Here is a 54,637-nt window from a genome sequence, read left to right as displayed (position 1 = left end):
ACCCGGGATTTGATGGCAACCCTGCGGCGCCCGTCGCCGTGGGAAAAGCGGGCGGCGAACCGCCCGCTGAAGAGTGTTAGCGAACCACGTAGGGCAGCAGGCCGAGGAAGCGGGCGCGCTTGATCGCCTTGGCGAGTTCGCGCTGCTTCTTCTGGCTGACGGCGGTGATGCGCGACGGCACGATCTTGCCGCGCTCGGAAATGTAGCGCTGCAGAAGACGTACGTCCTTGTAGTCGATCTTGGGCGCGTTTGCACCGGAGAACGGGCAGGTCTTGCGGCGGCGGTGGAACGGGCGCCGGGTCGGGATCTGATTGATGTCGACCATTATTCTGCACTCCCTTCAACGCCTTCGCGCGGACGGCGCGGACCACGGTCTGCACCAGCGTCGCCACCGAAGCTGCGCGGCGGACGATCGCCACGGTCGCCGCGATCGCGGTCGCCGAACGAGCGCGGGCCGCGGTCACGATCACCGAAGCCGCCGCGTTCCGAGCGCTCTTCGCGCTTCTGCATCATCGCCGACGGGCCTTCCTCATGCGCATCGACCTTGATGGTGAGGAAGCGCAGCACATCCTCGGACAGGCCCATCTGGCGCTCCATCTCGTTGAGCGCAGCCGGCGGGCAGGTAATGTCCATCAGCGTGTAGTATGCCTTCCGGTTCTTGTTGACCCGGTAGGTGAGGGACTTCAGTCCCCAGTTTTCGACCCGGCCGACGGACCCGCCATTCGCTGAGATGACACCCTTGTACTGTTCGACAAGCGCATCGACCTGCTGCTGCGAGAGGTCCTGCCGGGCAAGAAACACATGTTCATAAAGAGCCATATTGTTCTCAAGCCTTTCTTCGTTTCTCTCCCGGTTCCCGGCGGCAAAAGCCTCTGCAACTTCTCTGACCCGCTGATCCCTAGGGGGCGGGGAAGAAAGGAGCATGACGAGACGGTCGAGAGCGGAGACACGGGAGGCGGAAGCGCTTCTGGCCCCACACGAAGGTTTCGAAAACCTCCGGCCCTCCGTTCAGCCCCCAGCAAGGACCGGCAGATTGCGGGCGTCTATACAGGAATTCGACCACAAGGCAAGGGCGAGTCCGAAAACCCACCGCTGCAGGACGACATGTCGCGACAGCTTCAGCTTGTATGCGGGAGCTTATTCACCGTTTCCGGGAAGAAGTCGGGCGCCGCTCGGCGCTTGCCGAACATCATATCATATTGCAGCAGACGGAAATCGCGAATGGCCGGGTCGATTTCCTTCTTGCGCGCCCAATCCGGCGTGGCCTCGCCGGCCGGCGTCAATAGCAGATTGCGGTCGACGACACGGTAATGCTCGCGCATCTGGCCGAGAAAGCCGGTGTAATAGGGATGGCTGATCCCGGCCGTGGTCAGGATATGGTAGGGCAGGAAGGCAGGGCTTACCGCGCCCATCTCCTCGGCTGGCCCAGTGCGGTTCGACCATACGATCAGCGGCGTCTGGTGGTGCAGCAGCATTTGGTCAGGCGGCTCTTTGCGCGGCGCAACATTGTCCTTGAGGAAGCCGGTCTCGACATAAACAGGACCGAGCGGCGGCAGATGGTCGCCGAAGAAGGCGATGACCGTCGGGCGCCGGCGGTTCTTCGCCCATTCGACAAGGCGCCCGAGGCCCTTGTCGGCGTCGGCTGTACCCTCCGTAAAGCTCAGCAGCGAATCCTTCGCCCACTGGCTGGTCGGCGCCTGCACCTTGTGGGTCGGATTGTAGTAGCGATTCGGCTCGTAGGGGCCGTGGTTCTGCAGGCTGACGGCGAAGAGGAAGACCGGATCGTCGGTGGCGTCAGCCTCGCGGATAATCTCGTCGGTCATCGCTGCGTCCGAGGCCAGCGGCCCGCGCTTTTCGAGGTACGGCAGGTTTTCTTCCGACTTGAAGTCGTCGAAGCCGAAATCCGCATAGACGGGTGTGCGATTCCAGAACCAGCTCGTGCCCGGATGGATGGCGCGCGTTTCATAGCCCTGGCTCTTCAGGAACGTCGCCATCGACGGCACGGGCGCGCGGACATATTGCTGGTAGGGGATGCTTCCGGCCGGCAGGAAGGCGTTGGAAAAGCCGGTCAGTGCCTCGAACTCGACATTGGCGGTCATGCCGCCGAATTCGGGCGAGAACATCGAGCCCGAGCGCAGCGCCCGCACATTGGGAATCGGATCGGGCGTGATGGCGACGCCGGGCAACTCGGTCGGATCCCAGAAGGATTCGCTCATGACGATGATGATGTCGGGCTTCTCGGCCGGTACCGATGCCGTCACGTCGGGCCTGTCGATCGCTGCGATCGACTTGTCGGAATAGCCCGCAGGCGCCGAGACATGGGCCATCGGCACGTTGAGCGCGAAGGCGAGCGCGAAGCCGTTGGAGGCGTAGTTTTCCTTCTGATCCCACATGATCGGGATGATCTGCAACCGGTCACGCGTCCACGAGAAGGTCGCGTAATCCATGATCGAGACGAAGAAGGCGAGCAGCGGCACCGTCAACGTCAGTCGGGCAAGGCGGCCCTTACGGCTGAGCGCCGGTACCCGGCGGCGCCATAGCCGCCAGCCATAGACGAGCAGCGACAGGCCGCCAATGATACCAACCGCCAAGGCGAGGGCGGTTCCCGGGCGATCGCGCACCAGGAGTGGCATCAGCGCGACGATCTGTCGGGCATAGAGGAAATCGGTCGGATAGAGCGGATCGCCCAGATAAAGCGACTTCTGGTGGCCGACAAAGGCAAGCACCAATGTCAGCGGCGCGACGATCATCAGACTCTGGTGACTGCGGCCGAGCACGGCGTCGAGACCGATCAGGATCAACGCGAAAATGATGATGGTGGTCCAGCCCGGCTTGAAAGGCTGCAGGAAGAAGGCGACGGTGCCGGCAAAATCGCCGCGCACGATCAGCTCGATCGCAAACACCAGGACAGCGGCCGCGAGCAGACTGACGAGCCCATAGCGGATAACAGGCCATTTCCGGCCTGGCAGATAGCCGGTGGCCGGATCGCCTTCCAGAAACTGTGGCGCGGCTCTGCCGGCGCCTTTCCTAGTCCTTGCCAACTTACAATTCCCCCGACCATACACAAAAGCGTCACTGAGCTGTCATCGATATGTCACGAAAAGCTAGCGCCTGTGGCTAAAATAAGAAGAGCCAGCAAACGAATCGTGAGCGATTTTCATCATGAGTGATCGACAAAAAGCCTTTTGGAACAGGCACTCGGCCAGTGATGCCGAGCCGGAGCCGGCCGGGTTGGGTCGCTGGCGGACTTGACTTGCCCGCCCGCCTTGCGTCACAGGCAGGAAAAATCAGCGCTTGGGAGCCACAGATGGCCATCGCATTCACCTTTCCGGGACAGGGCAGCCAGGCGGTCGGCATGGGCAAGGATCTCGCCGACGCCTTTCCGGAATCGCGGAAGATCTTCGAAGAGGTTGACGACGCGCTTGGCGAAAACCTGTCGAAACTGATCTGGGAAGGGCCGGAAGAGACCCTGACACTGACTGCCAATGCCCAGCCGGCGCTGATGGCTGTATCACTTGCCGCAATCCGGGCGCTGGAATCGCGCGGCTTCTCGCTGAAGGACAAGGTCGCCTATGTCGCCGGCCATTCGCTCGGCGAGTATTCGGCACTTGCCGCCGCCGGTTTCGTTTCGGTCGCCGATGCCGCCCGGCTCTTGCGTATCCGCGGCAATGCCATGCAGGCGGCTGTGCCGGCCGGTGAAGGCGCCATGGCGGCGATCATCGGGCTGGAACAGGCCGATGTCGAAGACGCCTGCGCTGAAGCGGCCAAAGGTTCAGTTTGCCAGATCGCCAACGACAATGGCGGCGGCCAGCTGGTGATTTCCGGCGCCAGGGCGGCGGTCGAACTGGCGGCGAAGCTGTGCACGGAAAAGGGCGCCAAGCGGGCGCTGATGCTGCAGGTCTCCGCGCCTTTCCATTCGGCGCTGATGGCACCGGCGGCCGAGATCATGCGCGCGGCGCTGGCCGGGGTGACGAAGAACGCGCCGTTGGTGCCCTTGGTCTCCAATGTGTCGGTCGCCCCGTCCAGCGATCCGGACGCAATCGCCCGCCGCCTGGTCGAACAGGTGACCGGCCGCGTGCGCTGGCGTGAAACGGTGGAGTGGTTCGGCGCGAATGGCGTTGCGACGCTTTACGAGGTGGGCGCCGGCAAGGTGCTGTCGGGACTGGCGAGGCGCATCAATCGCGATATAGCCACTGCCGCCGTTGGCACGCCGGCCGATGTCGAGGTCGCGCTGGCGGCGCTTAGCTGACCTGGGCTTGAATTTCCACCTCTGCGGCGATATATGAATACATGTATTCATTGGAGATCGCCATGCCGACCTCGATTCGCCTTGCGCCCGAAATCGAAGAGCGCCTGGATTTTCTCGCCGCTAGGACCGGCCGCAGCAAGGCCTATTATCTGCGCGAACTTATCGAACGCGGTCTGGAGGACGTGGAGGACTATTATCTTGCGGCCGAGGTCCTAGAGCGGATCAGGAGCGGCGAGGAGGAGGTCGTGAAGAGCGAGGACTTCTGGCGTGGCTTGGACGCTTGAATATGCCCGCTCGGCGCGTAAATTTGTTGAAAAACTTGATCCGCAGACACGTCACCGCATCCGGGACTTCATTGAAAACCGCATTGCGGGTCTCGACAATCCGCGTGAGGCCGGCAAGCCGCTGAAGGGGCCTTTGGCGACCTTCTGGAGGTATCGGGTTGGGGATTACCGCATTATCTGCGATGTGCAGGACAGCCGGCTCGTCATTCTGGTGGTAACGATCGGGCACCGCGGCGACGTCTACAGATAATCGAAGTCGCCGGCTTCCGAATTCGAGAAGAGGATAGGATATGTTCGAATTGACTGGCCGCAAGGCGCTCGTCACAGGCGCGTCGGGAGGCATCGGTGAGGCGATCGCCCGGGTGTTGCATGCGCAGGGTGCCATCGTCGGGCTGCATGGCACCCGCGTCGAAAAGCTGGAGATGCTGGCCGCCGAGCTCGGCGACCGAGTCAAGCTGTTCCCAGCGAACCTTTCGAACCGCGACGAGGTCAAGGCGCTCGGCCAGAAGGCCGAGGCCGATCTCGAAGGCGTCGACATTCTCGTCAACAACGCCGGCATTACCAAGGACGGGCTGTTCGTGCGCATGGCGGACGCCGACTGGGATAGCGTGTTTGAAGTTAACTTGACCGCCGTGTTCCGGCTGACCCGCGAACTCACCCATCCGATGATGCGGCGCCGGCACGGCCGCATCATCAACATTACCTCGGTCGTCGGCGTCACCGGCAATCCCGGCCAGACCAATTATTGCGCTTCCAAGGCCGGCATGATCGGCTTTTCCAAGTCGCTGGCGCAGGAGATCGCCACCCGTAACATCACCGTCAACTGCGTCGCCCCTGGCTTCATCGAATCGGCGATGACCGACAAGCTCAACGATAAGCAGAAAGAGGCGATCATGGCGGCGATCCCGACCCGGCGCATGGGCACCGGCGCCGAAGTCGCTTCCGCCGTCGCCTACCTCGCGTCCAACGAAGCTGCCTATGTCACCGGCCAGACTATTCACGTGAATGGCGGCATGGCGATGATTTGACGGTTGCGGGAAAACACCCCTTTTCGCCTTGGACCCAGGCCGATTTTCGTGTAATGCGGCCCGCAACCCGGCGGTTCGGGCAAAAACCGGTCCGGTGCCATTGCGTTTCCGGCAGGACCATCTTTCAGCTTGATTAGCGGCATTCTGCCCGCTAACGAAGACAGACAAACAAAAGACGAGGATGCCCAAATGAGTGACACCGCAGAGCGCGTCAAGAAGATCGTTATCGAGCACCTTGGCGTCGATGCCGACAAGGTGACGGAGCAGGCGAGCTTCATCGATGATCTGGGCGCGGATAGCCTCGACACGGTCGAGCTCGTCATGGCGTTCGAAGAAGAGTTCGGCGTCGAGATTCCGGACGATGCGGCCGAAACCATCCTGACTGTTGGCGATGCAGTGAAGTACATCGACAAGGCTTCGGCCTGACGCTATTTGCAGTCATCACCGAGGAGGACCTGCGATGAGGCGTGTCGTCGTCACGGGCCTTGGGCTGCTTTCGCCGTTCGGCATGGGCTTCGAGCATAGCTGGAAGGAGCTTCTGACCGGCCGCAGCGCAGCCAAGCGTATCACCGAGTTCGAGGTGGAGGATCTTGCCTGCAAGGTTGCCCACGTCATTCCGCGCGGCAATGGCGAGAACGCCACCTTCAATCCCGAGGCCGTTCTCGAGCCGAAGGAATTGCGCAAGATCGGCGACTTCATCCTTTACGGGATCGCAGCCGCCGACGAGGCGCTGAAGGATTCGGGGTGGACGCCGAAAACGCACGAGGAGCAGTGCGCCACTGGCGTGCTGATCGGCTCCGGCATCGGTGGCATCGAAGGCATCGCCGAGAACGCGATGATCCTCAAGGAGCGCGGACCGCGCCGCATCAGTCCGTTCTTCATCCCCGGCCAGATCATCAATCTCGTCTCCGGCCAGGTTTCGATCCGGCATGGGCTGAAAGGCCCCAACCACGCCGTCGTCACCGCTTGCTCCACCGGCGCGCACGCCATCGGCGATGCCGCCCGGCTGATCATGTGGGGCGATGCCGACGTGATGGTCGCAGGCGGCGCCGAAGCGCCGGTGACGCGGCTGTCGATCGCCGGTTTCGCTGCTTGCCGTGCACTGTCCACCGACCGCAACGACGCTCCGGAGACGGCGTCGCGTCCCTATGATCGCGACCGTGACGGCTTCGTCATGGGCGAAGGCGCCGGCGTCGTCATTCTGGAAGAGCTGGAGCACGCCAAGGCGCGCGGCGCCAAGATCTATGCCGAGGTAACCGGTTACGGTCTGACCGGCGATGCCTATCACATCACTGCGCCGGCCGAAAATGGCGACGGCGCTTTTCGCTGCATGGTCGCGGCGCTGAACCGGGCCAAGCTGACGCCCGCAGACGTCGACTACATCAATGCGCACGGCACTTCGACCATGGCCGACACGATCGAGCTCGGCGCCGTCGAGCGGCTGGTCGGCAACGCCGCGTCGAAAATATCGATGTCGTCGACCAAGTCGTCGATAGGCCATCTTCTGGGTGCGGCGGGCGCCGCCGAGGCGATCTTTTCGATCCTCGCTATCCGGGACAACATCGCGCCGGCCACCATCAACCTCGACAACCCGGAGCGTGAAACGGCGATCGACCTGGTGCCGCATAAACCGCGTGCCCGCCAGGTTGACGTGGCGCTGTCCAACTCCTTTGGCTTCGGCGGCACCAACGCCTCGCTGGTCTTCCAGCGCTACAATGGCTGACTTGTGCGCCGACCGGCACGGCACGCACATGTCGTCAATTTTGCCATATTCGCCCCTACTCTGCCCAAGGGGATTCGCTGCAAGATCAAACGGTAGGGCGCCATGAGCACAAATTCGGCGGACAACGGGGAATTAGGGCAGCGGCCCGTACCGTCGGGTCCGATCGTGCCGAAAACGGCCAGCGAGGCGTTGCGGCCTGAAGCCGGCACGCCGCCGCCCAAGCGCTCGCGCGCCTCGCGCAGCCAGTTCGTCGTGTTCATGAACTTCGTCATCTCCCTGGTGATGTTGATGGTTCTGGCGGCCGGCTTTGCATTGTATTTCGGCAAGCAGGAATTCAACGAGCCCGGCCCGTCGGCCAATGCCGACACCTTCCTGGTCAAGCCGAACACCGGCGTCCAAGAAATTGCCGACCAGCTCGAGCGGCGCGGACTGATCAGCGACGCGCGCATCTTCCGCCTTGGCGTGCGTGCCTTTGGCAATGACGCCGCGCTGAAGGCCGGCGAATACGAGATCAAGCCGCAGGCCTCCATGCGCGACATTATGGAGCTGCTGAAGAGCGGCAAGTCGGTGATGTATTCGCTGACCGTCCCCGAGGGACTGACCGTCGAGCAGGCGCTGCAGCGCATCGCCGAGCAGGCAGCGCTTGACGGCGATATGCCGGCGACCATTCCACCCGAGGGCAGCCTTGCTACCGACACGTTGCGCTTCACGCGCGGCGCGACACGCCAGCAGATGGTCGACAAGCTTTTGGCGGATCAGAAGAAGCTGGTCGAGGACGTCTGGCAGCGGCGCGCTCCCGATCTGCCTCTGGCCAGTGTCGATGAGTTCGTCATCCTGGCTTCCATTGTCGAGAAGGAGACGGGAAAGGGCGACGAACGCTCACGGGTCGCCGCCGTCTTCCTCAACCGGCTGGCCAAGGGCATGCGGCTGCAGTCGGATCCAACCATCATCTACGGCCTCTTCGGCGGTAAGGGCAAACCGGCCGACCGCCCGATCTATCAGTCGGACATCAAGAAGCCGACGCCCTACAACACATATCTGATCAACGGCCTGCCGCCGACGCCGATCGCCAATCCCGGCCGTGCGGCGCTGGAAGCGGTGGCCAACCCGTCGAAGACAGACGATCTTTATTTCGTCGCTGACGGCACCGGCGGTCACGTCTTTGCGCCGACGCTCGCCGAGCACAACGAGAACGTCGCTCGCTACCGGGCGCTGCAGAAGAAGCTGGCCGATGAAGCCGCCAAGGCCGGCGCTGCCAAAGCCGACGCTGCCAAGGTGGAAGGTCAGACCGATGCGCCGGTGGACGGCGATACAGGAACGGCGCAATAGCGCCGAACGGTTCTTGGATCGTCCCTCCGATCCGTTTGACGGCAGGGACGTGTCGTTTTTTTGATCCGGAGCGCCTTGCGTCCGATTCGGCGCGAAGAGGCGCTCCAGCATTTTGAAACCGCGTATGATCTGGCCGGAACCGCTTCCGGGGTTATGCGCCAAGGGGTTGCAAGGGCATCATGAATTTGCAGAGCATGACCGGTTTTGCACGGGCCGTCGCCGAACACGACGGCACGTCGATCGCCTGGGAGGTCAAGTCGGTCAACGGCAAGAGCGTCGAGGTGAGGCTGCGGCTGCCGCAGGGCCTCGAGCGACTGGAGCCGGCCGTTAGACAGACGGTGCAAAAGCGCTTCTCGCGCGGCAATTTCCAAGCAACGCTGACCGTCGGCCGCGCCGCCGGCCAGCAGGCGCAGCCCGTGGTCAACGAGGCCTTCCTGAGGGATCTGGCGGAGCTGGCCAAGCGGCTGCAGGAGCAGTTCGGCGCAGCGCCTGCGACAGCTGACGGGCTGCTTTCACTACGCGGCGTGCTCGACATCCCCGAAACCAACGAAACTGAAGAGGCGCGGGCGGCGCTCGACGGCGCGATCCTATCGGCGCTCGAAGTGGCGCTGGGCGGGCTAGAGCAGGCACGCCAGGGCGAGGGCGCCGCGCTGCGCTCGCTGCTGTCCGGCCATATCGACGCCATCGAGGCGCTGACGCTGCGCGCCGAGGCCGATCCGTCGCGGGAACCGGCGGTGATACGCGAACGAATTGCCGAGCAGGTTCGGCTGCTGATGGACGCGTCCGCTAATCTCGACGCCGGTCGGTTGCATATGGAAGCGGCGTTCTTGGCCACCAAGGCCGACATCCGTGAGGAGATCGATCGGTTGAAGACGCATGTGGCGTCCGGCCGGGTGCTGCTGGCTGGCGGCGGCGCTATCGGCCGCAAGCTCGATTTTCTGGCGCAGGAATTCAACCGCGAATCGAATACGCTGTGTTCAAAGTCGAACGCCGCTACGGTCACTGCCATCGGGCTTGAGCTGAAGGCGGTCGTCGATCAGTTTCGCGAACAGGTCCAGAATCTGGAGTAACCCTGATGGTCGCCAAGGAGCCGATGGTTGCTAAGGATTTGGGCTCCCGCATTCGCCGCCGGGGTCTGATGCTCGTGCTGTCGTCGCCGTCCGGTGCCGGCAAGTCGACGATCGCGCGCAATCTTCTGGAAAGCGATTCCAGCCTCGAACTATCGGTCTCCGTCACCACGCGGCCGCGCCGCGGCAGCGAGATCGAGGGCGTCCATTATCACTTCCGCACCATGCGCGAATTCGAGCGACTGCGCGATTCCGACGAACTGCTCGAATGGGCCGAAGTGCATGGCAATTGCTATGCAACGCCACGTGAACCGGCCGAACTGGCGCTGGCACAGGGCCGCGACATGCTGTTCGACATCGACTGGCAAGGCGCCCAGCAGCTCAAGGAGAAGATGCGCGCCGACATCGTTTCCATCTTCATCCTGCCGCCCTCGATGAAGGAATTGAAGGCCCGGCTGAAGCGCCGCGCCGAGGACCAGGAATCGGTGATCGAGACGCGTCTGAAGAACGCCCGCAACGAGATCGAGCACTGGAAGGAATATGATTTCGTCATAATCAACGACGATCTCGACCGCGCTTTCGCCGAGGTGCGCGGCATCGTGATCGCCGAGCGGCTCAGGCGCGACCGCCGGCCCGGCCTGTTCGACTTCGTTTCGGGATTGCTCGACGAGAAACGGGTTGATGCCTCTTCCTTTCCGTAAACGGGGAGAAGAAAGCTAAATCGTATTCGTCAGCCGCACGAACTCCTCGACGCTGAGTGTTTCGGCGCGCCTCGTCGGATCGATGCCGGCGCGGGTGAGCAGGGCTTCACCGCCGAGGCTCTTGACGCTCTGCCGCAGCATCTTGCGGCGCTGGCCGAAGGCCGCTTCGGTGACGCGGCTGAGTTTCTTGACCTCGACGAGCAGGGGATTTGCCCGCGGCACCAGATGTACCACCGACGACGTCACCTTGGGCGGTGGCGTAAACGCCTGTGGCGGCACGTCGAAGGCGATCTTTGCCTCGGTCCGCCAGCCTGCAAGCACGCCCAGCCGGCCATAGGCATCGCTGCCGGGACGGGCGACGATGCGCTCGGCCACCTCGCGCTGGAACATCAGCGTCATCGATGCGTAGAAGGGCGGCCACTCGGCGACGGTCAGCCAGCGTATCAAAAGTTCGGTACCGATGTTGTAGGGCAGGTTCGCGACGATCCTCACAGATCCATCGCCCCTATGCGCCCCTTCGACAAGTGCTGCAAAATCCGTTTTCAGCGCATCGCCGGCAATGATCTGCAGACGGCCCGGATAGTGATCTGATATTTCCGCGAGCGCTGCCAGGCAGCGCTCGTCGCGCTCGATGGCTATGACCCGACCAGCGCCGTGGGAAAGCAGCGCCCGGGTCAGTCCGCCGGGACCCGGACCGACCTCGATCACCGTGGCGTCCGTCAGGTCGCCGGCTGCGCGTGCTACCTTGCCGGTCAGGTTGAGATCGAGCAGGAAATTCTGGCCGAGCGCCTTTTTCGCCTGCAGTCCATGGCGTTCGATCACCGCGCGCAACGGCGGCAGGCCGTCGATGCTCATGCGACCGCTCTCATGCAAGGCGCTCATGCGCCGGCAGCCTTCGTCCCGGTATCGGCAAGCCTGCGGGCGAGCCTCAGCGCCGCGATCAGGCTGTCGGCCCGTGCAATGCCCCTGCCTGCTATGTCGAAGGCGGTGCCGTGATCCGGTGAGGTGCGGATGAAGGGCAGGCCGAGCGTGACGTTGACCGCCTCGTCAAAGGCCAGCGCCTTGGCTGGGATCAACGCCTGGTCATGATACATGCAGAGCGCCACATCGTAGCCGGCCCGGGCGCGGGCATGGAACAGCGTGTCGGCCGGCAACGGCCCGAAGGCGTCGATGCCCTCCGCCTTCAGCCTGTCGATCGCCGGGCGGATGATGTGCTCGTCCTCGCCGCCCATCGCGCCGCCTTCGCCGGCATGGGGATTGAGGCCGGCAATGGCAAGCCGTGGCTTGGCGATGCCGAAGCGGTGTTCGAGATCGGCGGCGGTGATGCGGCCGGTTGCGACGATCAAGTCTGTCGTCAGCGCTTTCGGCACCTCGCACAGCGCAATGTGGATGGTGACCGGAACCGTGCGCAACTCGGGACCGGCAAGCATCATCACCGGCATTGCTTCTGCGCCGGTGTGGAGCGTCGCCAGATGCGCCAGATACTCGGTATGGCCGGGGAAACGAAAGCCGGCATCGTAGAGTGGCTTCTTGGCGATCGGGCATGTGACAACAGCCGCTGCGCGGCCGCCAAGGCAGTCGTCAACAGCGCGGTCGATCGCCTCGATTATCCCTGCGGCGTTGGCCGGATCCGGCCGGCCGGGGTTGTCGACGAAGCCGGCGGCAAGCGGCACGACGGGCAGGGCGCGTGCAAAGACGCGCTCCGCTTCGGCTGGCACCGTCCCCGTGATTGGCACATCGACGCCGAGCAGGCGCGCCCGTGCGGCAATCAGCACCGGATCGGCGAGAAGATAGAAGGGCGGCACACCGGCGCTGTCACGCGCCTGCCAGGCCGCAATGGCGATCTCCGGCCCGACGCCGGACGGATCGCCGACGCTCAACGCCAGCGGAAGCTGTATCTCTGGCACGCCCAGGATGTCTTAGCGCTCGACGATGCGGGCTTTCTTCCGCAACTCCGCGACATATTTCTCGGAGAGCTGGTCGGCATCCTTTCCGGTCGCGCCCTCGCTCTGGAATACCATCTGGGCAGCCTTGTCGTCGGACACTTCACGTGATGAGCAGATGCCGATGAACTCGACGCCGCGGTCCGTCTCGCGTGTTGTGGTGGCGCCACCGACCTTGGTGGCCTTGATCTGGTCGGCCCATTCCGGCGGCAATTGCGGCGCCAGCACCCGGCCGAGATCGCGAACGGTGACGTCGATCAGGCCCTTGGCAAATTCGCGCGAGGTATTGCAGCCGTTGAAGCGGGCGCGCATGGCGTCGGCCTCGCGCTTGCGCTTGGATAGCGTGGCGCTACGCTCGCTCGCCGGCACGACGAAGATGACCTGCTGCAGCATGTACTCCATGGCGGTAGGCTTGGCGCCGCCTTTGTCGAGCATGCGCCTGACCGCGTCCTGCTCGCTCATGGCGCCGCCGCCGCTCTCGGAGCGATGGCGCGCCGTCAGCGCCTGGTTCCAGGCCATCTGGGAGCGGATGAACTCCTTGAAATGCTCCTTGCCGACGCCGGACTGCGCCATGACGCCATCGAGCTGCTTGAGCTGCATCTTGTTGGTCGTGGCAAAACGCTGATAGGCGGCATCGACCTGGGCCTCGCTGATGCGGATGCCAAGACGCTTGGCTTCAGCGACGCGCAGCGTCTGCTCGATCATTTCGTTGGCGGCGTCGCCTTTCTTGCGCTGCAGCCGCAGGAAGGCAGCACGATGCTGGATGTCGCCGGTGGTGATCGGTACGTTGTTGACGACGTATTTGATCTGGCTGGCGAAAGCCGGCGGCGTCATCACAGTGATCGAGGCCGAGGTCGCCGCCACCAGCAGCGCGAACCCTGCCGAAAAGAGGTATTTCCTCATCGAAAGCATCCCAATTCTATCTCGGTTCCGGCCCAATTCCATCTCATTATTGAGGGAGCTGAAAGCCGTGCCTGCCCTATGCGGCGAAACGATGTCGTTAGAGCGGCGCGCATCCACTTGGATGCATAAGCACGTTCCAACACTTTGAATCTACGCATCGCGCCTTCCGAAAATCAATTCCGATTTTCGGGCCGATGCGTTGGCCGGCCGCCCGTCATCTGCTACTGGTCAGCGTTTGCTACTGGGTAGTGTCGATAGCGCTGGACGACGAGCCGAAATCGCCGAGCGTGCGGAACGACAGGTTGAAACCGACATTCTGCGACACTTCCTTGGTGACCAGGTCACGGGATTCCGAGAACGTCATCAAATAGGTGAAGCATGAATCACTATAGGCAAAGCCGAACCCGTCCTTGACCAGGACACTTTGCTCCAGATCGTAGGTGCCGGTACCGAAGACGCGCCAATTCTCTGCAAGTTGCGTCGAGGCGCCAAGCGTGACCTCGTGGCGATCGGTCGTGAAGCCATAGAGCGGCTGCGCCTCGATGAAGGCATATTTGGCGCTGAACGAAATCGGCAGGCCGGAATAGGCCGCCTTCACCTCGGCGCGGCGAATGTCGAAGCTCTGTTCGTCGAAACGGCCGCTGACCGAGCCGGAGAACCCGGTGGGGCTGTTGAAGCCGACCAGGCCGACATAATCCGAGGTCGCTGTCTCAAGGCCGGACTCGGCGCCGACATTGACCAGGTCCGGCGAATCGAAGGAGTTGCGGCCGTCCAGCTGATAGGATTGGCCGAACAGCGCGTTGGTGCTCCAGCCATTGTCGTAGGCCCCGGAATAGCGCAGCCCAACATTGGCGCGCGTGCCGCCTTCCAAGCGGTCGTAACCGGAGAACTTGTCACGCTCGAACAATGTCGTGGCGTCGAAGACGAAGCTCTGGGCGTCCTCGTTGGGGACAGCAAGACCACCGACATATTGCTCGTTTGGACGCACGAAGACTTGCGCCATCGGCTCGAAGACGTGGCTGGAGTGGGTCGACGAGAACAGTACCGGCCAACGCATTTCCAGCCCGGCGGTCGCCATGTAGCGGGTGAGCGATGATCGCATGTCGTCATCAACTCCGAAATTCGACGCCATCTGGTTGACGGCGGCGAGCGAGGCCGAGGAGGCATTGACATAGCCGGCGTCGCCGCGCAGCGCCAGCAGCGGCGTCAGCAGCAGCCCGCCATCGGTGGTGAAGGTGCGCTTCCATTCCGCTTCGGCGGTGAGACGGCCCGACTGGCCCTCAATGCCGCGGACATTGTTGACGGACGCAGCGTCGCTAGGATCGGCAAGGATACGATCAAGCCTTTCACGGCTGATTGCCTGCGCGTTGACATTGAACGACAATTGCCCGCCGCCCACCGCCATGTCGGGAATGTAGGCGTAGTCGAGTGAAGGCAGCACCCAGGGCTGCTTGCCGGCGCGCGCGGTCGGATCGTCGGGAAGCGTCTTTTCCTGGACCTCGAAGCGCATGGCGCGCACGTCGAAATAATTGCGGCCGTTGAGGCCGGTCAGGTAGATCGACGAGCGATGCACGCTGTCGTTGAAGTCTTCGATGGCGTAGGTGCGCGAGAAGTTCTTGTCGGTCTGCAACAGGACATCCCAGCCGAAGTCCCAGCGCGGATTGATGGCGAACTGGCCCTTGGTGCCCATCATGCCACGGAACTTGTTCGGATCGCCGTCCGCACCCGAATCGACATTGTGCCCGTAGCTGTCGATGAATTCGTCGGGGTCCTCTTGCCGGATGCCGGCGATCTTCAGGCTGTACTGGCCGTTGTTGAAGCGCTGGCGCCACTCGGCTTCGCCAAGGAAGCCCTGCTTGGTGTAGCCGCTGCCGGTGACGGTGAGGTCGTAGGTCGGTGAGAGCGCGAAATAATAGGGGACTTTGACGCCGACGCCGAGCTCGCTCTTGTAGGCGATACCGGGGATCAGGAAGCCGCTCTTGCGCTTGACGGTCGGATCGGCAATCTCGAAAGCCGGCAGATAGGCAAGCGGAAAGCCGAAGAACTCGAAATTCGAATTCTCGAAGCGAACCGTCTTCTTCTCGCCGTTCCAGATGATCTTTCTGGCCTTGATGCGCCAAGTCGGCGCTTTGTCCGGTTTGTCCTCGCACGGCTCGCAGGCCGTGTAGACGCCGTTATGGAACGTCGTCAGCACGCCGCCCATGCGTTCCGCGCTTTCGGCGGCGAAATATGCCTTGTCGACGGTTTCGACACGCAGCGCGTTGACGAAGCCGTCGGCGAAGTCGTCGGTGATGTCGACATGCTCCGAATAGATCTTGGTGCCATCGCTGTTGACGACCTCGACATTGCCGCTGGCGACGAGGCGTTTGGTGTTGCGATTGTACTCGACCCGCTGGGCGACGAGGCGGTTGCCGCCATAGTCGATCTGGACGCCGCCGACGGCCGTCACCGTCTGGTTATCGTTGTCATAGACCAGCGTATCCGCCGCCAGCAGCATTTGCGAGCCGGCGGGAACGTCGGCTGCCATGTCGCTGATATCCTGGGCAGAAGCCGGAATAGTCGGGATAACGCAAGCGAATAGGCATGCCAAGGCGCTCGCCCCATAAAGGCGCGCCAAACTGGCCTGCCTATGGATGCGCAAAACCGCCCCCCTCACTAGCCGTCTTCCTTGTACAGCAAGAAAGTCACCCCGAAGAACATAGCCACGACAACCGGAACCCATGCAGCCACGACTGTGGGTACGAATCCCGCCACGCCGAATGCCTTGACCAGCACCGTCACGACATAAAGCAGAAACCCAGCTAGGACGCCACCCAGAATCATCGTCGCGGATTGTCCCATCCTCGCAAATCGCATCGACACCGTTGCGGCGATCAGCGTCATGGCGACGAGAAGGAACGGCAGCGCCACCAGCGAATCAAACTGCATGGCAAAGGCATTTGCCTTGAGGCCGAAGGACCGGGCAACCTCGATCTTGCTGGGCAGATCGTAGAAAGGAATGGTCTCCGGGCGCGCCAGCCGCTCTTGCACGAATTCCGGCTTGAGATTGGTCGGCACCCGGTCGCTTGCCACCGATTGGATGTTGCCGTCCCGGAAAATTTTGACGTCCTGCAGTTCCCAATAGCCATCCCGCAAAAAGGCGTGCGCGGCGTCCTTGCGTTCGACGATGTCGCCTTGGGGGCTGAGGACGAAGAAGACGGCGTTGGCCATCTCCAGGCCCTGATTGAGAATGGCGCGCGCGCCTATAATAGTGTCGCCGGAGCTGGTTTTCTGCCGGATCCAAGGCGCGGCGTCGGCCGAGACGGCGTTCGACTTGCCGGAACGGAGCTGCGTCTCGATCTTTTCGGACCAGGAAAACGCATGCGCGGCGATCGGATTGATGATGCCGACCGACAACACGCCGAACAGCAGCGCCCCGATGCAGCACGGCAGCAGGAATTGCCACGCGGACACGCCGGCGGAACGTGCGATGACCAGCTCATATCTGCGATTAAGCGAGACCAGCGTCGTCATTGCCGAGAACAGCCCGACGAACGGCACCGTCTGCAGCATGATCATCGGCATTCTCAGCCCTGAAATGGCTAACGCCACGCCGTAGGTGAAACCCGTCGCCCCGCTCGTGCGGCCGGAAAGCTCCGTGAAGTCGATCAGGAATACGAGCGCCAAGAGGCCGACGAAGAACCAGATCGTAATCGTCACGTAGCGGAAGAAGAAGTATCTACCCAGCGTCCAGCCCATTAGCCGGCCCCTTGGCCAGAAGCGCCACGCCTGGCGAAGCGGAGCTTGATGGCGTTCCAGCCGTCGCTGAAGCGGCCTGCGAAATTCGTCATCCAATCGGCCCAGGCAACCGGCAGTTCCATGGTCCGGTTGGAGACGATGAACCAAATCGCGATCGCGGACGCGATGATAGGAACGCCGTAGACCATATAGGCGTATTGTGGAACGTTATCGGCCTTCCCCGCGGCAAAGAAACCAAGCCAGCGTACGAAAAGCGCAATCGCGATCGCCGTGATCAACGGATGAATGCGCGCTTCGCGATGGGAGCGCGCGTCTCCCGCGACCGCAAGCGCGATCAGCGCAAAGACGAGTGAATAGGACCATTCGGAAAAACGCTGGTTGACTTCGGCCATGTACCTGTACGGCCTTTTCTGGAACGCCTTGTCGTTCGGACTCGGATTGAGCAGGTATTGGGTCGTCTGGTCCTTCGGTAAAAGCAATATGTCCGACGAGGCCGACATGAAGGCGGACAGGTCGAAGGCGTAGGAGGTGAATCGGATGACCGAAAGATCGCCTGTCAGCGTTTCGCGATGGATGACGCCGTCGTTCATCATCAGCACCTTCTCGTCGCCGCTTTCGATGATGGCGCCGCTCTTGGCGTAGTAGATGAGGTTGACGCCCTCTTCGCGCGAATCGGCGACGAAGATACCGCCGAGGCGGTTGTCCGGAAGCCGTTCGCCAATCTGCAGGAACAGCCCGTCGTCGATCTTGCGGAAGGTGCCTTCCTGGATGATCAGCGACAACAGATCGGCACGCGACGACGCCACCAGTTCGCGGTTTCTCTGTCGTGCATAAGGGTCGACGCCGTTGTCGACGGCGAACGAAAAGATGCTGGCCGCCAGCGCCAGGAGCATGATCGGCCTGACGATGGTCCAGCGCGAGGCGCCGGCGGCGTTCAAGGCGGCAAGTTCAGAATCGGAATTCATCGCGCTCAGCGTCTGGGCGACCGCGACCACCAGAGCGAAAGGGACGACGACTGGGACGATCGACGGAATGATCAGCGCGGCGACCTCAAAGAAGGTCAGCGCCGACTGTCCGCTGTCGGTGACAAGGTCAATGCGGGCGAGCACCTGCGTCGTCCACACGATTGCCAGCGTCCAGACGAGCGCTGCCAGGAACACCGCCAACGCACGACGCATGATGTAGCGTTCAACGACCTTCATAAAGGCTTTTCTCGATTTTGCCGAACGGCATCATGCCTCCGGACAAGGTAGTGGTCCGGCGACGCCCGCACAACCGGTCCCGTTTGGCGTTCGATCTGGTTTCCCGTCCCACATCGCTGTTCCCGGTGGGCCGGAGTGTCGGCGGCAATGGATAAGAAAGGGCGAACATCAATGGTTAACAACAGGTTGCGGCAGGAAAGCGGGGCCGTGCCGCGACGAATCGCCATCGATTCCATCCGCCATATGGGATCTGATTCCGGCAAAGTCTTGCCAAATGCTGGAAAACGACCAAATGTCGCGCCGATCACTGACATGGCCGCCGTGGCTGCGACAGGTACAGGCATGGAAGCAGACGTAACAGAATTGCGCGGTCAAACCGGCCAGGAATCGATTTTTCGCGGCGCGATCGTAATCGGCGCCGGCGCAGCGGGGCTGGCCGTCGCCCATGCGCTGATAAAGGCCGGCGTGCCGGCGTTTGTCCTGGAAAAGGAAAGCCGGCTTGCCGAGCCCTGGTACCGGCGGCACGAACGGTTGCATCTCAATTCGCACCGCGATCTCTCGACACTGCCTGGCGTCGATTATCCCGCAGGCACCCCCGCCTTTCCCCACAAAACCGCAGTCATCCGCCACCTGAACGATTTCAGACAGGCGCATAATCTGCCGGTCCGGCTTGGCGTCGCCGTCGAGGAGATCAGGTTCAACGGCGATCACTGGACCGTTGAGACCAGTGCCGGGCCCCTGCTGGCGCGTCATGTTGTCATTGCCACCGGGCGCGACCGGCAGCCGTTCATCCCGCAGTGGAAGGGCGCCAAAAACTTTGCCGGCCGCATCGTGCATTCGGCGGATTTTGGCAAGGCCGAGGATTATGCGGGAAAAAAAGTGCTGGTCGTCGGGGCCGGCAATTCGGGCTTCGACGTGCTCAATCATCTGACTGGGGCGAACGCCGCCTCTGTCTGGCTGTCGGCCCGCAATGGGCCCTCGCTGCTGCCCAAACGCATCGGCAAGATCGCCGTTCACAGGGTTTCGCCGTTCTTGGCGCGATTGCCGTTTTGGCTCGCCGATGCGGTGATGGCGGCAACCCAATTCCTGGTTTTCGGCGACCTGACGAAGTTTGGCCTGCCGCCGGCACCCTCGGGAGGCGCGAGCCGCCTGACTGCCGATTACACCGCGATCGCCACCGACGACGGCGCCGTCCGCGCCATCAAGGCCAGTAAGGTCGTGGTACTGCCGCAGGTAAGGGAATTTACCCGCGACGGCGTTTTCCTCGACAATGGCAACCTGATCGCTCCCGATATCGTCATCGCGGCGACCGGCTACCGTACCGGGCTCGAACGCATGGTCGGCAAGCTCGGCGTCCTCGATGGCAAGGGCGTTCCGCTTTTCAACGGCGGCGAGTCCGATCCGAAATTGCCCGGCCTGTGGTTTACCGGAATGCGGCCAAGCATTCGCGGTTGCTTCGCCAACGCCCGCATCCAGGCCAAGGCCATCGCGCAGCAGATCGTCAGGCAGGGGCGCTGATTTGAAAATTGGGGTGGTGCTTCCGTCCGGAAACGGCCAAGTATCGCGTTCCACCAAGGCATTCTCCCGAAAAACCAACGCCGTTCCCGAAAGCAGGACATGATGACTTCGAGACCTTCGATCGCCTTCGCCAAATTCGCCACGCCCAAAAAGGGCAGTGTCTTCGTGCTGGCGGCCGACGATGGCGCCCTGGGTGACGCGGCAAAGGCTTGCGATCCGGCCAATACCCTGGAGCGAGCGTTTCCGGTGGCCGACTTTTCCGGGAAGTTTGCCGGGTTGGTCGAAGTGCTGGCGCCGGAGGGCACATCGCTCGACCGGCTGGTGGCGGTCGGCGTCAGCAAGGTCTCGGGACTCAACGACCATGCCTGGCTGAAGCTCGGTGGCACCATCGCTGGATCCTTGCGCAAGGCGACAGATGTGGCCGTCGTGCTCGATCTGCCTGGTGTTGACGTCGGCGGTGGGCATGCAGCGCAGCTTGCCGCGGGCATCCTTCTGCGCAGCTATGCCTTCGACAAGTACAAGACGAAAAAGGACAATGGCGACGGCCAGCGCGATGGCAAGAAGGTCGAGCCTAAAAAGCCGGTCAAGGTGACCATCCATACCACCGATCCGGCGGCGGCGAAAAAGGCTTTCGCCGACGAGGCGGCGGTGATCGACGGCGTGCTCCTGGCGCGCGATCTGGTCAACGAACCGGCTAATATACTCGGGCCGGTGGAATTCGCCGCCCGCGCCAGCGAACTGGAAGCGCTCGGCGTCACGGTCGAGATCCTGGTCGAGAAAGATATGAAAAAGCTCGGCATGGGCTCGCTGCTCGGCGTCGCGCAAGGCTCGCCGCGTGGCGCCCGCCTGGCCGTTATGCGATGGAACGGCGGTAAGGCCAAGGACAGCCCCGTTGCCTTCGTCGGCAAGGGCGTCACTTTCGACACTGGCGGCAATTCGATAAAGACGGCCTCCGGCATGGAGGACATGAAGGGCGACATGGGCGGCGCCGCCGCCGTGACCGGGCTGATGCACGCGCTGGCCGCACGCAAGGCCAAGGCCAACGTCGTCGGCGTCATCGGGCTGGTGGAAAATGCCGTCGACGGCCACGCGCAGCGCCCCGGCGACATCGTCACCTCGATGTCGGGCCAGACCATCGAGGTGCTCAACACCGACGCCGAAGGCCGCCTCGTTCTGGCCGATGCGCTGTGGTACTGCAACGATCGCTTCCAGCCGAAATTCATGGTCAATTTGGCGACGCTGACCGGCGCCATCATGGTCGCGCTCGGCCAGCACTATGCCGGCCTGTTCTCCAACGATGACGAACTGGCGAACAGGCTGACGAGCGCCGGGCAGGCGACGCAGGAACGGGTGTGGCGCATGCCGCTCGGCTCCGAATACGACAAGCTGATCGATTCGAAAAATGCCGATATGAAGAACATCGGCGGCCGCTACGGCGGCGCCATCATCGCGGCGCAGTTCCTGCAGCGCTTCGTTAAGGATACGCCCTGGGCGCATCTCGACATCGCCGGCACCGCGATGGGCGCGCCGTCCAGCGAGATCAACCAGTCATGGGCCTCCGGCTTCGGCGTCAGGCTGCTCGACCGGTTGGTCCGCGACAACTACGAGGGGTGAAGCCTTCACGGCACGATCATGGCCGACGTCCTGTTCTATCACCTGACTGAATCGACGCTGGAGGATGCATTGCCCGGCCTGCTCGAGCGCAGCGTCGATCGCGGTTGGCGCGCCGTGGTGCAGACCGGCACCGAGGAGCGGCGCGACGCGCTGGACCAGCATCTTTGGACCTTCAGGGACGATTCGTTCTTGGCGCATGCAACCGACCGCGAATCCCATCTGGCCGAGCAGCCGATCCTTTTGACAACCGGCCAGGACAATCCCAACGAGGCGCAGATACGCTTCCTGGTCGACGGCGCAGCGCCGCCGGAGCTTGGTAATTATGAGCGCGCCGTGTTCCTGTTCGACGGCCACGATGCGGCCCAGGTCGAGGCGGCGCGCACCCATTGGAAGACGATGAAGGAAGCCGGCCACGCGGTCACCTACTGGCAACAGACATCGGATCGGCGCTGGGAACGTAAGGCGTAAAGCCTTTTGCCTCGTTTGCTGATCGTTGAGACGCGCTACAACTGAAGCCGTTCAGCCAATTCAATGAAGTCACTGGCCACCAGGTCCCAGGCCTGATCGGGGTGCAAGTCGGTGGTCTGCGCTAACCCGTGCTCGGTCGGACGCGGGACAAAGACTGTTCGCAATCCACACGCCCGAGCCGCTGCAAGGTCGCCATTGTGAGCGGCCACGAGACAGATCTCATCTGGCTTCATTGCCAGGACGTCAGCGGTGCGAAGATAGGCTTCCGGCATCGGCTTGTACGCTTGCACGACTTCGGCGCCGAGGATCGCATCCCAGGGGATGCGACTACGCTTGGCCATGTTGAGCATGAGGACGATGTTGCCGTTCGAGAGCGGCGCGATGATATAGCGGGCCTTCAGCCGTGTGAGGCCAGCCACCGCGTCCGGCCATGGCTCCAATCGGTGCCATGCCAGGTTCAGTTCGTCCAGCTCGGACGCCGGCACCGAAGCCGGGTCGATCCCGAATTCTGGCAAAACAGCTTCCAGGTTCTCCCGGTGCAGCACGTCGAGCCGTGTAAAGGGCCGTCGGCCGCTGCGCACTTCCTCCATCGCTGGGGAATAACGGCGGCGCCACGCATCGGCGAAAGCGGTAGGAATGGCCGTTCCGGCTCCATGCCGCTTCAGGAACGGCTCAGCTTCGCGCGCCACGCCGCTGCGCCAATCGACGACAGTACCGAATACGTCGAATACCAAGGCACGTACGCCATCCAATGGCATCACATTTGGCTCCTTGATCCGCACACCGCGTCTTTGGCACGGATTGGCCTGAGAAGTCGACCGAACGCCCCCAGGGCTGGCTTCGGTGGTGCAGCTATGCGGCTTGGGCTGGACTAGCACTTTCACCTTTGGTGCGATCTCGGCCGGCCTCGCGCTGCTGCTGTCTCGACGCTCGACACTCGTTGACCGAAGCTGCCATCTGGCCTATAAGTGAGACAGGTCTGTATCACATAAGGCTTTGCCATGTCGCTCCGCGCCGACGCCGCCGAGAAGCGGCAGCACATTGTTGAAACTGCCTATGGCTTGTTCAAGCGCGTCGGTTTCCACGCGACCGGCATCGACCGCATCATTGCAGAGGCCGAGGTCGCCAAGATGACGATGTATCGTCATTTCCCGAAAAAGGATGTCCTCATTGTCGAGGTTCTGGACTGGCGGGCCGATCGGTTTGCACGGCAACTCGATCGGCTTGGGGGCGCAGTCACCACACCCCAACAGAAGATCGCGACTATTTTCGACTGGTACGAGCACTGGTTCGACAGCCCGGATTTTCATGGATGCCTGTTCCAGCACGCCTTGGCCGAATTTGGAGACCCTGAGCATCCGGTGTTCAAGGCCGTCACTCGGCAAAAGGACGGTCTGAGGCGGCGAATACAAAAAATCCTCGAAGCGACGATGCCGGACGCCCAGGCCGAAAGCATGGCTTCGGCGCTGTTCATGCTAATCGAGGGCGCAACTCTTCTTGCCCAAATGGGGCAGGGCAAGGCTGCCATCGAGAATGCACGCGAGGCAGCAAAGCGGATTCTTGCTGTACCGAAGGCGATCCAATGAGCGCGGTCGTCGTCGGCCTCGCACTCTTTGCCGCCATCCTTCATGCGACATGGAACGCTTTTCTCCGCAACGGCGCTGATCGGCTGTGGACCGTGACCGTCATGAGCATTTCCAGCACGGTATTGGCGTTTCCGTTTATCTTTATCCTTCCACTGCCGGCCGCTGGTGCCTGGCCGTACATTGCGCTTTCTGCCGCCCTCCAGGTCGGCTACAGCGTCTTCCTCGTCGCGGCCTACCGGTACGGCGAACTTGGACAGGTTTACCCGATCGTCCGGGGGACCGTGCCTCTGCTGGTCACGCTGGGCGGTTTCCTGCTCGCCGGCGAACGCCTCGGCACGTACCAGATGGTGGGTGTCGCCCTTGTTGCCGCGGGCATCATGAGCCTTTCGCTCGGTAAGGGCAGGGCCTCAACGTCCTCGATCCTATTTGCTCTCGCGACAGGCGCGATCATCGCGAGCTATGCTACAGTCGATGCAGTCGGCGTGCGGTTGGCCGACCATAGCGGCGCATATACGGCCTGGGTGCTGGTTCTCTACGGAAGCCTGCTTCCCGCCACGTTCATGCTCATGCGGGGAAAGCTCGCTGTTGACGTTCGCTCCCCCGAAACATGGAAAGCACTCGGCGGTGGCCTCGTTGCAATGATCGCCTATGGCGTCGTCGTGGCAGCTTTCGCGCTGGGGCCGGCAGGTCCAATTACGGCGCTGAGGGAAACGAGTGTCGTGTTCGCGGTCCTCATTGGATGGTTGTTCCTTGGGGAAACCTTGACCGCTCGCCGCATTGTCGCCTGCGGTATCGTAGCGATCGGCGCGATCTGCCTCGGCTACCAGTCATGATCTGTCGCAAAATTCCCGATTAAAGCGACAGTTTTGCACCTGATTTTGCAACGTCGCAGAAGCCTTTTGCGGCAACGTTCAAGGTCCGCAAGGGTCGTGAGCGGAAATTCAAACTGAGACACTGCCAGCCACTTGACGAAAGGATGACCGCGCGCAATCCTGCTAGGATGTCAGACCAATTTTGGAAATAGGTGGCGATGCGAGCGCGCGGCGAACTGCCCGGGGCCCCTGCCACGCGTGTGGCAATCGCCACGCTCCCGCCCCTGGATCGCGGCAAGCAGGTCATGGAAGCGCTGGCCGACTATGTCGAGCGCGGCGCGCTGAAGAGCGGTGACCGGCTTCCGACCGAACGCGAATTGATGGCCGCGCTTTCCGTCGGGCGTTCGACAATACGGGAGGCGATGGGGCGTTTCGAAGCGCTCGGCGTCACCGAGACCCGCAAGGGCAGCGGCACCTATCTGCTCAAGCCGATATCCGCCGGCACGATCCATTTGCCGCTGTCGCTCGATACGGCAGAGCTGCGCGACGGTCTCTTGCACACCCTCGAGGTGCGCCGCGGCATCGAGGCCGAGGCAAGCATGGTTGCGGCACGGCGGCGAACGGCCGACGATCTCAGGACGATCGAGGAAAAACTTATCGAGATGGAGCGCGTCCATCTTGCCACCGGCACGTCGGGTCCGGAAGACCTGGCCTTCCATCTGGCCGTCTACGACGCCACGCACAACCCGCTTTTCCGGCAGCTCCTGGGGCAGATGCGCGAAGCGTTCGAGCGCTTCTGGGACCATCCTTTCGACCGCCAGGATTTCGCGCGGCGATCATTTCCGTATCACCGCGAATTGTTCGATGCCATCGTCGCCAAGGACGCGGAGCTGGCGCGCGGAAAAACGTTGAAGATCCTCGAGATCGTGGAAGAGGATATCGAGGAAATGTCGAAATGAACGGTCCCGATTTTTTCGACCAGGCATCGCTGATTGCCGCGCATGACGAGGGCAACGCCTTCGATGCCGTCGTGCCGCCGATCGTGCAGACTTCGCTCTTCACCTTCCCGAACTATGATGAGATGCTCGAGACATACCGCGGCGAAAAAGTGCGGCCGACCTACACGCGTGGGCTGAACCCGACCGTGCGCATGTTCGAGGAAATGCTCGCAAAACTGGAAGGCGCCGAGGACGCGATCGGTTTTGCGAGCGGCATGTCCGCCATCTCGTCGGCGGTGCTGAGCTTTGTCGAGCCCGGCGACCGCATCGTCGCGGTCAGGCACATCTACCCGGACGCGTTCCGGCTGTTCGGGACGCTGCTGGCGCGCATGCGCATCGAAGTGACCTATGTCGATGGACGCGACGAAGCTGCCGTCGCCAGCGCCCTACCTGGCGCCAAGCTGTTCTATATGGAAAGCCCGACCAGTTGGGTCATGGAAACGCATGACATCGGTGCGCTCGCTGCGCTGGCAAAGTCCCGTGGCATCCCGACCATCATCGACAACAGCTGGGCCAGCCCGGTCTTCCAGCGGCCGCTGTCGCTCGGCGTCGATATTGTGGTCCACTCCGCATCCAAGTATCTGGGAGGCCACAGCGATGTCGTGGCCGGCGTGGTCGCGGGCTCGAAGGACTTGATCAGCCGCATCCGCGCCGAAGCCTACCCTTATCTCGGCGGCAAGCTGTCGCCATTCGATGCCTGGCTCTTGATCCGCGGCTTGCGGACACTACCGATCCGGATGCGCGCGCATCAGGCGTCCGGCCTCGAAATCGCACGGCGCCTGCAGGATCATCCGATCGTCGAGAAGGTCTGTCATCCGGGCCTGGCCAACCGGCTTCCCGCGGGGCTCACCGGCACGTCGGGCCTGTTTTCATTCGTCTTCCGCGACGGCATCGACATCCGGACGTTTGCCGACCGCCTTAAGCTGTTCAAGCTGGGTGTGTCGTGGGGCGGCCATGAAAGCCTCATCGTACCGGGTGAGGTCGTGCTGCAGCAGAAAGCCCAACCCAATTCCGCGCTGGCGTTCGGCGTCCATCCGCGGTCCGTGCGTCTCCATGTCGGCCTCGAGGGAACCGAGGCGTTGTGGAGAGACCTGGAAACGGCGATCGCCGCCGCTTCCGAAGAAAAGACCTGAAGCAATCAGACAAGAAGGGAACGGAAAATGAAGAAGCTTCTTATCGCGGCATTCGCGACCGTACTGATGTCGGGTGCCGCACTCGCCGACACGACGCTGAAGCTCGTGGAGGTGATCACTAGCCCCGAGCGCACCGAAACCCTTAAATCGATCGTCTCCAAATTCGAGGCCGCCAACCCGGGCACGAAGGTCGAGGTCATCTCGCTGCCCTGGGGCGAAGCGTTCCAGAAGTTCGCGACCATGGTGTCTGCCGGCGAAATCCCCGACGTCATGGAGATGCCGGACACCTGGCTGTCGCTCTATGCCAACAACGGCCTGCTTGAGAGCCTGGAGCCCTATCTCGCCAAATGGGAGCACACTTCGGGCCTCACCGATCGCGCGCTCGAACTCGGCCGCGACGTGAACAATACCGCCTACATGTTACCCTATGGCTTCTATCTCCGGGCGATGTTCTACAACAAGAAGCTGTTCCAGGAGGCTGGTGTCGCCGAGCCGCCCAAGACGATGGATGAGTTCGTGGCGGCGTCGGAGAAAGTCTCCAAGCTTCCGGGCAAATATGGCTACTGCCTGCGCGGCGGGCCGGGGGGCCTCAACGGCTGGATGATGTTCGGCGCAACCATGGCCGGCTCCAACAAATTCTTCAATGATGACGGCACCTCGACCATGAACAGCGAAGGCTGGGTCAAGGGACTGACCTGGGTTGTCGATCTCTACAAGAAGGGATTGGCACCGAAGGATAGCGTCAACTGGGGTTTCAACGAAATCGTCGCCGGTTTCTATACCGGTACCTGCGCAATGCTCGATCAGGATCCAGACGCGCTGATCGCAATCGCCGAGCGGATGAAGCCGGAGGACTACGGCGTCATGACCATGCCGAAGGGGCCGTCCGGCAAGACGTTCCCGACCATCGGCTATGCCGGTTGGTCGATGATGGCGGCCAGCCAGAACAAGGACCTTTCCTGGAAGCTGATCGAAACGCTCGAAGGGCCGGAGGGCAATGTCGAGTGGAACAAGCGCACCGGGGCGCTGCCGGTCCACAAGTCGGCTGAAAAGGATCCGTTCTACGCGAGCGAGCAGTTCAAGGGCTGGTTCGCCGAACTCGAGGACAAGGATGCGGTCCCGACGGTCATGCCGACCTATCTCGAGGAGTTCGCCTTCTTCAAGGACTCGATGGTCATCAAGACCAGTCAACAGGCGCTGCTCGGCGATATCACGCCAGAGGAAATGGCCAACCAGTGGGCCGACTATCTGACCAAGGCGCAGCAGAAATTCCTGGCCAAGAAATAAACGGCGGACCGCGAGCATCGGAGCCGCCCGTCGTGGGTGGCTCCGATAGATCCCGTCCATGGCCAATGGAACGAAAGCGTTACCCGATGGTTCTTGACGCCACTGCCGGCCTCCCGGAATCGCGGCACCGGTCGCTGGTCGACCGGATCACGCGCCATGCCGAACCATATCTTTACACCGCCCCGGCGCTGGTTCTGATCGTCACCATCATGCTGGCGCCGCTGGTGCTAGGCCTGTCCTACGCCTTCCGCGACGTGCACTTGCTTAATCCCTTCTCTGGCGGCTATGTCGGGCTCGATCATTTTCGCACCCTTTATGGCGACGACAATTTCTACCGCGCGCTGCGCAACACGCTGTGGTGGACCGGCGCATCCGTCTTGCTGCAATTCGTGTTCGGCCTGATCCTGGCGCTGTTGCTCGACCGGCCGTTTGCCGGCCGCGCCGTCGCGCAGGCGCTGGTGTTCCTGCCATGGGCGGTGCCGACCTTCCTCACCGGGCTCAACTGGGCGTGGCTGTTCAACCCTGTCATCGGACCGCTGCCGCATTGGCTTTATGCGCTCGGCCTCATGAGCGAGCCGGCCAACATCCTTTCCAATCCCCAGCTTGCCATGTGGGGACCGATCATCGCCAACGTATGGTGGGGCATTCCCTTCTTCGCCATCACGCTGCTGGCCGCGCTCCAGGCCATCCCGCGCGACCTCTACGAAGCGGCGGCGATCGACGGCGCCGGCGCGATCAGGCGGTTCACCTCGATCACATTGCCATTCCTTGCGCCGACCATTGCGATCACCGTGCTGCTGCGCACCGTCTGGATCTCGAACTTCGCCGATCTGATCATCGTGATGACCAGCGGCGGGCCGGCCGACCGCACGCAGATCGTCGCGAGCTACATCTTCACGCAAGCTTTCAGGGCGCTTGATTTCGGCTATGCCTCGGCCATTGCGCTGGTGCTGCTCGTCCTGCTGCTCGCCTATTCGATGCTGATCGTCATGCTGCGGCAAGTCCTGATGGATCGGGCCTGATGGATCAGGGGATAACCAGATGAACAGGTATTCGGTCTTCGGCACCGCGCTGCACCGCCTGGCGATCCTCTGCTACGTGGTCTTTGCGCTGTTCCCGCTGTTCTGGCTGTTGAAAGTATCTGTCACGCCGAACGACCTGCTCTATTCGGAGGGCGTGCGGATGTGGCCGTCGCGGATGAGCTTTGAACATTTCCGCTTCGTGCTGGCCCATAGTGCGTTCCCGATCTTCTTCAGGAACAGCATGATCGTTGCCGGCGCGACGGCCGTGATCGTGACGCTGCTCGCGTCTCTCTCTGGCTATGCGCTGTCGCGCTTCACCTTCCGTGGCAAATACTGGCTGGTCGCGCTGATGCTGCTCACCCAGATGTTTCCATTGGTGATGCTGGTCGCGCCGATCTTCAAGATGCTCTCGCCGCTCGGACTGACCAACAGCCTGACTGGGCTGGTGATCGTCTACACGGCCTTCAACATCCCCTTTGCGACTTTCCTGATGCAGTCGTTCTTCGATGGCATCCCCAAGGAGCTGGAGGAGGCGGCCAAGATCGATGGCGCCACGCAGTTCATGGCCTTCCGCCAGATCGTCCTGCCGCTGACGCTGCCGGGCATTGCCGCGACGCTGGGTTTTGTGTTCACCGCCGCGTGGAGCGAACTGCTGTTCGCGCTGATGCTGATTTCGGGCAACAGCGCGGCCACGTTTCCGGTCGGTTTGCTCACCTTCGTGTCGAAGTTTTCCGTCGATTTCGGGCAGATGATGGCGGCCGGCGTGCTGGCGCTGATCCCGGCCTGCCTCTTCTTCCTGTTCATCCAGCGCTATCTGGTCCAGGGCCTGACGGCCGGCGCGGTCAAGGGCTGAGTGAGGTTTCATGGCTTCGATCGACATCCGCAACGTTCGCAAGAATTTCGGCATCGTCTCCGTGTTGCATGGCGTCGATCTGGCGATAGAGAATGGCGAGTTCGTGGTGCTGGTGGGTCCGTCCGGCTGCGGCAAGAGCACGCTGCTGCGCATGATCGCCGGGCTCGAGGACGTGACTGAGGGCGAGATCCGGATCGACGGCATGCGCGTCAATGAGCGGGCACCCAAGGACCGCGACATCGCCATGGTGTTCCAGTCCTACGCGCTCTACCCGCATATGAACGTCGCCGAGAACATGAGCTATGGCCTGCGGATCCGGAAGGCGGCCCGCGAGAAGATCACAGCCGCTGTCAGCAATGCGGCCAGGAAGCTTGAGCTGCAGCCGCTGCTTGCGCGGCGGCCGAAAGCACTGTCGGGCGGTCAGCGCCAGCGCGTGGCGATGGGCCGTGCGATCGTGCGACAGCCCAAGGCATTCCTGTTCGACGAGCCGCTGTCCAATCTCGACGCGCGCTTGCGTGAGCAGATGCGGGCGGAGATCAAGAAGCTGCACCGCGATCTCGGCGCAACCTCGATCTATGTCACCCACGACCAGATCGAGGCGATGACATTGGCCGACCGGATCGTCGCCATGCATGAGGGCGTGGTGCAGCAGGTCGGCAGCCCGCTGGAGCTTTACGACCGCCCGGCCAACCTGTTCGTCGCCGGCTTCATCGGCTCGCCGGCCATGAATTTTCTCTCGGCACGCTACGAGGTCAGCGGAGCCACGGCCGGCGCACGACTGCCTGATGGAACGCTGATTGGGCTATCGTCAGCCTATCAACTCAAGCAAGGCGCGGCGGTAACGCTCGGCATCCGGCCTGAGCATGTCGAGATGTCGCCGGGCTCGGAGAGCAGCCTGAGGGCGACGGTCGATCTGATCGAACCGACCGGCTTCGGCATCATCCTGCATCTCGGCCTGCATGGCCTGCCATTCAACGTCTTCACGCTCGACCGGGCCGCGCTGACAGCCGGCCCTACGGTGACGGTGGCTTTCCCGCCGCAACATTTGCATTTGTTCGATGAGACTGGAATGCGCGCATTGGAATCGAACCTCCAGAAGGGGAAGAGCTGATCCTCCGTGGGTCGCTCAGAGTACTCGAATTTTCCCAAAACCGGTTCCCACCCTTGAGGCCGATGCTATTGTCTATCTTGGCACCGCCGAATTCGATACGACATTCGATCTCGGCCTCGACATGGCTCCTGGACGAGATGGAACGCGCCGACGGCGCCAATGCTAATATCCGGGCTAGGTAGTTGAGCGCATGCGCTTTCTGTTTCTTCTGATCCTGCTCGCCGGCACCGGCATCGGCGTCGTCTATCCCTGGGCGATGACCAATTTCTCCGGCCATGAGATCGGCACCTGGCGGGTCTACGAACAGGGCCGGTTCAAGCCGGTGACGGTGCCGCTGGCAACTGCCGACGCGCCGGTGCGGGTGTTGCTCGATCTCACCGCCAAGACCGAACGCATCGTCGTCTCGCAACAGCGCACCGTGCTGACGCTGACCGCCGCCACCGGCGGCAGAACGGTGCTCGCCTCGACGCTGCAATTCGCCCATTCGGAAAATCCGCGCCAGGTCAGCCCGCAACTGCCGGACAAGATCTTCCGCGACGAGGCAGGCCTGATAGCGACGGTCAGCCCCGGCCCTTACACCTTCACCGTTGGCCCCGGTGACGCCGAGGGCATCGAGATGCGGACGGTCGATCTCGTGCTGCGCTCCGGCGTCGGCGAGATCGACAGCCGGGCGCGGCCGGTCGGCTTCTCGCTGATGGCCGCCGGCCTGATCGGGCTGCTGTTGGCGTTGCGTTTCGGCGGCGGCGGCCGGCCGCAGAATCCGAATTCGCAGCCGCCAGCGCCGCGCTGGGGCAGGGGCTCGAACTAAATCGTGAATTACCGCCACGCCTATCACGCCGGAAACTTCGCCGATGTCGTCAAGCATGTCGTGCTGAGCCGCCTCGTCGAATATCTGAAGCAGAAGGACAAGGCGTTTCGCGTCATCGACACCCATGCCGGCATCGGCCGCTACGACCTGTCGTCGACCGAAGCGCAGAAGACCGGCGAATGGCAGGGCGGCATCGGCCGGCTGGTCGACGCCGAGATCAGCACCCCTGCGGCGGCGCTGCTCGCGCCTTATCTGGAAGCCGTCGGTTCGCTCAATCCCGAAGGCGGCGTGAAAAAATATCCGGGCTCGCCGCTGATCGCGCGTCATCTCATGCGCAAGCAGGACCGGCTGTCGGCGATCGAATTGCATCGCCAGGATGCCGCGAAGCTGAGGGCGCTGTTCCAAGGCGATTTCCAGACCCGGGTGATCGAGCTCGACGGCTGGCTGGCGCTCGGCGCGCATCTGCCGCCGAAGGAAAAGCGCGGCCTCGTGCTGGTCGATCCGCCGTTTGAGGAGGAGGGCGAGTTCGCCCGTCTTGTCGACGGGCTGCAGAAAGCGCACAAGCGCTGGCCGGGCGGCATCTATGCGCTGTGGTACCCGGTCAAGGACCGTAAGGCGGTCGCCGCCTTCCGGAAGGCGCTGGTGCAGTCGGGCATCCCAAAGCTGCTCGACATCGGCTTCGAGATCAGGCCGCCATCGCCCGAGCCCAGCCTCGACGGCAGCGGCATGGTGGTGGTCAACCCGCCGTTCACGCTGGAGGGCGAATTGCGCACGCTGCTGCCGGCGCTCCATAGGCTCCTCGTGGTCGAGCAGCCAGCGCACTGGACGCTTGAATGGCTGGCGGCGTAGGGCGGCAGAGGTATTCGCGCGCCTGCCTCGGTTGAAGGGATTTCAAACAAAGAAACCATCATTTCTACAACCGCTTGACCGCGCGCCAGTGAATCCGCACAGTGCGCGCAATCGACCATAAGAGGCTGCCATGACTCGCTTCGCCCAATCCGCCCTTGCTGCACTGATCGCCCTTTGCGCGCCGCTCGGCACGTCCCTTGCCGTCACCCAGGCAGCAAAGGCGGCCGACCTCGCCGTCTATACCGATGAAGACAGCGGCGTTTGCGGCGAGGCCTGGGTGCTGAACAAGATCACCAGCCGCTTCTCCTACCAGGTGCACCACGTGCCGAACCTGCCCGATGTCGAGATCACTGATTTCCAGCGCATCCACCAGCACCGCTATCTGCCCGCCAATGAAACCTGGCCGATCGGCCGCCGCTATTGCGGCGCCACCGTCAGCCTGTCCGACGGCCGTGCCCGCACCATCTGGTATTTGATCGAGGAGGGGCAAGGCTTTGCCTCGATCGGCGACAATGTCGAATTCTGCGTCTCGGGCTTCGATCGCTGGATGGTTTACAACGGCCGCTGCCGCGTCCTGCGCTGACCGCGTTTGTCCGGCTGCTCAGCTTCGTCGAGAATTTTGCGAAGGAAGGCGACGTGACCGCGAAAGGCGCGTCGTCCGACTGACGTCGCCTTGATGCGCGTTTGCGGTCGGCGTCCGACGAACAGCTTTTCGACATCGATATATCCCGCCCTGGCAAGCGTATCGATATGCGCGCCGAGATTGCCGTCGGTTGCACTGACGATAGCTTTCAATCGGCTGAATTCCAGCATTTCGCGCCTTTCCAGAGAATTCAGCGCCGCCATGATCCTGAGCCGCACGCTCTGGTGGATGATCTCGTCGGCAGCCATCACCGAGCCTGCCGTGGTGCCCGGCGTTCTGTCTCACTGATCTCGAACAGCGCCGTTCGATCTCGTGCGAATGACATTGCACTCTCCCGCATATGCAGAATACTCTGTGACATGGAGTAATCTGTCAACTTAGAAGAAAATGTGCGAGCGTGAGATTGCCTCGGCGGGCCTAGAGAAGATCATGGTACAGAACGGCCCCGCTTTGTTTCTGTAGCTTGTGTAGATCGTCAGTTTGTACAAGACGATGAGATCGACGAAGCGGCGCATCATGGTGTTGCGGATCGATGATCGAGGAGAAAAATCGCTTGATAACCTTCGCGCTTCGTAGCGGGATTAGTTCCGACAAAGCGCGCAGAATGTCTGTCGTACGCCCTCGGAAAAGGTCGAAGAGCAGCAGCGACATTTTGTGAAATCAGCATGAGCTTGTGTCGCCCGTAACCAAAACTTAAACTGCAAAATTCATGCTGATGCTTCGCTGGCTAGCAAGCCGCGAGTCAGATATGCATTGCACGCCGGGTCACTAATGGCCGTCGGCACAACGGAAGGGGCATGACATGGCTAAACAGTCATCCAAAGCGCCGGCATCCAAGTCACCGGCAAAGAAGTCACCGGCAAAGAAGGCGCCGGTAAAAGCAGCGGCGGCGAAAGTCGCAACCGCTGTGAAGAAAGCAGCGCCTGCTGCCAAGCCGAAGGCCGCTGCGGCCAAGGCAAAAGCAGCACCGGCCAAGAAGCCGGCCGCGAAAGCCGCGGCAAAACCGGCGGTGAAGAAAGCGGCACCTGCCAAGGCCAAGGCTGCGCCCGCCAAGGCAAAAGCAGCTCCAGCCAAGAAGCCTGCTGCAAAGGCCGCGGCAAAACCGGCTGCGAAGAAAGCAGCGCCTGCCAAGGCTGCACCGGCCAAGAAGGCTGCACCGGCCAAAGCGGCAGCAGCGAAGTCTTCTGCGGCAGTGAAGAAAGCAGCGCCTGCGGCCAAGCCGAAGGCGAAGGCAGCGCCGGCCAAGGCAAAGGCCAAGAAGTAATCGCGTTTCTTCGCCCGCGCGGACAGTGCTGATGACCGTTGAGGGCGGGTGCCGGACAGGCGCCTCGCTCGCAAGGTCGGTGCTCGGGCGAGAACAGAGGCGGAGGGAAGACAGCTTTCGCAGCTCCCAGGACTTCGCCGTTACGGCGAAGTCTGGTGGGGCATTTCTCTGTGCCTGAACGGTTCCTCGCTGTAAGGCCGGATTGGCCAGGTTCTGGCCTGTTCAGCTATTCCCGTCGCTCCAACCGCCTCAAGCGAGAAAGCGGCCGCTGCTCCTTGGCGGCTGGTTTTCCCGTCTGTGGGCTGTTGATCATATCGGCGAGCCGGTCAACAGTGCCGCGCATGGCCCAAAAAATCGGGATCGATTTTCGGAAAAGGACCATGCGCAAAATCAAAATTCTACAGCGTCCTTTGCGCGTCCAATAGGACGCGCGGCGCTGTCGCGGCAATCAGGAACCAGATCATGCCCAGACTGCTCTACGCTTCTACGTCCCCTTACAGTTCCAAGGTGCGTATGGCCGCGCTTTATGCCGGCATCGCCGTCGAACTCGTGCCGATGAAAACCGAAGACCAGCCGGCCGAGTTGATCGGCGCCAATCCGCTCGGCAAGATCCCGGTGCTGGTGCTCGACGACGGCCGCTCGATCCACGACAGCCGCGCCATTACCCAGCATCTCAACCGAATGTCGAAGAACGCGCTGTTTCCGCGCAATCCCGACAAACGACTCGAGGCGGAAGTGCTGGAGGCGCTGGCCGACGGCATCTGCGACTGCGCGCTGTCGATGGTCTATGAGCGGCGCACGCGCCCCGAAGACATGGTCTACCAGCCCTGGCTCGACCGCCAGTGGGCGAAGATCACCTCAGCGCTCGATTTGCTCAATGCCAATCCGCCAAAACTGCCGAAGAAGATCACCGCCGGCCAATTGGCGCTGCGTGCTTGCCTTGGCTATCTCTCGCTGCGCTTTGCCGGAAAATGGGAAAAGGGCCGCAGCCGGCTGGTCCGCTGGGCGGCGCGTTTCGACGAGAAGTTTCCGGAGCTGAAGCCAGCGGTTCCGGCTTGATGGCCTGAGGCGGGGCGGGCGGCCTTTGGCCGCTGGGAGGCGGCTGGGTTGGCCGAGGGGATTTCGTCGACAGATATTCAGCCTGCGCCTGTCGTGGTCTTTGGGAGCCGACCAATGGGTGGCGATTTGATCTGTCGTTTATTTGCACTCGTTATTTGTCTGTCCGCCTGTATTGGCATTGGTCTTGAACTCGGCACCCAGACGAGAGGCGGCGCTTCGATGCTCGGCTCGCTATGGGTGTTGATAGGATATTTCACGATCCTGACCAACGGTCTTGTCGCCGTTGTATTCGGAACCATTGCGCTCCTCGGGGAGCGTTTCGATCACCCACGGCTGGTGGCGGGGATGGCTGCCGTCATGGCTTTGGTCGGCGTGATTTTCGCATTGCTGCTCCAAGGGCTGCGCACCTTGGCCGGCGCCACCGCTGAGGCGAACTTTTTGCTCCATCAGCTCAACCCTGTTCTTGTCGTGTTGTTCTGGCTGCTGTTCACGCGAAAGGGGACGCTCTCGTGGCGCGATCCGCTTCTGTGGGCGCTCTATCCTCTGGCGTATCTGGCCTATGCCCTGGCCCGAGGTGTCGCTGAAGGGAAATACGCGTATCCATTCATAGACGTGTCCGCGCATGGCTGGGTCGGGGTCATGTTGAATGCCGTCGTGGTCGCTCTCGGTTTCGTCGCAGCAGCCGAAGTCCTTGTCTTGGTCGACCGAATACTGGCGCGGCAATGACCTCGAGATCATGCGTGGTTGCGTCGGCAGGCGAGATACTGTCGCACCACAGGTGATGCATCGGTGAGAGGCAGGCGCCAGGCAAAAAAAAGCCGGGCACGAGGCCCGGCTTTTTCCTGTCGTGGCTTGGACGACTTTAGAACTTCATACCGACGCCGAAGGTGACGCGGTTGTCGCTGGACTTGACCTTGCCGACACCGTCGAAGTCCTTGTCGCCGAAGTCGGTGTAGCGATACTCGACACGGCCGAACACATTGTCGGTGATCTTGATGTCGGTACCGACGCCAGCCGTCCAGCCGAGCATGGTGTTTTCGTCGCTGACGCCAGCGGCTTCGATCTCCTGGTTCTTCAGCGCGCCGCCGGCGGTGCCGTAGAGCAGGATCTCCGGGGTGACTGCGTAGCCGAGGCGGGCGCGCAGCGAACCTTCGAAGCCGCCTTTAGCCTCGATGCCAGCATCGTCGCCCTCGATGCCGCTATAGCCGATATCGGCTTCAGCGCCGTACACGAAGTTCTCCTGCTGCCACTGATAGCCGCCGAAGACGCCGCCGACGAATCCGTCGGTGCCGACGTCGACTCCGACATCCGTGGCATCGGCATGGCCGCTGAAGCCGTAGCCGACGCTCACACCGGCATAGGGACCGGCCCACGACGCGACCGGAAGTTCGGCGATCGGGGCGGGTGCCGGTGGCTCTTCCGAGATCACGTCAGCAGCATAGGCGGTTCCGCCGAGGGCGAAAAGCCCGAACGCCACCGCCAGCGGTCGCGCAAATTTAAGATTGGCTTGCATTGTTCTTTACTCCTTAAGCCACAGGCACAGGCTTGCTTTTCACAAGCGCCCTCAACCCGCCGGGGGGATAAACGGATCTGGCGCTCAACGGTTCCGAATGTCGTGTCAAAATGCGGCTGAAGCGAACCTGAACTTGGGTCATTACCGGGCGCGAATGAGGCCGAACTTTGACGTTGCATCTGCGCAACAGATCGTGTCAGGAGGCTTTGCCCTGCCGTGCTGAACACCGCTTGGAGCAAGGGGTCCAGCACCCTATATTGCGGTCTGTCAGGCCGAGTCCGGGCGAGGGTCGAAAGACCGATCCGGCCGCTTTGCCACAATGCTGCCCAAGGCACGAACGGCATTTAACGCTTGGCCGGCCATATTTCGCCGGCCGGCCTGAAATCGAGGCTTATTGAGGATTGACAGGATGAGCAAGGCCGCTGGAACGGCATTGGTGACGGGTGGGGCCAAGCGGATCGGCAAGGCGATCGTGGAGGATCTTGCCGCGAACGGTTTTGCGGTCGCCATTCATTGCAACCGCTCGCGGGGCGAGGCGGAAGCGCTGGCCGCCCGGATCAATGGCGGCCATTTTGGCCAGGACGGCCGCGCCGCCGTGGTTGCCGCCGACCTGACCGACATGGCCGCGGTCAGCGACCTGGTCGGCCGCGCCGAGGCCGCGCTCGGACCTGTCACCCTGCTGGTCAATAATGCCTCGCTGTTCGTTGACGATACGGTTCAGGATTTTGACTGGCTTGCCTGGGACCGCCACTTCGCAGTCCATGTGAAGGCGCCGGCACTTTTGGCGCAAAAATTCGCGCGCGCGCTGCCGCAAGGCCAGGAAGGACTGATCGTCAATATGATCGACCAGCGCGTCTGGCGCCCGACGCCACGCTATTTCTCCTATGCGCTGTCGAAATCGACATTGTGGACGCAGACGCAGATGATGGCGCAGGCGCTGGGACCCCGCATTCGCGTCAACGCCATCGGCCCTGGCCCAACGCTGAAGAGCGCGCGTCAGGACGACAGCGATTTTGCCGCGCAGGTCGACGGCCTGATCCTGAAGCGCGGCCCGGAATTGCCTGAATTCGGCGCCACCATCCGCTATCTCTGGGCTGCGCGCTCGGTGAGCGGCCAGATGATCGCGCTCGACGGCGGCCAGCACCTTGCATGGCAGACGCCGGATGTGACAGGCATTGTTGAATGAGTCCCATGGACCAGAAACACAAACGAGGCGGCGCCGCCGACGATCTGCCCCCCGATATCGATCTCGATGACGAGGCGGCGGAGGAGAGCGTCGAGGCATCAGCTGCCGGTGCCGGCGGCCCTGAGGTCGCCTTCACCGCCATCGACTGGACGCCGCATGCCGGCGATGCCGACGGCATGGTCGGCGCCGAAGTGATCCAGACGCTGGTCAAGCGGCTGCCCAACGCGCCGGGCGTCTATCGCATGATGAATGCCGCAGGCGACGTGCTCTATGTCGGCAAGGCGCGCAGCCTGAAAAAGCGGGTGACCAATTACGCGCAGGGCCGGTTCCACACCAGCCGCATCGGCCGCATGGTGCGCGAGACGTCGACGATGGAGTTCGTCGTCACCCGCACCGAGATCGAAGCGCTGCTGTTGGAAGCCAACCTCATCAAGCGCTTGCGGCCGCGCTTCAATGTGCTGATGCGGGACGACAAATCGTTCCCCTACATCCTGCTGACTGGCGATCATGTCTCGCCCGGCATCTACAAGCATCGCGGCGCGCGCTCGCGCAAGGGCGACTATTTCGGGCCCTTCGCCTCGGCCGGCGCCGTCGGCCGCACCATCAATTCGTTGCAGCGCGCCTTCCTGCTCAGGAGCTGCACCAATTCCTTCTACGAGAACCGCACCCGGCCTTGCCTGCTGTTTCAGATCAAGCGCTGCGCCGGGCCGTGCACCGGCGAGATCTCGCATGGCGACTATGCCAAACTGGTCGCCGAGGCGAAGGACTTCCTGTCCGGCCGCAGCCAGAAAGTGAAGACCGATATCTCCGCCGCCATGCAGCAGGCCTCGGAGAACCTCGATTTCGAGCGGGCCGCCATCTATCGCGACCGGCTGGCGGCGCTGTCGCATGTGCAGAGCCACCAGGGCATCAATCCGCAGACCGTCGACGAGGCCGATGTCTTCGCCATCCACCAGGAAGGCGGCCAGGTCTGTATCCAGGTATTCTTCTTCCGCACCGGCCAGAACTGGGGCAACCGCGCCTATTTCCCCAAGGCCGATCCGGCGCTGGAGGGATCGGAAGTGCTGGGCTCGTTCCTGGCGCAATTCTACGACGACAAGCCAACGCCGCGCGCTATCCTCTTGTCACATGCAGTCGAGGACCAGGAACTGCTGGCGGAGGCTCTCTCCACCCGCGCGGGTCGCAAGGTGGTGATCTTGGTGCCGCAGCGCGGCGAGAAGAAGGATTTGACCGACAACGCCTTGCAGAATGCCCGCGAGGCGCTCGGCCGCCGGCTGGCCGAGACCTCGACGCAAGGCCGGCTGCTTACCGGTTTCGCCGAGACCTTCGGGCTGAAAAAGCCGCCGGTGCGCATCGAGGTCTACGACAACTCCCACATCATGGGCACCAACGCCGTTGGCGCCATGGTCGTCGCCGGGCCGGAAGGCTTCGTGAAGAACCAGTACCGGAAATTCAACATCCGCTCGACCGAGATCACGCCAGGCGACGATTTCGGCATGATGCGCGAGGTGATGGAGCGGCGTTTTTCCCGCCTGCTGAAGGAACATGGCGACGCCCCACAGAGCGACCAGGCGGCGGACGCCGCGGCCGAACAGGGTGACGATATCGAGGATGTGGGCGGCTTCCCGGCCTGGCCGGACGTCATTCTCATCGACGGCGGCCAGGGCCAGATGACGGCGGTGCGCAAGATCCTCGCCGATCTCGGCATTGAGGACCGGGTCCAGGCCATCGGCATCGCCAAGGGCCAGGACCGTGACGCCGGTCGGGAACGCTTCTTCGTCAAAGGCAGGGACTCGTTTTCGCTCCCCGTTCGCGATCCGGTGCTCTATTTCGTTCAACGGCTGCGCGACGAGGTCCACCGCTTCGCCATCGGCTCGCACCGCGCTCGCCGCAAGAAGGAAATGGTCAAGAGCCCGCTCGATGAGATCAGCGGCATCGGTCCCGGACGCAAGCGCGCGCTGCTGATGCATTTCGGCACAGCCAAGGCGGTCAGCCGCGCCGCGATCGAGGATTTGGTCAAGGTCGATGGTATATCCGAGCAGGTGGCGAAGCTCGTCTACAACCATTTTCATGAGAGTTGATGGATTGCTATTTTCGGTTGGTCCATCGACTATCGCCTGTTGACCCCCCACATTCGCTTCTGATTTGAGTAGTCAGGCAGAAAGAGTTCCCAAAAAATATGGCCCAGCGCGCATTCAACCTGCCCAACATGCTCACCTACGCCCGCATCGTCGCGGTGCCGCTGGTCGTGCTGTGTTTTTTTCTTGAGGGGCATCTGAAATCGAGCGACTTCGCCCGCTGGTCGGCGCTGATCATTTTCCTGCTCGCCTCGATCACCGATTATTTCGACGGCTATCTGGCGCGCGCCTGGCAGCAGACCTCGAACATCGGCAAGATGCTCGACCCGATCGCTGACAAGTTGCTGGTTGCGACGTGCCTGCTGCTGCTGGCGGCCGACACCGACCGCCATGCCGGCATCGCCGGCTGGTCGCTTTGGGCGGCGATCATCATCCTGTGCCGCGAGATCCTGGTCTCGGGCCTGCGCGAATATCTGGCGGCGCTGAAGGTCTCGGTGCCGGTGACACAGCTGGCAAAGTGGAAGACCACGATCCAGATGGTCGCCATCGCCTTCTTGCTGGCGGGACCTGCCGGCGACAAGGTCTTCCCGCTGACCACCCAGACCGGGCTGGTGCTGTTGTGGATCGCTGCCCTGGTCACGCTTTACACCGGCTACGATTATTTCCGTGCCGGCCTCAAGCACATAATGGACGAATAGGATGTCGACGAAGCTCATTTATTTCGCCTGGGTGCGCGAGCGGATCGGCAAACCGCAAGAGGATGTCGAATTGCCCGCCGGCATCGAGACGGTGGCCGACCTGCTGCGCTGGCTGAAAACACGCGGTGAGGAATATGAGCATGCGCTGCAATACCCTGACGTGATCCGCGTCGCCATCAACCAGGAACATGTCGAGCACCGCGAGAAGATATCAGGTGCTCGCGAGATCGCGCTGTTCCCGCCGATGACCGGGGGCTGAAATGCCGGCCGCGGTGGTGCCGACGGTGCGCATCCAGGCGGAGGATTTCGATGTCGCCGCCGAGATCGCTCGAATGATGCAAGGCCGTACCGACATCGGCGCCGTGGTGACTTTCTCCGGTCTCTGCCGCGATGAAGCGGGCAGGCTCGCGGCACTCGAACTCGAACATTATCCCGGCATGGCCGAAGCCGAGATCGGCCGCATCGCCGCCGAAGCGGTCGGCCGTTGGCCGCTCCAGGGGCTCACCGCCATCCATCGCCACGGCAGGATTGCGCCCGGCGAAAACATCGTGCTGGTGGTGGCGGCTTCCGCGCACCGGCAGGCCGCTTTCGAGGCGGCGAACTTCCTGATGGATTATCTGAAATCGCGTGCGCCCTTCTGGAAGAAGGAACACCATAGTGATGGTTCGGATAGCGGCTGGGTCGATGCCAAGGAAAGCGATGACCGGGCTGCCAGCCGCTGGAAGCTAAAACCCGGCGAATAAATCCAGCACGCGGCCATGCATTGACCGCAATCCTGCGAGAGCTTTTGGCCGGTTAGGCATGCGGAGCATGATCCCGAAAAGTGGAATCCGGTTTTCGTAAAGATCATGCTCAAACAAGAAAATAGAGCCCGCCCGATCCATCGGGTGGAACAAGCTCTAGGGAGCCGGATCATGCTGGGCAGGATCGCCGAGTTCTTCATCTTCGGTTTCGTGCCGCTGGTCGTCGGCATGCTGGCCGTTCCGGAGTTGTCTGTGGCCGCCGAGAAAGTCTTGAAGGGCGAAGTTCTATACCGCGAGCGCATTGCGCTGCCGCCCAACGCCGTGCTCTCGGTCCAGCTTGCCGATGTGTCGCTGGCTGATGCACCCGCCGCAATCCTCGGCGAACGCAAAGTGGCGCCGGCCGGCCAGGTGCCGATAAAATTCGAGATCAGCTTCGATCCCCAGGTGATCCGGCCCAACATGACGTATGCGCTGCAGGCGCGCATCACCGTCGACGACAGGCTTTTGTTCATTTCCGATATGCGCCACCAGGTCGACCCGCTGAGCGACGCGCCGCAGACCGTCATGCTGAAGATGGTGACGTCGAGCGAGAAACCGGCAGCGACCCCGGTGTTCGGTCAGAGCTGGCTGGTCGAGTATATCGACGGCATAGGTGTGATCGCCGAGCCGCAGGCGACATTCAGGATCAGCGAGGACGGCAAGGCCGGCGGCAGCGGCCCCTGCAACGTCTACTTCGCCACCGCCAAGGTCGAGGGTTCGAGGATCGCCGTCAGCGGCATCGGTTCGACCTTCAAGGCCTGCGCGCCTGATGTCATGGCCGAGGAAAAAGCGCTGTTCGAGGCGCTGGCCAAGGCGGTGTCTTACCGCGTCGACGCCGGCAAGCTCACCATCGTCGACAAGGACGGCCGCGATATTTTGCGCTTCAATGCCGCGACCTGATCGCCGCAACGAAAAAAGGCCAGCATTACGCTGGCCTTTCTGCATATGACGTTTTGATCTGAACGGTCAGCTCAGCCGACGATCTCGGTGTCCGAGAACCAGTATTTGATTTCCTGCGCGGCGGTTTCCGGCGCGTCGGAGCCGTGCACCGAATTCTCGCCGATCGACAGCGCGTGCACCTTGCGGATGGTGCCTTCGGCGGCGTTGGCCGGGTTGGTGGCGCCCATCACTTCGCGGTTCTTGGCAATGGCGTTCTCGCCTTCCAGCACCTGCACGACAGTCGGCGCCGACGACATGAATTCCACCAGCTCGCCGAAGAAAGGACGATCCTTGTGGACGGCATAAAAACCTTCCGCCTCGCGGCGGCTCATCCACACCCGGCGCGAGGCGATGACGCGCAGGCCGGCTTCTTCGAGCATCTGGGTGATGGCGCCGGTAAGATTGCGCCGGGTCGCGTCCGGCTTGATCATGGAAAAGGTGCGTTCGAGCGCCATGGGGTCGTCCTTGTGATGAAAGTGGAACTGAGGGTGGCGGGCTCTATACAAGCCGCCCGTCTGCTTGCCAAGGGGAGGTGCTCGATCAGCGCGTCATGATGGTCGAGGCGCGCCGAACCTCCCAGCCTTCCCGTCCCAGCTCCGGCATGCTGTGATTCTCACTGGGGTAGCCGACGCAGAAATAACCGATCAGCGTCCACTCGGGCGGCACGTCCAGGATCGCCGCCATCTCGGCCGGATCGAGGATCGAGACCCAACCCATGCCTATTCCTTCGGCGCGCGCCGCCAGCCAAAATGTGTGGATCGCCATCACTGCCGAATAGTCTATGGTCGCGGGCATGGTCAGGCGGCCAAGCCCATGCCCCTGTTCCGTCGCGCGGTCGGCGAAAACTGCGAATTGACAAGGTGCCTCGTTCAGGCCGGCGAGCTTCAGGCGCGCATAGAGCGCGGCGCGCTCGCCGCTGAATGATGCGAGCGCCTCCGTGTTGCAGCGTTCAAAGCATGCTCTGACGGCGGCGCGGCACTCAGCGCTCTCGATCACGACGAAACGCCAAGGCTGGCTTAGCCCGACCGACGGCGCAATGCTGGCGACGTCAAGCAGCCGCTCCAGCGCGCCTTCGGGGAGCGGCGTCGGCTTGAATCGCCTAACGTCCCGCCGCCACCGGAAGAGGTCGACCAGCGCGGCGCGAAAATCGTCCGGGAATTCCGGGCCTGATGTCATGGTGTCGTGATGCCTTTGCTAGGGGAGTAAGGCAGTAGGGCAGTAGGTAAGCCCGCCGCCGCGACTTCTTACTCCTTACTCCCTACTCCCTACTCCCTACTGCCTACTGCCTACTGCCTATGCGGCGGCGGTAGCCGCCGCGACGGTGCGGCCGAGGCCGTCATGCAGATCGAGGCAGCGCTCGAACCACTGCGCCACCACATCGCTGTCATCGAGCAACCGGTAGGGCGAGGCGATGCGCGCCCATTGTAGCGCGCCGAAGACGATGTAGTCGGCAAACAGCGGTGATTGGCCACCGATGAACGGCTGATGGGCGAGCGTCGCGCGCAACGGCTCCAGCGAGGCGCGGAAGGCGCCAAGGCCGGCGTCGCGCGCTGCCATCACCTCTTCCAGTCTCTTACCGAAGCGCTGTTCGCGGCTCTGGCGGAAATAGGCGGCGTTCGCCTCGTCCTGCATGGCGTGCAGGTCCATGATCGCCGCCGTGGTGACATAAGGATGAATAGTCAGTTGCGACCAGCGTTCGATGAAGCGCGCCATCGCCTTGCCGCCGTCGCCGCAAAACAATGTCGGCCGCTCAGGATAGGTCTCGTCGAGATAGAGCGCGATGGCGAAAGAATCGGCGACCACCTTCTCGCCGTCGCGGAGCACCGGAACGAGCTTCGACACACCGCCTTCAACATTGGGCACTTCGAGAAAACGTGTCGGCACGGTTGAGATGTCGAGCCCCTTGTGGGCTAGCGCCATCGCCGCCTTCCAGCAATGCGGGCTGAACGGACGGGCGGCATCGCGTCCAACGAGGTCGTAGAGCAGAATGGTCATTGGCGACAGCTTCCTTGCGGTCTACTTAGATCGACGTGCGTCCACCGTGCTTTTCCGAAAATCAGTACCGATTTTTGGGCCGATGCGGTAGGCACCCGGAACGGGGTCTTGCGGGGTCGAGAGAAAAGATGAGACAGCACTTCATGATGTTTGCGGCCTATAATCAATGGGCCAATAGCCGCATCTACGATGCCGCGACCGATCTCGACGAGGAAGAATTCCACCGCAATGTCGGTGCTTTCTTCGGCTCGATGATGGGCACGCTCAACCATATTCTGACCGCCGACCGGATCTGGATGAGGCGGTTTACCGGCGAGGGCGATGCGCCGGCCAGACTCGACACGATCCTGCATCGCGCCTTGCCGGGCTTGCGGCTGGCGCGCGAGGCCGAAGACAAAAGGATCATCGACTGGGTCGGGGCGTTAAGCGATAAGGCTTTGTCCGGCCGCTTTTCCTATATGACCGTCTCCGACATGCGCACGGTCTCGCAGCGGCTGGCGCCGGCGCTCGATCATTTCTTCAACCACCAGACCCATCACCGCGGCCAGGCGCACGTGATCCTTACCGTTCTGGGCCGGCCTTCGGTGTCACTCGATCTGACGCAGTTCCAGCGCAGCGAGGAGGGGCGCGCCTACGCCTGACTTGTGATTGTCCGCATCAATCACGATCGAATTGAAGGAAAGTCTTAGGACTTCATTTGCGTTCCCGCTTCAATATGTCCGTTATAGCGGGAGCGATGCATGCGGATCGATTTTTCCCCCACGAGTTGGGGCAGGGTGGTGGCGGTCACCGTTACTGGCACCGCCGTGTGCATCGCCGCCGCCTTCTTCGTTGATTCCTACAATTTCCCGTATCTGTCGCCTGAAGCGCTGTGGCGGGCGAAACTCACCGATCTGCTGCTGCCACTGGTTCTGGCCGGTCCGCTCTTGTTTTTCCTGATGTGGAAAATGCGCCAGCTCGCAATCGCGCAGAAGGAACTGGCCATTGTCGCGGCGACCGACAGTCTGACGGCAGTGCTCAACCGCGGTGCGTTTTCAATGCTTGTCGAAGCCTATCTCGAGCAGGCCCGCAGCCATTCCGTCGTCAGCTCCGGCGCCTTGCTGATCGTCGACGCCGACCATTTCAAGTCCGTCAACGATCGCCTCGGCCACGACTGCGGAGATCAGGCTCTCAAGCTGATCGCCAAGACCATTCGGGACCAGCTGCGCGGCGCCGACATCGTCGGGCGAATTGGCGGCGAGGAATTCGCAGTCTTCCTTCCTGGCGCCGACCGATCGCAATCCTGGCTAGTCGCGGAGGGGATCCGGCGCCGTATCCGCGAGGCGGACTTTTCCCCGGACGGGCGGCCCTGTCCCCTCTCGGTAAGTATCGGCGGGGTCGCTTTCAGCGGATCGATCACCTATTCCGAAATGTTCGTTGTGGCGGATAAACACCTCTACAAGGCTAAATCGAATGGCCGCGACCAGGTCAGCTTTGAAGCGGCGGGGTCGAGCGGCGTGCCCGACGGCGATCTGATGACGGTCCACTGAGGGCGTCGCCTCATGCCTGTGGTCGAAAACCTGCGAAGATGAACAACATCTTCGACGGGTCACGATCGCAAGGAGGCCTAGCCAGCCGCGTCAGGCTGCGTATCCGCCATGGCCCCGGGCGACCGGCTTGACCGAGACCGCCGGTTGGGCCGAAGGCCAGAGAATGCCTGCCGTCGTCGCGAAGGTGATCAAGGCATCGCGCGCCGCTTCGGGCGAGATATCGCCGGCGCGGGCCGCCTCGCAGGCCTTCACTGCCGCGCCATAGCTAAGGCGTCGCCGCGATGGCGGGAACTCGGTCAGGAATTCATGCATGTCGAAGAGCGAAGCGAGCATGCGCTTATGGCCGGCGCCAACGGTAACGGCGACCGGGGTAAAGAACGTCCTGTCGTGCATTCTGGCCTCTCGAGTTGGGCGGAGGTAACGGCGGACGCCGCTCTCCGACGGGTCGGACGCCCAGAAACGCGGATTGCGGCATGAGGTTCCATGTTGCCGAGATTTTGATTTTCGCACTGTGCTCCGTGGCCTGAACACCGGGCCGAAAGGGGCTATTTCCACATGTCACGCATGCGGGCGCCAAGGTCGACGCGCACTTGCGGCTGGCGGCGCGGATCGTCCCTGGCCTGAACGCTCGCCCATGATGTCTGTTCGAAGGCGCCGAGTATCGAGGCCGGGATGAAGCGGGTACGCGAGGCGTAAACATGGCGATCGCCGCGCGCCGCCTGGCCGTGGACGAAAAAGCGTTGCGGCAGGACTAGGTGAAGGCCATCCTTGGCCCGCGTCATTGCCACGTAGAGCAGGCGGCGCTCCTCGTCGATGTCCTCCTTCGAGCCGACGGCGAGATCGATTGGGATGCAGCCGTCGACGGTGTTGAGCACGAACACGTTCTTCCATTCCTGGCCCTTGGCGGAATGGATGGTCGACAGGATCAGATAGTCTTCGTCGCGAAGCGGCGGCCCGGCTTCGTCGCTGGTCGCATCAGGTGGATCGAGTGTCAGCTCGGTGAGGAAACGTTCGCGCGAGGCATAGCCCGAGGCGATCTGTTCGAGCTGCAGAATATCGGCCCGGCGCGTCGTTGCATCCTCGTGGATGCGCTCCAGATGCGGCTCGTACCAGAGCCTGACCTGTTCGAGATCAACAGGCCATTTTCCAAACCCGGTGCGAAGCTGTGAGAACAGCGCGACGAATGCCGGCCAGTCGTCGGCGGCGCGTTGCGGCGGCCGGTAACGCGCCAGCCCCATCGCTTCGTCGAGCGATGTCGCCATGGTGTCGACGATCTGCGAAGCCGCCGAAGGGCCGACGCCGGGCAAAAGCTGCAGCACGCGAAAACCGGCGACGCGGTCGCGCGGGTTTTCGGCGAAGCGCAGCACCGCCAGCACGTCTTTGATATGGGCGGCATCGAGGAACTTCAGCCCGCCGAACTTGACGAACGGTATGTTGCGGCGCGTCAGCTCGATCTCCAGCGGCCCGCTGTGGTGCGAAGCGCGAAACAGCACGGCCTGCGCCTTCAGCGCCGTGCCAGCCTCACGCTCGGTCAGGATCGCCTGGCAGACGTAGCTCGCCTGCTCGGCCTCGTCGCGGACGCTGACCAGCTTCGGCTTTTCGGCCGATTTACGCTCCGACCAGAGATTCTTGGTAAAGCGCTCCGAGGCCTCGCCGATCACCGCATTGGCGGCCGCCAGGATGGTCTCGGTCGAGCGGTAGTTGCGCTCCAGCATGACGATCTCGGCCGGCCGCGCGAACTGCTTGGGGAAGTCGAGGATGTTGCGCACTTCCGCTGCGCGAAACGAATAGATCGACTGCGCATCGTCGCCGACCACCGTCAGCCCGGATCCGTCCGGCTTCAGTGCCGTGAGGATCGAGGCCTGCAGCCGGTTGGTATCCTGGTACTCATCGACCAGAATATGGTCGAAGCGCCCGCCCAGATGCGCTGATATCTCGGACTCGCCCCCCATCTGCGCCCAGTAGAGCAGCAGATCGTCGTAATCGAGCACGTTCTGCGCCTGCTTGGCCTCGACATATCGGGCGAACAGCGCTTTGAGCTGTTCTGCCCAGCCGGCGCACCAGGGAAACACTGAACCCAGGACCTCGCCGAGCGGCGCCTGCGCGTTGACGGCGCGCGAATAAATCGCCAGGCACGTGCCCTTGGTCGGAAAACGGCCCTCCGTCTTCGAGAAGCCGAGTTCGTGCCTGATAAGATTCATCAGGTCGGCGGAATCCTCGCGGTCATGGATGGTGAAGGCCGGATCGAGGCCGATCTCCAGCGCGTAGTCGCGCAGCAGCCTGGCGCCGATGCCGTGAAACGTGCCAGCCCAGGTGAGAGCATCGGTGATGACTGAAGCGTCCCGCCCGAGCACCTCGCCGGCGATGCGCTCGACCCGCTTGGCGAGTTCCGATGCGGCGCGACGCGAAAACGTCATCAACAAAATGCGGCGCGGGTCGGCACCTCTGACGATCAGATGCGCAACGCGATGCGCCAGCGTGCTGGTCTTGCCGGACCCGGCCCCGGCGATCACCAGCAACGGGCCGGCGACCTTTCCGTCGCCATGCTCGACGGCATGGCACTGCTCGGCATTCAGCTTTGCGAGATAGGCAGGCCTGAAGGTCGAATCACGGGCAGCGAGGTTCATTGCCCATCAAGCATCGTTTCCGCTTTGTTCGCAACGGTTTCGACGCGGCAATCGATGCGCCCGATTCTATTTGGTGCACCAGCCGATGAACTCGACCTAGCGCTGGGGCTCTGCGCCCATCGCTGCCGACTGCCGCTGCAGCGACTTGTCGTCTTCTGGAGGCGGCAGCAACAGCGGATCGAAGTCGTCAGGCACCTCGTCGATGATTTCCCTTGTTATGCGGTAGGCCACGTAAACGGCGGCCCCGGCTATGAGCAGACGGATCATGATTTTCTCCATTGGTGTGAACCAACCGGAGAGGCCGCATTTTGTTCCCCGCCTTCCCGCGCCTCCGCTGGCTGAGGGTGCAACCAAATCGGCACCGTCTCGTTTGCCCGTGACAGGAGGTTGCGATGAACAAGCTTTCAATCTTGCTGGCTTTGGCCGCAGCCCTGACCGTGGCGGCTTGCGACAACAACATCCCGCCGACGAAGGCTCCTGGGACCGTCAATCAAAACCCGCAGGTCGACCCTGCACCCAAATCGACGTCAGGCGGTGATCAACCCGGCACGCCGCCGGCACAGTGAACGCTGTGGGGAAAAATGGCCGGCGCCGCTTGGGAGGAGATGGCGCCGGCCAGGCGGGTATCAGGTCCGCCGCACACCTAGGCATAGCTGAGTCTTGCCCTTGCGTCATGGCGCGATCGCGGAAGACGACCGCGTTGTACGGGCAATTAACTGACAAATGCGCGATTTTCGGATGCGAGAGGTCGATGCTCGCCAGGCGCCATCATTTGGTTGTCGCGACAGGTTCCAGCCCGAATGCGGGGTGACCTCTTGTCCGGCGAGCCGGCCGCGGCATCAGGCAACCTGCTGGCGCCGGCCGTTTTCATGGCCTTATGCGGCCAACCGGCCCCCAAGGCCTTGCGAAGCGCCGACGTCCCGTGCAAAAGCGCGGCCATGCTGATCATCAACGACCTTTCGCTCCGTATGGCCGGGCGCCTGCTTCTCGACCATGCCTCGCTGACCTTGCCGGCCGGCAGCAAGGCAGGGCTTGTCGGCCGCAACGGCACCGGCAAAACCACTTTGTTCAAGGCGATCACCGGCGATCTCGCCTCCGAGACGGGATCGATCAGCCTGCCGAAGAACACGCGCATCGGCCAGGTGGCGCAGGAAGCGCCCGGCACGGAGGAGCCGCTGATCGAGATCGTGCTCAAGGCCGACCTTGAACGCTCCGCATTGCTCGATGAAGAAAAGACGGCGACCGATCCGCACCGCATTGCCGAAATCCACATGCGGCTGGCCGACATCGACGCCCATTCGGCCGAATCGCGCGCCGCCACCATCCTCGCCGGCCTCGGCTTCGACGATGCCGCCCAGAGGCGGCCGGCCTCGTCCTTCTCCGGCGGCTGGCGCATGCGCGTGGCGCTGGCGGCAGTGCTGTTTGCCGAGCCCGATCTGCTGCTGCTCGACGAGCCGACCAACTATCTCGACCTTGAAGGCACGCTGTGGCTGGAAAACTACGTGTCGAAATATCCGCACACGGTGCTTTTGATCTCGCACGACCGCGACCTGCTCAACCGCGCCGTCAACTCGATCGTCCATCTCGACCAGAAGAAGCTGACCTTCTGGCGCGGCGGCTACGACCAGTTCGAACGGCAATACACCGAGCAGCGCGAATTGCAGGAGAAGGGCAGGGTCAAGCAGGAAGCCGCGCGCAAGCACATGGAATCCTTCGTCGAGCGCTTCCGCGCCAAGGCTTCGAAGGCGAGGCAGGCGCAGTCCCGCATCAAGGCGCTGGAAAAGATGAAGCCAATCGCCGCGATTGTGAACGACAACGTGCGGCCGTTCTCCTTTCCCGAACCGGTGAAGACGGTCGCATCGCCAATCATCGCGCTGAACAATGTCAATGTCGGCTACACCGAGGGCGAGCCGATCCTGAAGAAAATGACGCTGCGCATCGATGCCGACGATCGCATCGCGCTGCTCGGCGCCAACGGCAACGGCAAGTCGACCTTCGCCAAATTGCTGTCGGGCCGCCTGAAGCAGGAGAGCGGCACGATGACGGTGGCGCCCGGCCTGAAAGTGGCGATCTTCGCCCAGCACCAGCTCGACGATCTCCGGCCGAACGAAAACGCCTATGAGCATGTCCGTCGGCTGATGCCTGAAGCGCCGGAATCGAAAGTACGCGGCCGCGTCGCACAGTTCGGGCTGACCACCGAAAAGATGAACACCGCCGCCAAGGACCTGTCCGGCGGCGAGAAGGCGCGCCTCCTGATGGGCCTGTCGGCTTTCGAGGGGCCGAACCTGTTCATCCTCGACGAGCCGACCAACCATCTCGACATCGACAGCCGTGAGTCGCTGATCCATGCGCTGAACGAGTTTCCCGGCGCCGTCATCCTGATCTCGCACGACCGCCATCTGCTCGAGGCGACGGCCGACCGGCTGTGGCTGGTCAAGGACGGCGCGGTAAACCCCTATGATGGCGACCTCGAGGATTACAAGACGCTGGTCACCGGTGTCTCCGGCGACCGACGCGGCAAGCGCGAGGCCGAAAAGGCCTCGAAGGCCGACCGTCGCCGCGATGCGGCCGCACGCCGCGCCGCTTTCGAGCCGCTGGCCAAAGAGATCCGTGCCACCGAAGCGCTGATGGACCGCATCCGCAAGCGCATCGACCTGATCGAGGACGAGCTTGCCAATCCGGCAGTCTATGAAAAGGACCCGTCGACCGCGACACGGCTGGCCAAGGAGCGCTCGCAGCTGGCCCAGACGCTGGCCGGCCACGAGGAAAAATGGCTGTCGATGTCGGCGGAATATGAGGAAGGCACGGCAGAGTAGCGCCGTCTGGCCCTACACGCCGCCGCCATAAACGGCTAGTTTGGCCCCATGAATCAACACGCCAAGCTCAGGATCGGCCATTCGGCCTGTCCGCATGATTGCCCGTCGACCTGCGCGCTCGAGGTCGAGCTGCTCGACGGCAAACGCATCGGCCGCGTCCATGGCGCCAAGGCTAACAGCTACACATCGGGCGTCATTTGCGCCAAGGTCGCCCGCTATGCCGACCGCGTCCATCATCCCGACCGCTTGCTGAAGCCGCTGATCCGTGCCGGCGCCAAGGGCGCGGGCGCCTGGAAGGAAGCGAGTTGGGAGGCCGCACTCGACCTCGTCGCCGAAAAATTCGTCGCGGCCGAGGCAAAATACGGCTCGGAGACGGTCTGGCCCTATTACTATGCCGGCACAATGGGGCTGGTGCAACGCGACGGCATCGAACGGCTGCGCCATGCAAAAAGATATTCCGGCTTCTTCAGTTCGATCTGCACCAACCTGGCCTGGACCGGCTGGATGATGGGGGCAGGGGCCTTGCGCGGTCCCGACCCGCGCGAGATGGCCAAATCCGATTGTGTGGTGATCTGGGGCACCAATGCCGTGGTCACCCAGGTCAACGTCATGACCCACGCGATCAAGGCGCGCAAGGAACGCGGCGCCAAGATCGTCGTCATCGACGTCTATGAGAACGCGACGATGAAGCAGGCCGATCTCGGTCTGGTGCTGAAGCCCGGCACCGACGGCGCGCTGGCCTGCGCGGTGATGCATTTGCTTTTTCGTGACGGCCTGGCCGACCGCGCCTATCTCCAGAAATACACCGACGACCCGCACGGTCTGGAAGCGCATCTTCAGGCGAGGACGCCGCAATGGGCGGCAAATATCACCGGACTTTCTGTCGACGAGATCGAGGCGTTCGCCCGCCTCGTCGGCACGACGAAGAAAACCTATTTCCGCCTCGGCTACGGCTTCTCGCGCCAGCGCAACGGCTCAGTCAACATGCATGCCGCCGCCTCGATCGCCGCGGTCGCCGGCTGCTGGCAGTATGAGGGCGGCGGCGCCTTCCATTCCAATTCGGGCATCTTCAAGCTCAACCAGGAAGTGCTGGAAGGCACGCGGATGCGCGACTCATCAATCCGCCATCTCGACCATTCGCGCATCGGCCCGGTGCTGACCGGGGCGGCGGATGCGCTCTATGGCGGTCCGCCGGTGACGGCGCTGCTGATCCAGAACACCAATCCGGTCAATGTCGCGCCGGAGCAGCGGCTGGTGAAGCAGGGTTTTTTACGCGACGATCTGTTTTCCTGCGTGCACGAGCAGTTCATGACCGACACCGCAAAACTCGCCGATGTCGTGCTGCCGGCGACGATGTTCCTCGAGCATGACGACGTCTATAAGGGCGGCGGCAACCAGCACATCACGCTCGGTCCGAAGCTTATCGACCCGCCGGAAGGGCCGCGCACCAACCATTTCGTTATCGAGGAGCTCGGCAAAAGGCTCGGCGTTGGCGATAAGCCTGGCTTCGGCATGACCGAGCAGCAGCACATCGACATCATCCTGGGCAAGCGCGGGCTGGGCAGTTTCGACAGCTTGAAGCAAGACAAGTGGGTCGACCTGCAGCCGGATTTCGAGACCGCGCACTTCATCACCGGCTTCGGCCATGCCGACAAGAAGTTTCATTTCCGCGCCGACTGGACCGGGCAGGCGGCGCCCAACCGGCCGCCCAAGAGCATGGGCCTGTTCGGGCCAGTGGCAAGTCTGCCGGAATTTCCTGACCACGTCGATCTCATCGAGGTGGCGAATGCGGCGCATCCGTTCCGGCTGGCCACCTCGCCGGCGCGCAATTTCCTCAACTCGACCTTTTCGGAGACGCCGGTGTCGAAGGCCAAGGAAGGGCGGCCGGAACTGCTTTTGCATCCGGACGATGCGGCAGCTTACGGGCTGGCCAACGGCGATCGCGTCGAGATCGGCAATGCGCGCGGCGAAGTCGTGCTGCACGCAAGACTGTTCGACGGCGTCAAGCGCGGCGTCGTGGTCGCCGAAGGCATCTGGCCCAACAGCGCCCACGAGCGCGGCGAGGGCATCAACGTCCTGACCGGCGCCGACGCGCCGGCGCCCTATGGCGGTGCGGCTTTCCACGACAATAAGGTCTGGCTGCGCGCGCTTTGAGGTTGCAGGAGCCAACTGGGTGCCGGGACGCTCGTGGTGCTTGGGGCGACTGAGGGCGTCTCTTTCACTCTTCACTCTGTCGTGACTCTATTGTGAAATCGAACCGATCGGTTCGTTTCTATTGACGCATCGTGCAGGATGGTGTGAACGCCGGCTTGGCCAATGCTAAGTTACGCGGCAGGCAAATTCGCGCAACGGTTTGAAATCAAATCTAAAAATTGTGGCGAAGGAAGCCCTTTAGTGGATTTCAAGCATCCCATTCAGGGTGCGGGCGGAACATCTTCGTGATTGGAAATCGCGACGATGCCAACCCACTTCGGGGTGGTCCGAACGACGCGAAATCCTCCCAAGGCACGCCACCAAACGGACACAACACTGAAAAACATGAAATACTGGAGTACCTGAAATGACCAAGATTGCTCTTACGGCCGCTGCCATCCTTATTGCCACAGGCAGCGCCTTTGCCGGCAGCGACCACTATGGTTCGGACGGCGTCAACCAGCCGGCCGCGCCCGTTACCACTGGCCAGGCTGGCAACGTCGATAACACGTTCACGGGTTCGATCCGTAAGCTGTTCCCGGCTGAGCACAACGCCGTCAACACCAATTCGACGACGACTCCGTACGGCGCGGATCAGTCCGTCGCGCCTCAATCCGGCCGGGGCAACTGGGGCCGTTAAGTCCTCACTCCGGGCACAAAGAGCGGCGGGTTTGGCCCGCCGTTCTTGCTTTTGCGTAATCAAATCATATGCGGCGCCGCCCGTTTCCTGGCCGCGCAGAGGGCGCATAATTTGCACATGATGCTTTCCGAAACCGCAGGTCAGCGCAGCAAAAATCGGTCCCGATCTTCGGATCAAGCGCTAGCGCAGATCCTTCGGCCAAACGCAGTGCGTCAGCCGCGCATCGCCGAGGGCCAGCCGTGCCCAACTGCCGTCGAAAGCGAAACGGGCAAGGGCCGCCGTCGGGTATTTTTCTTCAAGCTTTTTGAGTGCCTCGGCATCTGATCCGGGGCCGGCGCGCCGGCGCGGGGCTTTCACAAGGCCGGGGTTTTGGGCCAGATCCCAAACGCTGTTTTTCCCCCCCATCGCCAGCCCGCTCATGGCAAGAACCGGAGCCCAACAAGCCGCAT

The 54,637-nt window shown here is 62.5% G+C and carries 58 protein-coding genes and 1 pseudogene; 38 read left to right on the top strand and 21 right to left on the bottom strand.

The window, feature by feature from the left end; genetic code table 11:
- Positions 1 to 76 precede the first annotated feature (76 nt).
- The 3 genes from rpsR to NKH73_RS05495 all read right to left on the bottom strand — a co-directional run bounded on the left by rpsR (position 77) and on the right by NKH73_RS05495 (position 3,041).
- A complete protein-coding gene (gene rpsR, locus NKH73_RS05505; RefSeq protein WP_006203718.1) occupies positions 77 to 325 on the bottom strand; it encodes a 30S ribosomal protein S18 in 249 nt (82 codons plus the stop codon).
- Positions 325 to 819 carry a 30S ribosomal protein S6 gene (rpsF, locus tag NKH73_RS05500; protein ID WP_126040609.1) on the bottom strand — a complete coding sequence of 165 codons (495 nt, stop codon included), beginning with the start codon at positions 817 to 819 and terminating at the stop codon, positions 325 to 327. Before rpsF ends, rpsR begins: the two co-directional genes overlap by 1 nt.
- 299 nt (positions 820 to 1,118) lie before the next feature.
- The gene (locus tag NKH73_RS05495; RefSeq protein ID WP_352928881.1) at positions 1,119 to 3,041 is read right to left on the bottom strand and encodes an LTA synthase family protein; all 1,923 of its coding nucleotides are present in this window, start codon (positions 3,039 to 3,041) and stop codon (positions 1,119 to 1,121) included.
- A gap of 266 nt (positions 3,042 to 3,307) precedes the next feature.
- On the opposite strand from NKH73_RS05495, the gene fabD reads away from it, so the two are divergent.
- The 9 genes from fabD to gmk all read left to right on the top strand — a co-directional run bounded on the left by fabD (position 3,308) and on the right by gmk (position 10,381).
- Entirely contained in the window at positions 3,308 to 4,249 is a 942-nt protein-coding gene (gene fabD / locus NKH73_RS05490) for an ACP S-malonyltransferase (RefSeq protein ID WP_352928879.1), read from the top strand.
- A 62-nt stretch (positions 4,250 to 4,311) separates the two neighbouring features.
- Positions 4,312 to 4,533, top strand: coding sequence for a type II toxin-antitoxin system RelB family antitoxin (gene relB / locus NKH73_RS05485; RefSeq protein WP_352928877.1), 222 nt, complete (start codon positions 4,312 to 4,314; stop codon positions 4,531 to 4,533).
- The gene (locus NKH73_RS05480) at positions 4,517 to 4,783 is read left to right on the top strand and encodes a type II toxin-antitoxin system RelE family toxin (protein WP_097573383.1); all 267 of its coding nucleotides are present in this window, start codon (positions 4,517 to 4,519) and stop codon (positions 4,781 to 4,783) included. The genes relB and NKH73_RS05480 overlap by 17 nt, the downstream gene beginning before the upstream one ends.
- A 40-nt stretch (positions 4,784 to 4,823) precedes the next feature.
- On the top strand, positions 4,824 to 5,561 hold the full coding sequence (gene fabG, locus NKH73_RS05475; RefSeq protein ID WP_352928875.1) for a 3-oxoacyl-[acyl-carrier-protein] reductase: 738 nt from the start codon (positions 4,824 to 4,826) through the stop codon (positions 5,559 to 5,561).
- Positions 5,562 to 5,750: 189 nt separating this feature from the next.
- Complete coding sequence (locus NKH73_RS05470; protein WP_006203723.1) at positions 5,751 to 5,987, top strand: acyl carrier protein; 237 nt, start codon at positions 5,751 to 5,753, stop codon at positions 5,985 to 5,987.
- Between the two features lie 34 nt (positions 5,988 to 6,021).
- Entirely contained in the window at positions 6,022 to 7,284 is a 1,263-nt protein-coding gene (gene fabF / locus NKH73_RS05465) for a beta-ketoacyl-ACP synthase II (protein ID WP_352928873.1), read from the top strand.
- 102 nt (positions 7,285 to 7,386) lie between these two features.
- Positions 7,387 to 8,613: an endolytic transglycosylase MltG gene (mltG, locus tag NKH73_RS05460; RefSeq protein ID WP_352928871.1), complete on the top strand. Its 1,227-nt coding sequence runs from the start codon at positions 7,387 to 7,389 to the stop codon at positions 8,611 to 8,613.
- A gap of 179 nt (positions 8,614 to 8,792) precedes the next feature.
- Positions 8,793 to 9,683: a YicC/YloC family endoribonuclease gene (locus NKH73_RS05455; protein ID WP_352928869.1), complete on the top strand. Its 891-nt coding sequence runs from the start codon at positions 8,793 to 8,795 to the stop codon at positions 9,681 to 9,683.
- A gap of 5 nt (positions 9,684 to 9,688) precedes the next feature.
- Positions 9,689 to 10,381, top strand: coding sequence for a guanylate kinase (gmk, locus tag NKH73_RS05450; protein WP_352928867.1), 693 nt, complete (start codon positions 9,689 to 9,691; stop codon positions 10,379 to 10,381).
- Positions 10,382 to 10,396: 15 nt separating this feature from the next.
- Here gmk and rsmA read toward each other — a convergent pair whose 3' ends face one another.
- The 7 genes from rsmA to NKH73_RS05415 all read right to left on the bottom strand — a co-directional run bounded on the left by rsmA (position 10,397) and on the right by NKH73_RS05415 (position 18,481).
- Complete coding sequence (gene rsmA, locus NKH73_RS05445) at positions 10,397 to 11,236, bottom strand: 16S rRNA (adenine(1518)-N(6)/adenine(1519)-N(6))-dimethyltransferase RsmA (protein ID WP_352928865.1); 840 nt, start codon at positions 11,234 to 11,236, stop codon at positions 10,397 to 10,399.
- A gap of 23 nt (positions 11,237 to 11,259) precedes the next feature.
- Positions 11,260 to 12,288 carry a 4-hydroxythreonine-4-phosphate dehydrogenase PdxA gene (gene pdxA, locus NKH73_RS05440; protein WP_352928863.1) on the bottom strand — a complete coding sequence of 343 codons (1,029 nt, stop codon included), beginning with the start codon at positions 12,286 to 12,288 and terminating at the stop codon, positions 11,260 to 11,262.
- A 12-nt stretch (positions 12,289 to 12,300) separates the two neighbouring features.
- Complete coding sequence (locus NKH73_RS05435) at positions 12,301 to 13,236, bottom strand: SurA N-terminal domain-containing protein (protein ID WP_352928862.1); 936 nt, start codon at positions 13,234 to 13,236, stop codon at positions 12,301 to 12,303.
- Positions 13,237 to 13,465: 229 nt separating this feature from the next.
- Complete coding sequence (locus tag NKH73_RS05430) at positions 13,466 to 15,754, bottom strand: LPS-assembly protein LptD (RefSeq protein ID WP_502893859.1); 2,289 nt, start codon at positions 15,752 to 15,754, stop codon at positions 13,466 to 13,468.
- A gap of 128 nt (positions 15,755 to 15,882) precedes the next feature.
- On the bottom strand, positions 15,883 to 16,965 hold the full coding sequence (gene lptG, locus NKH73_RS05425; RefSeq protein WP_352928858.1) for an LPS export ABC transporter permease LptG: 1,083 nt from the start codon (positions 16,963 to 16,965) through the stop codon (positions 15,883 to 15,885).
- Positions 16,965 to 18,167, bottom strand: a complete 1,203-nt coding sequence (gene lptF, locus NKH73_RS05420; protein ID WP_352928855.1) for an LPS export ABC transporter permease LptF — start codon at positions 18,165 to 18,167, stop codon at positions 16,965 to 16,967. The genes lptG and lptF overlap by 1 nt, the downstream gene beginning before the upstream one ends.
- Positions 18,164 to 18,481 carry a hypothetical protein gene (locus NKH73_RS05415; RefSeq protein WP_352928853.1) on the bottom strand — a complete coding sequence of 106 codons (318 nt, stop codon included), beginning with the start codon at positions 18,479 to 18,481 and terminating at the stop codon, positions 18,164 to 18,166. The genes lptF and NKH73_RS05415 overlap by 4 nt, the downstream gene beginning before the upstream one ends.
- A gap of 28 nt (positions 18,482 to 18,509) precedes the next feature.
- Between NKH73_RS05415 and NKH73_RS05410 the strand changes: the two genes are divergently transcribed.
- From NKH73_RS05410 to NKH73_RS05400, 3 genes are all read left to right on the top strand, one after another.
- Complete coding sequence (locus NKH73_RS05410; protein ID WP_352928851.1) at positions 18,510 to 19,685, top strand: flavin-containing monooxygenase; 1,176 nt, start codon at positions 18,510 to 18,512, stop codon at positions 19,683 to 19,685.
- Between the two features lie 102 nt (positions 19,686 to 19,787).
- Positions 19,788 to 21,299 carry a leucyl aminopeptidase gene (locus NKH73_RS05405; RefSeq protein WP_352929823.1) on the top strand — a complete coding sequence of 504 codons (1,512 nt, stop codon included), beginning with the start codon at positions 19,788 to 19,790 and terminating at the stop codon, positions 21,297 to 21,299.
- A gap of 18 nt (positions 21,300 to 21,317) precedes the next feature.
- Complete coding sequence (locus NKH73_RS05400) at positions 21,318 to 21,767, top strand: DNA polymerase III subunit chi (protein ID WP_352928850.1); 450 nt, start codon at positions 21,318 to 21,320, stop codon at positions 21,765 to 21,767.
- A gap of 35 nt (positions 21,768 to 21,802) precedes the next feature.
- On the opposite strand, the gene NKH73_RS05395 is transcribed toward NKH73_RS05400, so the two are convergent.
- Both NKH73_RS05395 and NKH73_RS05390 read right to left on the bottom strand, forming a co-directional pair.
- Positions 21,803 to 22,525, bottom strand: coding sequence for a haloacid dehalogenase type II (locus tag NKH73_RS05395; protein ID WP_352928848.1), 723 nt, complete (start codon positions 22,523 to 22,525; stop codon positions 21,803 to 21,805).
- A gap of 204 nt (positions 22,526 to 22,729) precedes the next feature.
- A complete protein-coding gene (locus NKH73_RS05390) occupies positions 22,730 to 22,915 on the bottom strand; it encodes a hypothetical protein (protein WP_352929858.1) in 186 nt (61 codons plus the stop codon).
- Between NKH73_RS05390 and NKH73_RS05385 the strand changes: the two genes are divergently transcribed.
- The 11 genes from NKH73_RS05385 (at position 22,829) to NKH73_RS05335 (ending at position 32,809) form a co-directional block, all read left to right on the top strand.
- On the top strand, positions 22,829 to 23,353 hold the full coding sequence (locus tag NKH73_RS05385; RefSeq protein WP_352929820.1) for a TetR/AcrR family transcriptional regulator: 525 nt from the start codon (positions 22,829 to 22,831) through the stop codon (positions 23,351 to 23,353). The genes NKH73_RS05390 and NKH73_RS05385 overlap by 87 nt on opposite strands.
- Positions 23,350 to 24,186, top strand: coding sequence for an EamA family transporter (locus tag NKH73_RS05380; protein WP_352928846.1), 837 nt, complete (start codon positions 23,350 to 23,352; stop codon positions 24,184 to 24,186). Before NKH73_RS05385 ends, NKH73_RS05380 begins: the two co-directional genes overlap by 4 nt.
- A 197-nt stretch (positions 24,187 to 24,383) precedes the next feature.
- Complete coding sequence (locus tag NKH73_RS05375) at positions 24,384 to 25,124, top strand: FadR/GntR family transcriptional regulator (RefSeq protein WP_352928844.1); 741 nt, start codon at positions 24,384 to 24,386, stop codon at positions 25,122 to 25,124.
- A complete protein-coding gene (locus NKH73_RS05370) occupies positions 25,121 to 26,296 on the top strand; it encodes a PLP-dependent transferase (RefSeq protein WP_352928842.1) in 1,176 nt (391 codons plus the stop codon). The genes NKH73_RS05375 and NKH73_RS05370 overlap by 4 nt, the downstream gene beginning before the upstream one ends.
- Positions 26,297 to 26,323: 27 nt before the next feature.
- Entirely contained in the window at positions 26,324 to 27,583 is a 1,260-nt protein-coding gene (locus NKH73_RS05365; RefSeq protein WP_127205898.1) for an ABC transporter substrate-binding protein, read from the top strand.
- An 86-nt stretch (positions 27,584 to 27,669) separates the two neighbouring features.
- Complete coding sequence (locus NKH73_RS05360) at positions 27,670 to 28,605, top strand: carbohydrate ABC transporter permease (protein ID WP_352928840.1); 936 nt, start codon at positions 27,670 to 27,672, stop codon at positions 28,603 to 28,605.
- Between the two features lie 19 nt (positions 28,606 to 28,624).
- Positions 28,625 to 29,458: a carbohydrate ABC transporter permease gene (locus NKH73_RS05355; protein WP_352928838.1), complete on the top strand. Its 834-nt coding sequence runs from the start codon at positions 28,625 to 28,627 to the stop codon at positions 29,456 to 29,458.
- A gap of 10 nt (positions 29,459 to 29,468) precedes the next feature.
- Positions 29,469 to 30,569 (top strand): ABC transporter ATP-binding protein, encoded by a 1,101-nt coding sequence (locus NKH73_RS05350; protein WP_352928836.1) that lies wholly within the window; start codon positions 29,469 to 29,471, stop codon positions 30,567 to 30,569.
- A gap of 190 nt (positions 30,570 to 30,759) precedes the next feature.
- Positions 30,760 to 31,377: a hypothetical protein gene (locus NKH73_RS05345; protein ID WP_352928834.1), complete on the top strand. Its 618-nt coding sequence runs from the start codon at positions 30,760 to 30,762 to the stop codon at positions 31,375 to 31,377.
- 3 nt (positions 31,378 to 31,380) lie between these two features.
- On the top strand, positions 31,381 to 32,226 hold the full coding sequence (locus NKH73_RS05340; protein ID WP_352928833.1) for a 23S rRNA (adenine(2030)-N(6))-methyltransferase RlmJ: 846 nt from the start codon (positions 31,381 to 31,383) through the stop codon (positions 32,224 to 32,226).
- Positions 32,227 to 32,356: 130 nt separating this feature from the next.
- Entirely contained in the window at positions 32,357 to 32,809 is a 453-nt protein-coding gene (locus NKH73_RS05335; protein ID WP_352928831.1) for a hypothetical protein, read from the top strand.
- Here NKH73_RS05335 and NKH73_RS05330 read toward each other — a convergent pair.
- Positions 32,779 to 33,117, bottom strand: coding sequence for a transcriptional regulator (locus tag NKH73_RS05330; RefSeq protein WP_352928829.1), 339 nt, complete (start codon positions 33,115 to 33,117; stop codon positions 32,779 to 32,781). The two genes, NKH73_RS05335 and NKH73_RS05330, sit on opposite strands and share 31 nt — an antisense overlap.
- 554 nt (positions 33,118 to 33,671) lie before the next feature.
- Between NKH73_RS05330 and NKH73_RS05325 the strand changes: the two genes are divergently transcribed.
- The 3 genes from NKH73_RS05325 to NKH73_RS05315 all read left to right on the top strand — a co-directional run bounded on the left by NKH73_RS05325 (position 33,672) and on the right by NKH73_RS05315 (position 35,918).
- Positions 33,672 to 34,133: a hypothetical protein gene (locus NKH73_RS05325; protein ID WP_352928828.1), complete on the top strand. Its 462-nt coding sequence runs from the start codon at positions 33,672 to 33,674 to the stop codon at positions 34,131 to 34,133.
- A gap of 462 nt (positions 34,134 to 34,595) precedes the next feature.
- Positions 34,596 to 35,192: a glutathione S-transferase family protein gene (locus NKH73_RS05320; protein WP_352928826.1), complete on the top strand. Its 597-nt coding sequence runs from the start codon at positions 34,596 to 34,598 to the stop codon at positions 35,190 to 35,192.
- A gap of 114 nt (positions 35,193 to 35,306) precedes the next feature.
- On the top strand, positions 35,307 to 35,918 hold the full coding sequence (locus tag NKH73_RS05315; protein ID WP_352928824.1) for a Pr6Pr family membrane protein: 612 nt from the start codon (positions 35,307 to 35,309) through the stop codon (positions 35,916 to 35,918).
- Positions 35,919 to 36,054: 136 nt separating this feature from the next.
- Here NKH73_RS05315 and NKH73_RS05310 read toward each other — a convergent pair whose 3' ends face one another.
- A complete protein-coding gene (locus NKH73_RS05310) occupies positions 36,055 to 36,705 on the bottom strand; it encodes an outer membrane protein (protein WP_128243678.1) in 651 nt (216 codons plus the stop codon).
- Positions 36,706 to 37,114: 409 nt separating this feature from the next.
- Here NKH73_RS05310 and NKH73_RS05305 point away from each other — a divergent pair, with 409 nt between their 5' ends.
- The 6 genes from NKH73_RS05305 to NKH73_RS05280 all read left to right on the top strand — a co-directional run bounded on the left by NKH73_RS05305 (position 37,115) and on the right by NKH73_RS05280 (position 42,349).
- Complete coding sequence (locus NKH73_RS05305) at positions 37,115 to 37,891, top strand: SDR family oxidoreductase (protein WP_352928822.1); 777 nt, start codon at positions 37,115 to 37,117, stop codon at positions 37,889 to 37,891.
- On the top strand, positions 37,888 to 39,972 hold the full coding sequence (gene uvrC / locus NKH73_RS05300) for an excinuclease ABC subunit UvrC (RefSeq protein ID WP_352928821.1): 2,085 nt from the start codon (positions 37,888 to 37,890) through the stop codon (positions 39,970 to 39,972). The genes NKH73_RS05305 and uvrC overlap by 4 nt, the downstream gene beginning before the upstream one ends.
- Positions 39,973 to 40,070: 98 nt before the next feature.
- Positions 40,071 to 40,667: a CDP-diacylglycerol--glycerol-3-phosphate 3-phosphatidyltransferase gene (gene pgsA / locus NKH73_RS05295; RefSeq protein WP_352928819.1), complete on the top strand. Its 597-nt coding sequence runs from the start codon at positions 40,071 to 40,073 to the stop codon at positions 40,665 to 40,667.
- Between the two features lies 1 nt (position 40,668).
- Positions 40,669 to 40,926, top strand: coding sequence for a molybdopterin converting factor subunit 1 (gene moaD / locus NKH73_RS05290; RefSeq protein WP_352928817.1), 258 nt, complete (start codon positions 40,669 to 40,671; stop codon positions 40,924 to 40,926).
- A 1-nt stretch (position 40,927) separates the two neighbouring features.
- On the top strand, positions 40,928 to 41,410 hold the full coding sequence (locus tag NKH73_RS05285; RefSeq protein WP_352928815.1) for a molybdenum cofactor biosynthesis protein MoaE: 483 nt from the start codon (positions 40,928 to 40,930) through the stop codon (positions 41,408 to 41,410).
- Positions 41,411 to 41,581: 171 nt separating this feature from the next.
- Entirely contained in the window at positions 41,582 to 42,349 is a 768-nt protein-coding gene (locus tag NKH73_RS05280) for a YbaY family lipoprotein (RefSeq protein ID WP_352928813.1), read from the top strand.
- A gap of 71 nt (positions 42,350 to 42,420) precedes the next feature.
- Here the strand turns inward: NKH73_RS05280 and ndk are convergent, their stop codons facing one another.
- From ndk to NKH73_RS05265, 3 genes are all read right to left on the bottom strand, one after another.
- Positions 42,421 to 42,843 carry a nucleoside-diphosphate kinase gene (gene ndk / locus NKH73_RS05275; RefSeq protein WP_352928811.1) on the bottom strand — a complete coding sequence of 141 codons (423 nt, stop codon included), beginning with the start codon at positions 42,841 to 42,843 and terminating at the stop codon, positions 42,421 to 42,423.
- A gap of 85 nt (positions 42,844 to 42,928) precedes the next feature.
- Positions 42,929 to 43,564: a 5,6-dimethylbenzimidazole synthase gene (bluB, locus tag NKH73_RS05270; protein ID WP_352928809.1), complete on the bottom strand. Its 636-nt coding sequence runs from the start codon at positions 43,562 to 43,564 to the stop codon at positions 42,929 to 42,931.
- A gap of 117 nt (positions 43,565 to 43,681) precedes the next feature.
- Complete coding sequence (locus NKH73_RS05265) at positions 43,682 to 44,383, bottom strand: glutathione S-transferase family protein (RefSeq protein WP_352928808.1); 702 nt, start codon at positions 44,381 to 44,383, stop codon at positions 43,682 to 43,684.
- Positions 44,384 to 44,511: 128 nt separating this feature from the next.
- On the opposite strand from NKH73_RS05265, the gene NKH73_RS05260 reads away from it, so the two are divergent.
- Entirely contained in the window at positions 44,512 to 45,024 is a 513-nt protein-coding gene (locus tag NKH73_RS05260; protein WP_352928806.1) for a DinB family protein, read from the top strand.
- A gap of 99 nt (positions 45,025 to 45,123) precedes the next feature.
- Positions 45,124 to 45,912, top strand: a complete 789-nt coding sequence (locus NKH73_RS05255; RefSeq protein WP_352928805.1) for a GGDEF domain-containing protein — start codon at positions 45,124 to 45,126, stop codon at positions 45,910 to 45,912.
- A gap of 90 nt (positions 45,913 to 46,002) precedes the next feature.
- Here NKH73_RS05255 and NKH73_RS05250 read toward each other — a convergent pair whose 3' ends face one another.
- From NKH73_RS05250 to NKH73_RS05240, 3 genes are all read right to left on the bottom strand, one after another.
- Entirely contained in the window at positions 46,003 to 46,305 is a 303-nt protein-coding gene (locus NKH73_RS05250; protein WP_352928804.1) for a DUF982 domain-containing protein, read from the bottom strand.
- A gap of 152 nt (positions 46,306 to 46,457) precedes the next feature.
- On the bottom strand, positions 46,458 to 48,539 hold the full coding sequence (locus NKH73_RS05245; protein WP_352928803.1) for an ATP-dependent helicase: 2,082 nt from the start codon (positions 48,537 to 48,539) through the stop codon (positions 46,458 to 46,460).
- Positions 48,540 to 48,635: 96 nt separating this feature from the next.
- The gene (locus tag NKH73_RS05240; RefSeq protein WP_352928802.1) at positions 48,636 to 48,806 is read right to left on the bottom strand and encodes a hypothetical protein; all 171 of its coding nucleotides are present in this window, start codon (positions 48,804 to 48,806) and stop codon (positions 48,636 to 48,638) included.
- A gap of 125 nt (positions 48,807 to 48,931) precedes the next feature.
- On the opposite strand from NKH73_RS05240, the gene NKH73_RS05235 reads away from it, so the two are divergent.
- The 4 genes from NKH73_RS05235 (at position 48,932) to NKH73_RS05220 (ending at position 54,188) form a co-directional block, all read left to right on the top strand.
- Positions 48,932 to 49,105 (top strand): hypothetical protein, encoded by a 174-nt coding sequence (locus NKH73_RS05235; protein WP_352928801.1) that lies wholly within the window; start codon positions 48,932 to 48,934, stop codon positions 49,103 to 49,105.
- A gap of 372 nt (positions 49,106 to 49,477) precedes the next feature.
- Positions 49,478 to 51,355 (top strand): ABC-F family ATP-binding cassette domain-containing protein, encoded by a 1,878-nt coding sequence (locus NKH73_RS05230; protein ID WP_352929817.1) that lies wholly within the window; start codon positions 49,478 to 49,480, stop codon positions 51,353 to 51,355.
- A gap of 48 nt (positions 51,356 to 51,403) precedes the next feature.
- On the top strand, positions 51,404 to 53,509 hold the full coding sequence (locus NKH73_RS05225; protein ID WP_352928799.1) for a molybdopterin-containing oxidoreductase family protein: 2,106 nt from the start codon (positions 51,404 to 51,406) through the stop codon (positions 53,507 to 53,509).
- Between the two features lie 406 nt (positions 53,510 to 53,915).
- The gene (locus NKH73_RS05220) at positions 53,916 to 54,188 is read left to right on the top strand and encodes a DUF680 domain-containing protein (RefSeq protein ID WP_352928797.1); all 273 of its coding nucleotides are present in this window, start codon (positions 53,916 to 53,918) and stop codon (positions 54,186 to 54,188) included.
- Between the two features lie 180 nt (positions 54,189 to 54,368).
- Here NKH73_RS05220 and NKH73_RS05215 read toward each other — a convergent pair.
- A pseudogene (locus NKH73_RS05215) lies at positions 54,369 to 54,637 on the bottom strand (SixA phosphatase family protein); the annotation flags it as partial.

The organism is Mesorhizobium sp. M0938 (genome assembly GCF_040319125.1).
Taxonomy (GTDB): Bacteria; Pseudomonadota; Alphaproteobacteria; order Rhizobiales; family Rhizobiaceae; genus Mesorhizobium; species Mesorhizobium robiniae.
Note: the sequence above shows the minus strand (reverse complement) of the source record. Positions and strands in the feature narration are given on the sequence as shown.

What these genes read in the sequence shown, in the direction of transcription:
- rpsR (WP_006203718.1), bottom strand. Translation starts at nt 325, where the DNA reads ATGGTCGACATCAATCAGATCCCGACCCGGCGCCCGTTCCACCGCCGC.
- rpsF (WP_126040609.1), bottom strand. Translation starts at nt 819, where the DNA reads ATGGCTCTTTATGAACATGTGTTTCTTGCCCGGCAGGACCTCTCGCAG.
- fabD (WP_352928879.1), top strand. Translation starts at nt 3,308, where the DNA reads ATGGCCATCGCATTCACCTTTCCGGGACAGGGCAGCCAGGCGGTCGGC.
- relB (WP_352928877.1), top strand. Translation starts at nt 4,312, where the DNA reads ATGCCGACCTCGATTCGCCTTGCGCCCGAAATCGAAGAGCGCCTGGAT.
- fabG (WP_352928875.1), top strand. Translation starts at nt 4,824, where the DNA reads ATGTTCGAATTGACTGGCCGCAAGGCGCTCGTCACAGGCGCGTCGGGA.
- NKH73_RS05470 (WP_006203723.1), top strand. Translation starts at nt 5,751, where the DNA reads ATGAGTGACACCGCAGAGCGCGTCAAGAAGATCGTTATCGAGCACCTT.
- fabF (WP_352928873.1), top strand. Translation starts at nt 6,022, where the DNA reads ATGAGGCGTGTCGTCGTCACGGGCCTTGGGCTGCTTTCGCCGTTCGGC.
- mltG (WP_352928871.1), top strand. Translation starts at nt 7,387, where the DNA reads ATGAGCACAAATTCGGCGGACAACGGGGAATTAGGGCAGCGGCCCGTA.
- NKH73_RS05455 (WP_352928869.1), top strand. Translation starts at nt 8,793, where the DNA reads ATGAATTTGCAGAGCATGACCGGTTTTGCACGGGCCGTCGCCGAACAC.
- gmk (WP_352928867.1), top strand. Translation starts at nt 9,689, where the DNA reads ATGGTCGCCAAGGAGCCGATGGTTGCTAAGGATTTGGGCTCCCGCATT.
- rsmA (WP_352928865.1), bottom strand. Translation starts at nt 11,236, where the DNA reads ATGAGCATCGACGGCCTGCCGCCGTTGCGCGCGGTGATCGAACGCCAT.
- NKH73_RS05435 (WP_352928862.1), bottom strand. Translation starts at nt 13,236, where the DNA reads ATGCTTTCGATGAGGAAATACCTCTTTTCGGCAGGGTTCGCGCTGCTG.
- NKH73_RS05430 (WP_502893859.1), bottom strand. Translation starts at nt 15,754, where the DNA reads ATGGCAGCCGACGTTCCCGCCGGCTCGCAAATGCTGCTGGCGGCGGAT.
- lptG (WP_352928858.1), bottom strand. Translation starts at nt 16,965, where the DNA reads ATGGGCTGGACGCTGGGTAGATACTTCTTCTTCCGCTACGTGACGATT.
- lptF (WP_352928855.1), bottom strand. Translation starts at nt 18,167, where the DNA reads ATGAAGGTCGTTGAACGCTACATCATGCGTCGTGCGTTGGCGGTGTTC.
- NKH73_RS05415 (WP_352928853.1), bottom strand. Translation starts at nt 18,481, where the DNA reads ATGTCAGTGATCGGCGCGACATTTGGTCGTTTTCCAGCATTTGGCAAG.
- NKH73_RS05410 (WP_352928851.1), top strand. Translation starts at nt 18,510, where the DNA reads ATGGAAGCAGACGTAACAGAATTGCGCGGTCAAACCGGCCAGGAATCG.
- NKH73_RS05405 (WP_352929823.1), top strand. Translation starts at nt 19,788, where the DNA reads ATGACTTCGAGACCTTCGATCGCCTTCGCCAAATTCGCCACGCCCAAA.
- NKH73_RS05400 (WP_352928850.1), top strand. Translation starts at nt 21,318, where the DNA reads ATGGCCGACGTCCTGTTCTATCACCTGACTGAATCGACGCTGGAGGAT.
- NKH73_RS05395 (WP_352928848.1), bottom strand. Translation starts at nt 22,525, where the DNA reads ATGCCATTGGATGGCGTACGTGCCTTGGTATTCGACGTATTCGGTACT.
- NKH73_RS05390 (WP_352929858.1), bottom strand. Translation starts at nt 22,915, where the DNA reads ATGACGATACATCGTCATCTTGGCGACCTCGGCCTCTGCAATGATGCG.
- NKH73_RS05380 (WP_352928846.1), top strand. Translation starts at nt 23,350, where the DNA reads ATGAGCGCGGTCGTCGTCGGCCTCGCACTCTTTGCCGCCATCCTTCAT.
- NKH73_RS05375 (WP_352928844.1), top strand. Translation starts at nt 24,384, where the DNA reads ATGCGAGCGCGCGGCGAACTGCCCGGGGCCCCTGCCACGCGTGTGGCA.
- NKH73_RS05370 (WP_352928842.1), top strand. Translation starts at nt 25,121, where the DNA reads ATGAACGGTCCCGATTTTTTCGACCAGGCATCGCTGATTGCCGCGCAT.
- NKH73_RS05365 (WP_127205898.1), top strand. Translation starts at nt 26,324, where the DNA reads ATGAAGAAGCTTCTTATCGCGGCATTCGCGACCGTACTGATGTCGGGT.
- NKH73_RS05360 (WP_352928840.1), top strand. Translation starts at nt 27,670, where the DNA reads ATGGTTCTTGACGCCACTGCCGGCCTCCCGGAATCGCGGCACCGGTCG.
- NKH73_RS05355 (WP_352928838.1), top strand. Translation starts at nt 28,625, where the DNA reads ATGAACAGGTATTCGGTCTTCGGCACCGCGCTGCACCGCCTGGCGATC.
- NKH73_RS05350 (WP_352928836.1), top strand. Translation starts at nt 29,469, where the DNA reads ATGGCTTCGATCGACATCCGCAACGTTCGCAAGAATTTCGGCATCGTC.
- NKH73_RS05345 (WP_352928834.1), top strand. Translation starts at nt 30,760, where the DNA reads ATGCGCTTTCTGTTTCTTCTGATCCTGCTCGCCGGCACCGGCATCGGC.
- NKH73_RS05335 (WP_352928831.1), top strand. Translation starts at nt 32,357, where the DNA reads ATGACTCGCTTCGCCCAATCCGCCCTTGCTGCACTGATCGCCCTTTGC.
- NKH73_RS05330 (WP_352928829.1), bottom strand. Translation starts at nt 33,117, where the DNA reads ATGGCTGCCGACGAGATCATCCACCAGAGCGTGCGGCTCAGGATCATG.
- NKH73_RS05325 (WP_352928828.1), top strand. Translation starts at nt 33,672, where the DNA reads ATGGCTAAACAGTCATCCAAAGCGCCGGCATCCAAGTCACCGGCAAAG.
- NKH73_RS05320 (WP_352928826.1), top strand. Translation starts at nt 34,596, where the DNA reads ATGCCCAGACTGCTCTACGCTTCTACGTCCCCTTACAGTTCCAAGGTG.
- NKH73_RS05315 (WP_352928824.1), top strand. Translation starts at nt 35,307, where the DNA reads ATGGGTGGCGATTTGATCTGTCGTTTATTTGCACTCGTTATTTGTCTG.
- NKH73_RS05310 (WP_128243678.1), bottom strand. Translation starts at nt 36,705, where the DNA reads ATGCAAGCCAATCTTAAATTTGCGCGACCGCTGGCGGTGGCGTTCGGG.
- NKH73_RS05305 (WP_352928822.1), top strand. Translation starts at nt 37,115, where the DNA reads ATGAGCAAGGCCGCTGGAACGGCATTGGTGACGGGTGGGGCCAAGCGG.
- uvrC (WP_352928821.1), top strand. Translation starts at nt 37,888, where the DNA reads ATGAGTCCCATGGACCAGAAACACAAACGAGGCGGCGCCGCCGACGAT.
- pgsA (WP_352928819.1), top strand. Translation starts at nt 40,071, where the DNA reads ATGGCCCAGCGCGCATTCAACCTGCCCAACATGCTCACCTACGCCCGC.
- moaD (WP_352928817.1), top strand. Translation starts at nt 40,669, where the DNA reads ATGTCGACGAAGCTCATTTATTTCGCCTGGGTGCGCGAGCGGATCGGC.
- NKH73_RS05285 (WP_352928815.1), top strand. Translation starts at nt 40,928, where the DNA reads ATGCCGGCCGCGGTGGTGCCGACGGTGCGCATCCAGGCGGAGGATTTC.
- NKH73_RS05280 (WP_352928813.1), top strand. Translation starts at nt 41,582, where the DNA reads ATGCTGGGCAGGATCGCCGAGTTCTTCATCTTCGGTTTCGTGCCGCTG.
- ndk (WP_352928811.1), bottom strand. Translation starts at nt 42,843, where the DNA reads ATGGCGCTCGAACGCACCTTTTCCATGATCAAGCCGGACGCGACCCGG.
- bluB (WP_352928809.1), bottom strand. Translation starts at nt 43,564, where the DNA reads ATGACATCAGGCCCGGAATTCCCGGACGATTTTCGCGCCGCGCTGGTC.
- NKH73_RS05265 (WP_352928808.1), bottom strand. Translation starts at nt 44,383, where the DNA reads ATGACCATTCTGCTCTACGACCTCGTTGGACGCGATGCCGCCCGTCCG.
- NKH73_RS05260 (WP_352928806.1), top strand. Translation starts at nt 44,512, where the DNA reads ATGAGACAGCACTTCATGATGTTTGCGGCCTATAATCAATGGGCCAAT.
- NKH73_RS05255 (WP_352928805.1), top strand. Translation starts at nt 45,124, where the DNA reads ATGCGGATCGATTTTTCCCCCACGAGTTGGGGCAGGGTGGTGGCGGTC.
- NKH73_RS05250 (WP_352928804.1), bottom strand. Translation starts at nt 46,305, where the DNA reads ATGCACGACAGGACGTTCTTTACCCCGGTCGCCGTTACCGTTGGCGCC.
- NKH73_RS05245 (WP_352928803.1), bottom strand. Translation starts at nt 48,539, where the DNA reads ATGAACCTCGCTGCCCGTGATTCGACCTTCAGGCCTGCCTATCTCGCA.
- NKH73_RS05240 (WP_352928802.1), bottom strand. Translation starts at nt 48,806, where the DNA reads ATGATCCGTCTGCTCATAGCCGGGGCCGCCGTTTACGTGGCCTACCGC.
- NKH73_RS05235 (WP_352928801.1), top strand. Translation starts at nt 48,932, where the DNA reads ATGAACAAGCTTTCAATCTTGCTGGCTTTGGCCGCAGCCCTGACCGTG.
- NKH73_RS05230 (WP_352929817.1), top strand. Translation starts at nt 49,478, where the DNA reads ATGCTGATCATCAACGACCTTTCGCTCCGTATGGCCGGGCGCCTGCTT.
- NKH73_RS05225 (WP_352928799.1), top strand. Translation starts at nt 51,404, where the DNA reads ATGAATCAACACGCCAAGCTCAGGATCGGCCATTCGGCCTGTCCGCAT.
- NKH73_RS05220 (WP_352928797.1), top strand. Translation starts at nt 53,916, where the DNA reads ATGACCAAGATTGCTCTTACGGCCGCTGCCATCCTTATTGCCACAGGC.